The 54875-nt window shown below is 55.9% G+C and carries 60 protein-coding genes and 2 tRNA genes (2 of these 62 cut by a window edge); 34 read left to right on the top strand and 28 right to left on the bottom strand.

Going from position 1 to position 54875, the window contains the following annotated elements; all coding sequences use genetic code 11:
- The 11 genes from J7413_RS12685 to J7413_RS12635 form a co-directional block, all read right to left on the bottom strand.
- Window positions 1–844 carry the 5' portion of a tetratricopeptide repeat protein gene (locus tag J7413_RS12685; protein ID WP_209098716.1) on the bottom strand. 5 nt of this gene lie to the left of the window's left edge, so 844 of the gene's 849 nt are visible here — the first part of the coding sequence; its start codon is at window positions 842–844; its stop codon lies beyond the left edge, outside the window.
- Window positions 845–874: 30 nt separating this feature from the next.
- The gene (locus tag J7413_RS12680; RefSeq protein ID WP_209098714.1) at window positions 875–1441 is read right to left on the bottom strand and encodes a tetratricopeptide repeat protein; all 567 of its coding nucleotides are present in this window, start codon (window positions 1439–1441) and stop codon (window positions 875–877) included.
- Window positions 1442–1462: 21 nt separating this feature from the next.
- A complete protein-coding gene (locus J7413_RS12675) occupies window positions 1463–2434 on the bottom strand; it encodes a type II secretion system F family protein (protein WP_209098712.1) in 972 nt (323 codons plus the stop codon).
- A gap of 12 nt (window positions 2435–2446) precedes the next feature.
- Window positions 2447–3415: a type II secretion system F family protein gene (locus J7413_RS12670; protein WP_209098710.1), complete on the bottom strand. Its 969-nt coding sequence runs from the start codon at window positions 3413–3415 to the stop codon at window positions 2447–2449.
- 6 nt (window positions 3416–3421) lie between these two features.
- A complete protein-coding gene (locus J7413_RS12665; RefSeq protein ID WP_209098708.1) occupies window positions 3422–4891 on the bottom strand; it encodes a CpaF family protein in 1470 nt (489 codons plus the stop codon).
- 14 nt (window positions 4892–4905) lie between these two features.
- Window positions 4906–6144, bottom strand: coding sequence for an AAA family ATPase (locus J7413_RS12660; RefSeq protein WP_209098706.1), 1239 nt, complete (start codon window positions 6142–6144; stop codon window positions 4906–4908).
- 286 nt (window positions 6145–6430) lie between these two features.
- The gene (locus tag J7413_RS12655; protein ID WP_209098704.1) at window positions 6431–7084 is read right to left on the bottom strand and encodes an OmpA family protein; all 654 of its coding nucleotides are present in this window, start codon (window positions 7082–7084) and stop codon (window positions 6431–6433) included.
- Between the two features lie 14 nt (window positions 7085–7098).
- Window positions 7099–8502 carry a type II and III secretion system protein family protein gene (locus tag J7413_RS12650; protein WP_209098702.1) on the bottom strand — a complete coding sequence of 468 codons (1404 nt, stop codon included), beginning with the start codon at window positions 8500–8502 and terminating at the stop codon, window positions 7099–7101.
- Window positions 8503–8730: 228 nt separating this feature from the next.
- Window positions 8731–9600, bottom strand: a complete 870-nt coding sequence (gene cpaB, locus J7413_RS12645; RefSeq protein ID WP_209098700.1) for a Flp pilus assembly protein CpaB — start codon at window positions 9598–9600, stop codon at window positions 8731–8733.
- A 337-nt stretch (window positions 9601–9937) separates the two neighbouring features.
- Complete coding sequence (locus tag J7413_RS12640; protein WP_209098698.1) at window positions 9938–10141, bottom strand: hypothetical protein; 204 nt, start codon at window positions 10139–10141, stop codon at window positions 9938–9940.
- Window positions 10142–10226: 85 nt separating this feature from the next.
- A complete protein-coding gene (locus tag J7413_RS12635) occupies window positions 10227–10436 on the bottom strand; it encodes a hypothetical protein (RefSeq protein WP_209098696.1) in 210 nt (69 codons plus the stop codon).
- Window positions 10437–10818: 382 nt separating this feature from the next.
- On the opposite strand from J7413_RS12635, the gene J7413_RS12630 reads away from it, so the two are divergent.
- Entirely contained in the window at window positions 10819–11607 is a 789-nt protein-coding gene (locus tag J7413_RS12630; protein ID WP_209099142.1) for a lytic transglycosylase domain-containing protein, read from the top strand.
- A 57-nt stretch (window positions 11608–11664) separates the two neighbouring features.
- Here the strand turns inward: J7413_RS12630 and J7413_RS12625 are convergent, their stop codons facing one another.
- Both J7413_RS12625 and J7413_RS12620 read right to left on the bottom strand, forming a co-directional pair.
- Window positions 11665–13038: an L-serine ammonia-lyase gene (locus J7413_RS12625; protein ID WP_209098694.1), complete on the bottom strand. Its 1374-nt coding sequence runs from the start codon at window positions 13036–13038 to the stop codon at window positions 11665–11667.
- Window positions 13038–13745: a glutathione S-transferase family protein gene (locus J7413_RS12620; protein WP_209098692.1), complete on the bottom strand. Its 708-nt coding sequence runs from the start codon at window positions 13743–13745 to the stop codon at window positions 13038–13040. The genes J7413_RS12625 and J7413_RS12620 overlap by 1 nt, the downstream gene beginning before the upstream one ends.
- Before the next feature lie 226 nt (window positions 13746–13971).
- Between J7413_RS12620 and rpiA the strand changes: the two genes are divergently transcribed.
- The 5 genes from rpiA to J7413_RS12595 all read left to right on the top strand — a co-directional run bounded on the left by rpiA (window position 13972) and on the right by J7413_RS12595 (window position 18430).
- Window positions 13972–14760, top strand: a complete 789-nt coding sequence (gene rpiA / locus J7413_RS12615; protein ID WP_209098690.1) for a ribose-5-phosphate isomerase RpiA — start codon at window positions 13972–13974, stop codon at window positions 14758–14760.
- A gap of 14 nt (window positions 14761–14774) precedes the next feature.
- On the top strand, window positions 14775–16130 hold the full coding sequence (gene gor, locus J7413_RS12610; protein ID WP_209098687.1) for a glutathione-disulfide reductase: 1356 nt from the start codon (window positions 14775–14777) through the stop codon (window positions 16128–16130).
- A gap of 83 nt (window positions 16131–16213) precedes the next feature.
- Entirely contained in the window at window positions 16214–17347 is a 1134-nt protein-coding gene (gene hflK, locus J7413_RS12605; RefSeq protein WP_209098685.1) for an FtsH protease activity modulator HflK, read from the top strand.
- 1 nt (window position 17348) lies between these two features.
- On the top strand, window positions 17349–18236 hold the full coding sequence (gene hflC, locus J7413_RS12600) for a protease modulator HflC (RefSeq protein ID WP_209098683.1): 888 nt from the start codon (window positions 17349–17351) through the stop codon (window positions 18234–18236).
- Complete coding sequence (locus J7413_RS12595) at window positions 18233–18430, top strand: DUF2065 family protein (RefSeq protein WP_209098681.1); 198 nt, start codon at window positions 18233–18235, stop codon at window positions 18428–18430. The genes hflC and J7413_RS12595 overlap by 4 nt, the downstream gene beginning before the upstream one ends.
- 58 nt (window positions 18431–18488) lie before the next feature.
- On the opposite strand, the gene J7413_RS12590 is transcribed toward J7413_RS12595, so the two are convergent.
- A complete protein-coding gene (locus tag J7413_RS12590) occupies window positions 18489–19661 on the bottom strand; it encodes an acetyl-CoA C-acyltransferase (protein WP_209098679.1) in 1173 nt (390 codons plus the stop codon).
- Window positions 19662–19849: 188 nt separating this feature from the next.
- Here J7413_RS12590 and J7413_RS12585 point away from each other — a divergent pair, with 188 nt between their 5' ends.
- From J7413_RS12585 to J7413_RS12570, 4 genes are all read left to right on the top strand, one after another.
- Entirely contained in the window at window positions 19850–20179 is a 330-nt protein-coding gene (locus J7413_RS12585; protein WP_209098677.1) for an STAS domain-containing protein, read from the top strand.
- A gap of 33 nt (window positions 20180–20212) precedes the next feature.
- Window positions 20213–20647: an ATP-binding protein gene (locus J7413_RS12580; protein WP_209098675.1), complete on the top strand. Its 435-nt coding sequence runs from the start codon at window positions 20213–20215 to the stop codon at window positions 20645–20647.
- Between the two features lie 241 nt (window positions 20648–20888).
- Entirely contained in the window at window positions 20889–22466 is a 1578-nt protein-coding gene (locus J7413_RS12575) for a gamma-glutamyltransferase family protein (RefSeq protein WP_209098673.1), read from the top strand.
- A 4-nt stretch (window positions 22467–22470) separates the two neighbouring features.
- On the top strand, window positions 22471–22857 hold the full coding sequence (locus J7413_RS12570; RefSeq protein ID WP_209098671.1) for a rhodanese-like domain-containing protein: 387 nt from the start codon (window positions 22471–22473) through the stop codon (window positions 22855–22857).
- A gap of 50 nt (window positions 22858–22907) precedes the next feature.
- On the opposite strand, the gene hspQ is transcribed toward J7413_RS12570, so the two are convergent.
- Window positions 22908–23234, bottom strand: a complete 327-nt coding sequence (gene hspQ, locus J7413_RS12565; RefSeq protein ID WP_209098669.1) for a heat shock protein HspQ — start codon at window positions 23232–23234, stop codon at window positions 22908–22910.
- Window positions 23235–23317: 83 nt separating this feature from the next.
- Here hspQ and J7413_RS12560 point away from each other — a divergent pair, with 83 nt between their 5' ends.
- The 5 genes from J7413_RS12560 to J7413_RS12540 all read left to right on the top strand — a co-directional run bounded on the left by J7413_RS12560 (window position 23318) and on the right by J7413_RS12540 (window position 27411).
- On the top strand, window positions 23318–24199 hold the full coding sequence (locus J7413_RS12560; protein WP_209098667.1) for an AEC family transporter: 882 nt from the start codon (window positions 23318–23320) through the stop codon (window positions 24197–24199).
- A gap of 77 nt (window positions 24200–24276) precedes the next feature.
- Window positions 24277–24864, top strand: a complete 588-nt coding sequence (locus J7413_RS12555) for a lytic transglycosylase (RefSeq protein WP_209098665.1) — start codon at window positions 24277–24279, stop codon at window positions 24862–24864.
- Window positions 24865–25104: 240 nt separating this feature from the next.
- Entirely contained in the window at window positions 25105–25260 is a 156-nt protein-coding gene (locus tag J7413_RS12550; RefSeq protein WP_209099140.1) for a hemin uptake protein HemP, read from the top strand.
- A gap of 11 nt (window positions 25261–25271) precedes the next feature.
- Entirely contained in the window at window positions 25272–25769 is a 498-nt protein-coding gene (locus J7413_RS12545; protein WP_209098663.1) for a hypothetical protein, read from the top strand.
- A 217-nt stretch (window positions 25770–25986) separates the two neighbouring features.
- Entirely contained in the window at window positions 25987–27411 is a 1425-nt protein-coding gene (locus J7413_RS12540) for a Do family serine endopeptidase (RefSeq protein ID WP_209099138.1), read from the top strand.
- A gap of 52 nt (window positions 27412–27463) precedes the next feature.
- Here the strand turns inward: J7413_RS12540 and J7413_RS12535 are convergent, their stop codons facing one another.
- Window positions 27464–28027 carry a peptidoglycan-binding domain-containing protein gene (locus tag J7413_RS12535; protein WP_247743507.1) on the bottom strand — a complete coding sequence of 188 codons (564 nt, stop codon included), beginning with the start codon at window positions 28025–28027 and terminating at the stop codon, window positions 27464–27466.
- Between the two features lie 225 nt (window positions 28028–28252).
- Here J7413_RS12535 and J7413_RS12530 point away from each other — a divergent pair, with 225 nt between their 5' ends.
- Together J7413_RS12530 and J7413_RS12525 are read left to right on the top strand one after the other, a co-directional pair.
- Window positions 28253–28576 (top strand): 2Fe-2S iron-sulfur cluster-binding protein, encoded by a 324-nt coding sequence (locus tag J7413_RS12530; protein ID WP_209098661.1) that lies wholly within the window; start codon window positions 28253–28255, stop codon window positions 28574–28576.
- Window positions 28576–29310 (top strand): VCBS repeat-containing protein, encoded by a 735-nt coding sequence (locus J7413_RS12525; protein ID WP_209098660.1) that lies wholly within the window; start codon window positions 28576–28578, stop codon window positions 29308–29310. Before J7413_RS12530 ends, J7413_RS12525 begins: the two co-directional genes overlap by 1 nt.
- A 17-nt stretch (window positions 29311–29327) precedes the next feature.
- Here the strand turns inward: J7413_RS12525 and J7413_RS12520 are convergent, their stop codons facing one another.
- Together J7413_RS12520 and purD are read right to left on the bottom strand one after the other, a co-directional pair.
- Window positions 29328–29939 (bottom strand): LuxR C-terminal-related transcriptional regulator, encoded by a 612-nt coding sequence (locus J7413_RS12520; protein WP_209098659.1) that lies wholly within the window; start codon window positions 29937–29939, stop codon window positions 29328–29330.
- Window positions 29940–30014: 75 nt separating this feature from the next.
- Window positions 30015–31277: a phosphoribosylamine--glycine ligase gene (purD, locus tag J7413_RS12515; protein WP_209098658.1), complete on the bottom strand. Its 1263-nt coding sequence runs from the start codon at window positions 31275–31277 to the stop codon at window positions 30015–30017.
- An 83-nt stretch (window positions 31278–31360) separates the two neighbouring features.
- Here purD and xseA point away from each other — a divergent pair, with 83 nt between their 5' ends.
- Window positions 31361–32887 carry an exodeoxyribonuclease VII large subunit gene (xseA, locus tag J7413_RS12510; RefSeq protein ID WP_209098657.1) on the top strand — a complete coding sequence of 509 codons (1527 nt, stop codon included), beginning with the start codon at window positions 31361–31363 and terminating at the stop codon, window positions 32885–32887.
- Window positions 32888–32890: 3 nt separating this feature from the next.
- Here xseA and J7413_RS12505 read toward each other — a convergent pair whose 3' ends face one another.
- Both J7413_RS12505 and J7413_RS12500 read right to left on the bottom strand, forming a co-directional pair.
- A complete protein-coding gene (locus J7413_RS12505; RefSeq protein ID WP_209098656.1) occupies window positions 32891–33292 on the bottom strand; it encodes a hypothetical protein in 402 nt (133 codons plus the stop codon).
- 39 nt (window positions 33293–33331) lie between these two features.
- Window positions 33332–34363: an alkane 1-monooxygenase gene (locus J7413_RS12500; RefSeq protein WP_209098655.1), complete on the bottom strand. Its 1032-nt coding sequence runs from the start codon at window positions 34361–34363 to the stop codon at window positions 33332–33334.
- A 219-nt stretch (window positions 34364–34582) separates the two neighbouring features.
- Between J7413_RS12500 and rpmG the strand changes: the two genes are divergently transcribed.
- Window positions 34583–34750 carry a 50S ribosomal protein L33 gene (rpmG, locus tag J7413_RS12495; RefSeq protein WP_007814563.1) on the top strand — a complete coding sequence of 56 codons (168 nt, stop codon included), beginning with the start codon at window positions 34583–34585 and terminating at the stop codon, window positions 34748–34750.
- Window positions 34751–34862: 112 nt separating this feature from the next.
- Window positions 34863–35390, top strand: coding sequence for a GNAT family N-acetyltransferase (locus J7413_RS12490; protein WP_209098653.1), 528 nt, complete (start codon window positions 34863–34865; stop codon window positions 35388–35390).
- Between the two features lie 71 nt (window positions 35391–35461).
- Here the strand turns inward: J7413_RS12490 and J7413_RS12485 are convergent, their stop codons facing one another.
- Both J7413_RS12485 and J7413_RS12480 read right to left on the bottom strand, forming a co-directional pair.
- Window positions 35462–36238, bottom strand: coding sequence for a Bax inhibitor-1/YccA family protein (locus tag J7413_RS12485; RefSeq protein ID WP_209098651.1), 777 nt, complete (start codon window positions 36236–36238; stop codon window positions 35462–35464).
- 240 nt (window positions 36239–36478) lie between these two features.
- Window positions 36479–36688 (bottom strand): DUF1127 domain-containing protein, encoded by a 210-nt coding sequence (locus tag J7413_RS12480; protein WP_209098649.1) that lies wholly within the window; start codon window positions 36686–36688, stop codon window positions 36479–36481.
- Window positions 36689–36847: 159 nt separating this feature from the next.
- Here J7413_RS12480 and J7413_RS12475 point away from each other — a divergent pair, with 159 nt between their 5' ends.
- The gene (locus J7413_RS12475) at window positions 36848–37741 is read left to right on the top strand and encodes a LysR family transcriptional regulator (RefSeq protein ID WP_209098647.1); all 894 of its coding nucleotides are present in this window, start codon (window positions 36848–36850) and stop codon (window positions 37739–37741) included.
- Here J7413_RS12475 and J7413_RS12470 read toward each other — a convergent pair.
- Window positions 37734–38696 (bottom strand): NADPH:quinone oxidoreductase family protein, encoded by a 963-nt coding sequence (locus J7413_RS12470; RefSeq protein WP_209098644.1) that lies wholly within the window; start codon window positions 38694–38696, stop codon window positions 37734–37736. The genes J7413_RS12475 and J7413_RS12470 overlap by 8 nt on opposite strands.
- A 332-nt stretch (window positions 38697–39028) precedes the next feature.
- Between J7413_RS12470 and J7413_RS12465 the strand changes: the two genes are divergently transcribed.
- From J7413_RS12465 to J7413_RS12455, 3 genes are all read left to right on the top strand, one after another.
- Complete coding sequence (locus tag J7413_RS12465) at window positions 39029–39397, top strand: helix-turn-helix transcriptional regulator (RefSeq protein ID WP_209098642.1); 369 nt, start codon at window positions 39029–39031, stop codon at window positions 39395–39397.
- 54 nt (window positions 39398–39451) lie between these two features.
- Window positions 39452–40243 (top strand): histidinol-phosphatase, encoded by a 792-nt coding sequence (gene hisN, locus J7413_RS12460; protein ID WP_209098640.1) that lies wholly within the window; start codon window positions 39452–39454, stop codon window positions 40241–40243.
- Window positions 40244–40402: 159 nt separating this feature from the next.
- On the top strand, window positions 40403–41752 hold the full coding sequence (locus J7413_RS12455; protein WP_348538748.1) for an 8-oxoguanine deaminase: 1350 nt from the start codon (window positions 40403–40405) through the stop codon (window positions 41750–41752).
- Window positions 41753–41826: 74 nt separating this feature from the next.
- Here the strand turns inward: J7413_RS12455 and J7413_RS12450 are convergent.
- Window positions 41827–41901 (bottom strand) — tRNA-Gly (locus J7413_RS12450).
- Window positions 41902–42081: 180 nt separating this feature from the next.
- Window positions 42082–42156 (bottom strand) — tRNA-Gly (locus tag J7413_RS12445).
- A gap of 151 nt (window positions 42157–42307) precedes the next feature.
- Between J7413_RS12445 and J7413_RS12440 the strand changes: the two genes are divergently transcribed.
- Window positions 42308–42658, top strand: coding sequence for a hypothetical protein (locus J7413_RS12440; RefSeq protein ID WP_209098638.1), 351 nt, complete (start codon window positions 42308–42310; stop codon window positions 42656–42658).
- A 724-nt stretch (window positions 42659–43382) separates the two neighbouring features.
- A complete protein-coding gene (gene ctaD / locus J7413_RS12435; protein WP_209098637.1) occupies window positions 43383–45056 on the top strand; it encodes a cytochrome c oxidase subunit I in 1674 nt (557 codons plus the stop codon).
- Between the two features lie 174 nt (window positions 45057–45230).
- Here the strand turns inward: ctaD and J7413_RS12430 are convergent, their stop codons facing one another.
- From J7413_RS12430 to J7413_RS12420, 3 genes are all read right to left on the bottom strand, one after another.
- Window positions 45231–45752 (bottom strand): CBS domain-containing protein, encoded by a 522-nt coding sequence (locus J7413_RS12430; protein WP_209098635.1) that lies wholly within the window; start codon window positions 45750–45752, stop codon window positions 45231–45233.
- 343 nt (window positions 45753–46095) lie between these two features.
- The gene (gene nqrM, locus J7413_RS12425) at window positions 46096–46344 is read right to left on the bottom strand and encodes a (Na+)-NQR maturation NqrM (protein ID WP_209098634.1); all 249 of its coding nucleotides are present in this window, start codon (window positions 46342–46344) and stop codon (window positions 46096–46098) included.
- Between the two features lie 13 nt (window positions 46345–46357).
- Window positions 46358–47380 carry an FAD:protein FMN transferase gene (locus tag J7413_RS12420; RefSeq protein WP_247743505.1) on the bottom strand — a complete coding sequence of 341 codons (1023 nt, stop codon included), beginning with the start codon at window positions 47378–47380 and terminating at the stop codon, window positions 46358–46360.
- A 229-nt stretch (window positions 47381–47609) separates the two neighbouring features.
- Here J7413_RS12420 and J7413_RS12415 point away from each other — a divergent pair, with 229 nt between their 5' ends.
- From J7413_RS12415 to J7413_RS12380, 8 genes are all read left to right on the top strand, one after another.
- Window positions 47610–48953: a Na(+)-translocating NADH-quinone reductase subunit A gene (locus J7413_RS12415; protein ID WP_209099130.1), complete on the top strand. Its 1344-nt coding sequence runs from the start codon at window positions 47610–47612 to the stop codon at window positions 48951–48953.
- A gap of 3 nt (window positions 48954–48956) precedes the next feature.
- On the top strand, window positions 48957–50156 hold the full coding sequence (locus tag J7413_RS12410; protein ID WP_209098633.1) for an NADH:ubiquinone reductase (Na(+)-transporting) subunit B: 1200 nt from the start codon (window positions 48957–48959) through the stop codon (window positions 50154–50156).
- Window positions 50149–50958, top strand: a complete 810-nt coding sequence (locus tag J7413_RS12405; protein ID WP_209098632.1) for a Na(+)-translocating NADH-quinone reductase subunit C — start codon at window positions 50149–50151, stop codon at window positions 50956–50958. Before J7413_RS12410 ends, J7413_RS12405 begins: the two co-directional genes overlap by 8 nt.
- Window positions 50958–51611: an NADH:ubiquinone reductase (Na(+)-transporting) subunit D gene (locus tag J7413_RS12400; RefSeq protein ID WP_209098631.1), complete on the top strand. Its 654-nt coding sequence runs from the start codon at window positions 50958–50960 to the stop codon at window positions 51609–51611. Before J7413_RS12405 ends, J7413_RS12400 begins: the two co-directional genes overlap by 1 nt.
- Complete coding sequence (gene nqrE, locus J7413_RS12395; RefSeq protein ID WP_209098630.1) at window positions 51611–52219, top strand: NADH:ubiquinone reductase (Na(+)-transporting) subunit E; 609 nt, start codon at window positions 51611–51613, stop codon at window positions 52217–52219. Before J7413_RS12400 ends, nqrE begins: the two co-directional genes overlap by 1 nt.
- 13 nt (window positions 52220–52232) lie before the next feature.
- Window positions 52233–53456, top strand: a complete 1224-nt coding sequence (gene nqrF / locus J7413_RS12390) for an NADH:ubiquinone reductase (Na(+)-transporting) subunit F (RefSeq protein ID WP_209098628.1) — start codon at window positions 52233–52235, stop codon at window positions 53454–53456.
- A 156-nt stretch (window positions 53457–53612) separates the two neighbouring features.
- Window positions 53613–54215: an NAD(P)H-dependent oxidoreductase gene (locus tag J7413_RS12385; protein WP_209098626.1), complete on the top strand. Its 603-nt coding sequence runs from the start codon at window positions 53613–53615 to the stop codon at window positions 54213–54215.
- Window positions 54212–54875, top strand: partial view of a cation:proton antiporter gene (locus J7413_RS12380; protein ID WP_209098624.1) — the 5' end (the start) only. It continues 1292 nt past the right edge of the window; only the first 664 of its 1956 coding nucleotides appear in the window; it begins with the start codon at window positions 54212–54214; its stop codon lies off the right edge, out of view. Before J7413_RS12385 ends, J7413_RS12380 begins: the two co-directional genes overlap by 4 nt.

The following is a 54875-nucleotide window of genomic DNA, read 5'->3' as shown; positions in this document are numbered from 1 at the left end:
TGTTTTCGAGCGCGTTCAGGGCGCGTACGGCAGCCTCAAAGTGCTGTGGGTGCGTTTCAATTGCTTCGCGCAGCAGCACCTTGCTGGTTTCCGTATCCCCTTGTTTGATCGCCGACAGCGCCAGCGTGTGCAGGAGCTGCGCGCGTTCTGTCTGAACCATCGGAATGACAGGCAGGGTGTATTTGCGTTGCGCACCGCGTGCGAGCACCATGTTGTTTTTGGCGGTGAACAGCGTGCTGTCCTGACGGATGGCTTCGCCAAACAGGCGCTCGGCCTCTGCGTAGTCGCCGCGGGTCAGCTTGGAGTAGCCCCAGTTGTTCATAACGCCGCCAGGGCGCGTGGTCAGACCAACTGCAATTTCGTAGAAGCTGTCGGCGCGATTCCAATCCTGATTGCTGTCTGCGATCATGGCTTCGAGGCGATACCGTTTGAAGGTCTCGTGAGTCGGGGGAATGCTGTTGAGTGTTTCTTCTGCCGCGTCCCACTGGCCCGCACGAATTTGGGAATCCGCCAGATCAACCAGATCGGTTGCGGTGCTGTCTTTGTGTTTGGTGACGCGGGCCCAAGCAGGCACGGCTTCGGTGTAACGCTTTGCGCGTACATATGAAATCGCCAGACCACGCTGAATGTCAATGCGGTCGGGATTGTCTTTCAACGTGCGCTGGAAGTAGGAGATCCCCTCGTTGGGGTCTGCCACTGTCAGCATCACATCTGACAGGTTGCTTTCGTCAACCGCGTTCACATCCTGAATGGCGCGCTCAACGCTTTCCTGATCCGTATCTGAGCAAGCTGCCAATGCGGCTATGCTCACAAAACATAACGTCCCCAACACAGTGTGGCGCATTTGTGCGTCCTTTTGCTGCTCGTGCCTTACCTACGGTGTCTGACGGATGAGATAGTCACTGCTGCCCCGTCGAACCAACTTATATTCTTGTGGTTTTTCGCCAGCATAGCCGGAATGATTCGAATTTGCGAGCGCTAAGCGTAAATTATCGCGGATTGCGTCACTTTCGCCATTGTCGAGCGCGTAGGCCTTTCGCAAGATTTGTTCCGCTTCGACAAACTTGCGTTGTTCGATGAGAACGATGCCGAGGTTGTTCCATGTGGCGGGATTTGTTTCGTCTGCTCCAGCCGCTTCGCGCAGCAGGCTTTCCGCCTGACCCAGACGCCCCATGGCGAGGTTTGCGCTGCCTGCGGCAGAAATCACTTCTGGCGTGCGCCCACGCTCAAGGCCAGCCCGCACAAACGCATCCATCGCGAGCTCATATTCACCCGCCTCCATCAAGCGCCAGCCGACAAGCAGCCCATCGACCGCAGCTTCGGAGCGATCAACGCTGGGGGCATAGGGGCTGTCTTTGGACGCACCAAGGCCGCCCGTATCACAGGCGGCCAATGAAAATGTTACTGCAGCGATCAGGGCGGAAGCCCTAAGACCTGTCATTGTGATTGCTCGTTTGCCTTTTTAGCCGAGTTGCGTGATCCCGATCACGGACGGGCTGACCAGAATGATCAACAACGGCGGAACTGTGAGCATCATTGTGGCCAATGTCATCTTTGTTGGCAACTTGTTTGCCGCCTCTTCCGCGCGCATCACGCGTTTGTCACGCATTTCGCCCGCATAGACACGCAGGGCTTCGGCAATTGACGTACCAAAGGTGGCAGACTGAATGAGAACCGTCACGAAAGACGACACGTCTTGCACGCCGCAGCGTTCGCCCATGTCAGAGAGCACTTGGGTTTTGTCTTTACCCGCTTTCATTTCCTGCGCAACGATCTGAAACTCTTGGCTCAATGCCGGATAAGAGGCGCGCAACTCGGCTGCGACGCGCACGATAGATTGGTCCAGAGACTGACCAGCCTCAACGCAGACGAGCATCATGTCCAGGCTGTCGGGGAAGCCTGCGGTGATTTCTTCTTTGCGTTCTTCGACGCGACGGGTGACCCAATATTTGGGCAGCAGATACCCGGCGCCGCCCGGCCCAAGCACCCACATGATCATGTCTGTGGCCGTGGATTCCGGCGTCTTTTTGACAAAGAGATAGTAGCTCAGACCAAGGGCCAGCCCGCTCATGCCAAGCAGGAATTGCGCCAAGTGATAAGCTCGCACGGCATCGCGCGATGGATAGCCGGCCTGCATCAGTTTCAGGCGTACAGAACTCAGTTCCTCTTCGCTTTGGGGTTCAAGGAAAGCTTTGTATTTGTCGAGTTTGGCGTTGGCGCCTTTGCGGCGCAGTTTCTCCTGCTGGCTGTGTGATGCTTTTGCGCCTGCGTTTTGCGCGCGCTTAAGTTTCTCAATGGGGTCATCCCGGCGGGCGGCCGCCATTGTGTAAAGCAGCAAGGCAAAGAACCCGCCGAGTACCAGAACCGCAATCAGTGGACCTTGTGGTCCGAGCATGTCGGACAGCATCAAGTTCAGGGCTTCCATCGTTGTCATTTCAAGCGTTCCTTAAACTTTGATGTTGGTCAGAATTTTCATGACGATCAGGTTCACACCCAAGAAAACCCCCACGGCAATACAGCCAGGAATGTAGAGCCAGTGATCCTTCACATCGTCATAGTAGTTGGGATCCATCACATTGATGGCGATCAGTGCGAGCACGGGGAAAGCCGAAAGGAAGTTGCCAGACCATTTGGCCTCTGCTGTGATCGCTTTCACGCGGCGAAAGAGACGGAAGCGCGCACGGATCACCTTGGACAGACCTGCGAGGATTTCTGCGAGGTTGCCGCCGGATTGCTGTTGAATGGTCACCGCGACAGAGAGAAAGCGCAAATCCTGCATGTCCAGACGTTCGGCCATGTCCTTGAGCGCATCTCCGACATCCCGCCCATAGGCGGCCTCATCCGAAATGATGCCAAATTCGGTGGCCAGCGGATCCTCAACCTCTCTGGACACAATCTGAATGGCAGAGGTGAACGGGTGGCCGACGCGTAGGCTGCGCACCATCAGTTCGATGGCGTCGGGCAGCTGTTCTTCGATTAGGGCAATGCGTTTGCCTGCTTTCATGGCGACCCAGCCGTACACGCCTCCGACACCCATCATCACGCTGATGGCGATACGGGTTATCATGCCGGTTTCAGTCCCTACACTGAGGCCCGCAAAGGCAAAGCCTGACACCAGCACCATGATCATCATGAGCTGTTGCGGCGTGAAGGCAATGGCGGCCTTCTGCGCTTTTTCTGCGAGCAGCGAGTAGAGTGGAATGCCGCGGTTTTCGCTGTGCTGCTTCATCTCCTTACGGAGCTGGTCCAGCACTTCTTCGCGTTTGCCGCCTTTTTCGAGCATTTCCAGGCGTCGATTGACGCGACTGTTGAGGCTGATCGATTTCCCAAAGATGGTCAGATAGGCGCCTTCGACCAAGACAAAGACGCCGACAAAGATCAGACCATATACGATAAGTTCGGGTGAGAATGGCATGTCGTCTTACCCCGCAGACGGTTCGTAGATTTCAGGTGGCAGGTCATAGCCCCAGAGGCGGAAACGTTCTGAGTAGTGACTGCGCACACCTGTGGCCGTGAAGTGGCCGATAATTTTGTTTTCTGGTGTGAGCCCCGTGCGCTGGAAGCGGAAGATTTCCTGCATTGAGATCACATCCCCTTCCATCCCGGTGATTTCGGTGATCGAGGTCATGCGACGTGAGCCATCCTGAAGGCGAGACGCCTGTACAATCAGGTTCACAGCCGAGGAAATCTGACTGCGGACCGCTTTGATCGGCATTTCGATCCCGGCCATGGCAATCATGTTTTCCAGACGGGAGATACCATCGCGCGCGTTGTTGGCGTGGATTGTGGTCATGGAGCCGTCGTGGCCGGTGTTCATGGCCTGCAACATGTCGATCACCTCTTCGCCACGGGTCTCGCCCACGATGATGCGATCCGGGCGCATCCGCAGCGCGTTTTTCAGACAGTCGCGTGGGGAAACCTCGCCTTTGCCCTCGACGTTTGGCGGGCGGCTTTCCATCCGGCCAACGTGAGTCTGTTGCAGCTGAAGTTCCGCCGTATCCTCGATTGTCAGGATGCGTTCGGCGTTGTCGATAAATGAGCTGAGCGCGTTGAGCGTCGTGGTTTTACCGGAGCCTGTACCTCCAGACACAATCACATTGAGGCGGGTGGCCACGGCGGCCTGAAGGTATGCCGCCATCTCTTCGGAAAACGCGCCAAAACGCACCAGATCGTCGATGCCGAGTTTGTCTTTTTTGAACTTACGAATGGAGACCAACGAGCCATCCACCGCAATCGGCGACACCATGGCGTTGAAACGGGAGCCATCCGCCAAACGGGCGTCCACATAAGGGTTGGATTCATCAACGCGACGACCCACGGCAGAAACGATTTTGTCGATGATGCGCAGCAAGTGACGCTCGTCTTTGAAAACGATGTCGGTGAGTTCGAGTTTGCCTGCGCGCTCCACAAAGATCTGTTTGGGACCGTTGACCAGAATATCGTTGACGGTTTCGTCTTGCAGCAGGGTTTCCAGAGGGCCGAGGCCTGTGACCTCATCATAGAGTTCCTGAAACAGCGTTGACCGCTCTTCGCGGTTCAAAACGATGGCTTTTTCCTGCAGCACCTCTGTAGCGATTGCCGTGATCTCTGCGCGCAATTCGCGCTCAGACGCTTTGTCCAGCGCGGCCAGGTTCAAATTGTCGAGAAGCTCGCGGTGAAGTTCCAGTTTGATTTCACCCAAGCGTTCCTTGCGTCGGCGCTCCTTGTCACCCGCCACCACTTCGCCTGCCGCTTGCGCCATAGGGCGGCGCATGACCTTTTTAGCATCCACCGCAGCGGCTGGCGCGGACGCCTGCGATTCAGTCTTGGTGGTTGGTTGCTGGGGTGCTGCCGCTTTTTGAGCGACGGCCGCGCTCGGTTTGGCGTCAGCTTTTTTGTATCGAGAGAACATGGGCTGATCCCTTTTTAAGCGGCTTTTTCGTCAGATTGATCAAGGGCGTGCAGGCTGGCGGCCAGTTTGGCGATTTCTTTGCGCAGCGGGTTTTTCGCTGCGGAAACGGCCAGTGGTTGCCCATGATCAGACGCTTGCACAATTTGCTTGCCGCCGTCAGGCAGGTGCAGATCAATCGAAATGCTGAGGCTTTCTGCCAAACGTTTCACACGGCTTTTGCCTGCAAGATCGGTGAACTTTGGCGCACGGTTCATCACATAGCGCAGCTTTTCAAATGGCAGATCTTCGGCCTGAAGGGCGCGTTTGAGGCGCATCGCATTTTGCGCAGAACGCATGTCGATTTCCATTGTGGCGAAGTAAATATGCGCCGCCTGAAGCACCACTTCGGACCACTGCACAAGCGTGGAGGGCATATCAACAATCACGTAGTCGTAGTGTTTGCGCGCCATTTCAAGCACGCGCTCTATGTCTGCTGGCCCGACCAAGTCGAGGGGAATGATGTCCGCCGGGGCAGTGAGAACGTGAAGGGTGTCTTCGTAGGTTTGAAGCGCCTGTCCAAAACTATCGCTGTCCATGCTTTCGGTGTCGGTGATCAGTTCGAAAACCGAATCCGGGCGGGGCAAATCCAGATAGGTGGACATTGTGCCGAACTGAAGGTCGAGGTCGATCAGGCACACGCTTGGCGCATTGTTCTTGATTGAGGCGAGTTCCCAGCCAAGGTTTGTGGCAAGGGTTGTTGCCCCCGTGCCGCCTGCCAGCCCGTGCACGGCGATCAGCACGCCTTCGCGAGATTCCTGGTTTGCAGACAAGGTGACATGCGGCGTTTGCTTGGCTTCGCTTAGCTGAGACACAGCGCGCAGTTTTTCAATGGCGGTTTGCAACTCACCGGGTGGAAGAGGGTAGGGGATGAACTCATCCGCCCCTTGCCGCAAGAGGTGATGCAGGGAGGCTGGTGTCACGTCTTCGGCGATCAGCAGGGTGCGGATTTTGCGATTGCGCGCCTCTGTGATGATTTCGCTGAGATCGTCGAGCGCGTCCTCATCCATGTCGTCAATGGCCAGAACGATGAACTCAAGGTGTGCGGCGTCCGGCTGTTCCATGAAGGGAATCGCGTCTTCGAAGCTCAGGTCACCCCACTGTTCCCCCAGCGCGTCTTCCATGTCGACGATCAACAGTTCAAAATTCTGCACGTCTCGGCAAATCGTACATGCCAAGATTGGACTTTGATCTGTTTGCAGCGGCTCGCTACTCATTTTTTTGCCTCTAGTTCACTGGCGCCAAAAGCGCGTGTCATTCTTTAGAGGTGCCCACCTCTTTGCGTGTGGATGTGTTTCATCCCAGGTGCTGTGATTCCACGCAGACGCACCTTGCCTTGGGTCCCAACATCTTTCCCAACTGGGGCAACATTGGGGCCAAAAAGCCGAAATTGTGCGGAATTGTGCGACGATGTGTGGGATATGGAGGGAGTGTTTCCACAAAAAAACCGGCCAACAGCGGCCGGTTTTTGAGAAACAGTGTTTTGAGGTTGTGGAATGCTTCCTACTCGCCACCACCTGAGGATGTGAGACCTTCGATACCAGGGGCCGCAACCGCACTGGCGATATAGTCGCGATAGATGATTTGCGCATATTTACCATCCATCACCGTTGGATGGCGATCCACGAATCCGGTGACTTCTGTAACGGTGCGTCGGTTTTGACGTTCACGTCCTTGGGTCACGACCAGCGGCTGCGTTTTGCCCAGAGAGACCACAGCTTCAAGCCGGTCCTGGTCAATGCCTTGAGCACTTAGATAGGACACAACAGCGCGTGCGCGGCGCAGGCCGAGCTGTTTGTTGTAAGCGCTTGAGCCGACAGCATCGGTGTGGCCATAGACTTTGAAGCGCACTTCCGGAAACTGTTTGATCCAGTTGGCCTGCAAATCCAGGATGGACCGCGCCTGCGGATCAAGTGTTGCGCTATCAAAGTCGAAGTTGACCATATCGGGCACTTCTTCGGCAAAGCGATTTGCCAAGCTCAATGCATAGCTGCGCTCACCGTTTTGAATGCCCAGATTGTTGACTGTTGCGGAGCCAAATGTGCCGCTGTCAACGACGGAGCCCGCTTCGCGGAACCAAGAGGGCACCGCGCTGTTGTCGCCATCTGAGCAGGCGGACACCAAGAGTGCGGACAGGGCTATGATTCTTTTCAACATTGCGAATCCTTCCCTCAATCCATCACGTAGCCATAAGAGCCGGTGAAGTCTTGTTTGGCGACCTCAGCTGCTGCGCCGCGTTGTTTTTTCACATTGCCCGTTGTGTGTCCGAACAGGAAAAGCTCCTGTTCCGTTGGTGGCTTGACCCGATCTGTCGGCAGCGCAAGTGCATCGCCACGTGTTGGGGTGACCAAATGCGCCGTTACGATCACAACCAGTTCCGACTGAGAGCGGTTGTAGTCCGCGCTGCGAAACAGGGTGCCCAGAACCGGCACATCGCCAAGCCATGGAACTTGCGAGTTGTTGTCGCGGAAGTCGTCTTCGAGCAGGCCGGCGATCGCAAAGCTTTCCCCATCGCGCAACTCAACTGTTGTGGAGGCTTCGCGCCGAGTGAATGCAGCAATGGTGAGGCCGTTGTTGGTGAAGCCATTGGCATTGTCGATGGCGGATACAGCGGTCGCAAGCTCCAGATTGATGACATCGCCGTCCACCACGCGGGGGATAAAGTTCAGCTCTACACCGAAGGGTTTGAACTCAACTGTGATCTCGCCGTCATCCTGTGCGACGGGCACTGGATATTCACCGCCTGCGAGGAATTTCGCTTCTTGGCCTGAAAGCGCGGAAAGGTTCGGTTCCGCCAGAGTACGTGTCAGCCCTTTGCTTTCCAGAGCTTGAAGGAGGACTTCGATTTCAAACGCGCCGATGTCTAGGCTGAAAGTGCCAGCGCCAAAAGTGCCGGCATTCAAAGGCACCTGCCCATTTTCATTGAGCGGTGCAAGAAAGTTGCTTGTACCGAAGCGGCGTGAGCCATCTTTGACGCCGTTCAATCCAAAATCCAGTGCTTTGGAGACGCTGCGTTGCATTTCAGCAAAGCGCACTTTCAACATGACCTGCTGAACGCCACCCACCACCATTAGATTGGAAACACGCTCTGGCGCATAGCGTTCAGCCAAATCAAGCGCACGTTGCAAGCGCTGTGCGGAGCTAACTGTGCCTGAAAGCACGATGCCATCGTTGGCGGTGCGTACTTCGATTGTTTCGTTGGGCAGGATCTGTTTCAGACGCTCTTTGAATTCGCTGAGATCCGGCGCGACACGCACTTCCACATTGGTGATGAGCTTTCCGGTTGCATCCAGCAAGGTCAGCGTTGTCAGCCCCGGAGATTTGCCCAATACATAAATGGTGCGGTCAGACAGCGATGAGATATCCGCGATGGCCGGGTTGGCAATCGAGAGTTCCGCAAAGGGTACTTCGCTTTCTACCACAACTGCGCGGTTCATCGGAACGCCGAGCGTTGAGGAGGTGCCGCTGCGCAGCACGCGTAAAGTTTCTGCCTCAGCAGAGGGAGGTGCCACAAATGGCAAAACCCCGATGGCGACGCCCAGCAGGGCCGCGCCAAATAGTCTTTTCATTGTCATTGTGACCTGCCTCTCGATCACGCCTCAGTTTGCGGGTCTTTTGCCCACTATTGAGCTTAGTGTGCGCTAGTTGAGAGTTTATTGCAAGAATCAATGACTTTCGGTGATTTTTTGATGTTTTGGGCTGTGTATTTGCCGACACAGACAAAGACGCGAAACGCTGTTAGGCCACAAAGAAAGGGCACCCACAGTGTGGTGCCCTTTCTTTGCTTGCACGCGTGAGGCGCGTCAATTCGTACAGGGAATTGGAATGGTCGAGACGGTGCCGCCCTTGCGTGTCTTGATCGTGCAGACACGTTCAGGCTCAACTTGAACGACCTCTTGTACTTCTTGGACTGGCGCATCTTCGATGCCAAGAAGACGCCTCTGGTCTACTTCGATCACCTCTGCAACAGTATCGTCGCCAGCGCCAACAAGCGAAAGCGAGAGGCGGCCGGAGCTCTGGGCGAAGTTCAGCGCTGGAACCTCGTCCGTTGTGACTGCAACCGTCACCGTGCGTGCAATGCCTCCCCCCTTCATCTCTTCGTTTACGGACTGATCCACCGCGATCAATTTGACGTTTGGTTGGATAAGTTTGGTGAACTCGCCGCGGTTTGAGCGATCATTTTCGACGCGCCCTGTCCAATAGACATCCACGCTGTCGCCGGGGCGTAGCAGGCCAGAGACACCGCTGGTCACATCCACACGAATTGTAAAGGCACGTTCGCCTTCCGCGAGGCGTGAGCGAATGCCCGCTTCCTGCCCTGGTTCGGTGAGCTTTGCCGCGATCAGCACCTCACCCTTTTCCATGGTGCGTAGGATCACGCGTTGTTTGTTGTCGCCATCGGGGAACAGTACCTCAGGATCTGTGAACATCCCGTCGACAATGGCCGCTTTTGGCCATTTCACCCGCCGAACATCTTTCAGCGCGAGTTTTTCACCGAATTTCATCTGGCGTGCCACAGTAAATCCGTCGACCAGTTCAATATCCGGCTGCGCATTTTTGCGAGCCAGCTCGGCCTGTTTGTCGATTTCTTTGATGTAGTTTTGCGCCATGTAGACTGCGAATCCTGCGATCCCAAGACCAAAAAGCAAAACGCCTGCAAAAAGAGCGCGCATGGTTCCCACCTCGTGTTTGGGTCTGCGTTTTCAAGTGCGCAGACCGGTTCCTTGCCAAACATGCTGTCCAAATGTGGCGAATTCAGGGTGCCAAATGACAGGTTTCGTGGCCTTGCTGATGTATTGGATGCCTTGGGTTTTGCCTGGATTTAGATCGGGGGATTGGATCGTCAGACGTCAATCCAGCCTGTTTTGCTGGAGGGGCAAGCAGACTGACCGCATTCTATTCTTTCAAGCTGGAGCATCAAATATCCGGTTGCGCCGGCCGGTAAATGCCTGGCCTGTAAATGCAAAGAGGCGCCGAAAACGGCGCCTCTCAACTCGAAAAGGTATAACCTTATTCGTCGGCAAACGCTGCAGTGGAGTTTGCATCGGCGGTGCCCAGAGCGGTGGATGCGTCGCCAGTCAGGTCAGCAGTTGCGCCCTCGATTACGGTGAAGGCTGCGATTGCCAGGCCAACAACGGCTGCAGTCAGAACGACCCAGTCTACAGTTACGGCGCCGTCTTCGTCGTTGCGGAAGTTTTTGATGAATTTGATCATTGGATTGCTCCTGTAAAAAAGTGTTCGAAGAGCTCAGACGCAAACTGCCTTAAGGGCCTTTTCGCTTCTGAGTTTGGCTATCTGATTAGTTGGTGATGCCAAATGCGGCATTGGAGTTCGCGTCCGCGTCGGTTGTCAGGGCGGTGTTTGCGTCGCCTGTCAGGTCAGCGGTTGCAGTTTCGATTACAGTGAAGGCTGCGATTGCCAGACCAACAACGGCTGCAGTCAGAACGACCCAGTCTACAGTTACGGCGCCGTCTTCGTCGTTGCGGAAGTTCTTGATGAACTTGATCATGTTGTGTCCCTCCAAAGGATCTAAATGTTTGTGCCACCTTGTCGGATCTTTGTCGGCGCTCTCTCCTGCGCCATCCCGACTTGGTATGAGAGCAATATGTTGGCGGATTGGGGCGGGAATTGGGCGCAAGTGGCTCCATTTTGGACCATCTGGGAATCCTTGGAGATGTCGAATTAACTTATTGTTTTTAATTGTAAAAAAATTAACCACCGCGACCCTTACAGTTTTGAAAGGGTATTTTTAGAGCGAATCCCATGTCATTTGGGCGGAATCGGGCGTCTAAAACTGGTGTGATCTGGCAAAATTTGCGAGACTCGCAAGAAAGTACCGCGAGCAGGATTGCGAAATGGTTTATTTGGGGCGAGTGGCGTGTTTTGCGCTGATGATTTTTGCAGGAGTCGCGACCGCTGTGAGTGCGGAGGGGCCGAAACCCTTTCCAGACTTTTCTGCCAAGCGTGTAAAGCCGCCCACAGCGGGGCAGGCAAAGCGCATTACGGTTCAAATCACACCAGACGCACCGGAGCTGGCCACAGCGCCCACGGCGGGGATTGGTGGCGGCGTTGCCCAGAGTGGGCCGCGCGCGCAGCCGCTGGAATGGTTCTGGGCGGATGTGTCGCCAGATGTGTCTGCAAGTGGGCCGGGCCGATTGGAGCCCGCTTTGATGCGTTTGTCCAATCCTCCGGAAGGGCAGCGGTTGGCCACGCCGAGGTTGGCGACTTTGCAAGGAATTGCGCAGACCTACGGCGTGGATATTTTGCTGTCGTCCATCGGCACGCAGGTTTCGCCCGCATTGGCGCTTGCCGTGATTGCAGTTGAGAGTGCCGGGAATGCGGAGGCCGAAAGCACGGCAGGCGCACAGGGACTCATGCAGTTGATGCCAGCCACGGCGGCCCGCTTTGATGTGTCAGATGCGTTTGATGGGGCTGACAATATTGCCGGGGGAATCCGGTATCTGGACTTCCTGATGGAGAAATTCGCGGGAGATCCCATTTTGGTTTTGGCGGGATACAACGCAGGGGAAAACGCGATTGCCACCCACGAGGGCGTGCCGCCCTTTGCGGAGACGCGCGCCTATGTGCCCAAAGTGTTGGCCGCCTTTGAGGTTGCCAGGGCGTTGTGTGTCACGCCGCCCGAGCTGATTTCGGATGGATGTGTCTTTGCCAATCCGTAGACGTGCAGTATGCGCGGGCGCCGGTCTCAGGTCTTGAAGTGTGCGGCCCGCGCGTCTTCAGCAGTTGGGCACGTTGACCGCGAGTCCGCCCAGAGACGTCTCTTTGTATTTTTCATGCATGTCCGCGCCGGTCTGGCGCATGGTTTCAATCACGGCATCCAGCGGCACAAAGTGGTGGCCATCGCCACGCAGGGCGAGGGAGGCGGCTGAGACAGCTTTGATCGCACCGAGGCCATTGCGCTCGATGCAGGGCACCTGAACCAGACCTTTGACCGGGTCACAGGTCATACCGAGGTGGTGCTCTAGCGCGATTTCGGCGGCGTTCTCCACTTGCTCCGGTGTGCCGCCCATGACAGCACAGAGACCTGCTGCTGCCATTGCGGAGGCGGAGCCCACTTCGGCCTGACAACCTGCCTCAGCTCCGGAAATGGAGGCGTTGAATTTCACAAGCCCACCAATCGCGGCTGCGGTGAGCAGAAATTCTTCGACGCGGCTGGCGCTGGCGCTGGGCACATGATCCAGCCAGTAACGGATCACAGCGGGCATTACGCCCGCGGCGCCATTGGTTGGGGCGGTCACGACTTGACCACCTGCGGCGTTTTCTTCGTTCACCGCCATGGCATAGGCACTCATCCAGTCATTGATGGTGTGGGGCGCAACAAGATTCATACCGCGTTCTGCCTGTAGGGCGTCATGAATGCCCTTGGCGCGGCGGCGCACATTGAGGCCGCCGGGCAACGTGCCGTCGGTGGTGAGGCCGCGCTCTATGCAGTCGTTCATCACCTGCCAGATGCGTGCGCAGCCTTTGTTCAGGCTTTCTGTGCAGCCGCGGGCGATCTCGTTTGAGCGCTTCATCTCTGCGATTGATTTGCCAGAGTGTTCTGCCATCTCCAGCATTTCAGCGGCTGATTTGAACGGGTACGGGATGGGCGCGCCTTCATCGGTGGCTGCGCCGCCTTCGAGTTCGCCTTCGGTCAGGACAAAGCCGCCACCAATCGAGTAGTAGGTTTCCTGAAGGATCACGTCCCCCTGTGCGTCAGTGGCCATGAGGATCATGCCATTGGCATGGCCGGGCAGGTTGGGGCCAAAGTCAAATTTGAGATCTTCGCGGGGCTCAAATGCCAGTGGGGGCAGGCCCTCGGGGTGTACATGCCCCGTGGTCCGAATCTTTTCCAGCGCGGCTTCTGCCTTTTCGTGGTCGTAGCTGTCGGGAAGGAAGCCCGCGAGCCCCAGAATGGTTGCGCGATCTGTGGCGTGGCCGACGCCGGTAAATGCGAGTGAGCCATGCAGGCTTGCGCGGAGGCCATGTGCGTCAAACGGGGAGGCGCGCAGCAGGTCAAGAAAGCGCGCAGCGGCCACCATTGGACCCATCGTATGCGAAGAAGAAGGGCCAACGCCCACTTTGAACATATCAAAGACAGAGAGAAACATCAGGTGGCAGATCCTTCTGGCGGTGTGGCTAGCGAGGGGTTGGTAAACGGTGTCGGGCCGAGGCCTTCGGCGCGTTGCGCGGCCCGCGTGCTTTCACGGGTTTCTGCACGCTCACAGATCTGTAGGAGCGTGGGGAAGCGGTGTATGTCAAACCAGCGCTGCTCTGGCAGGTCGGCATAGAGTTTTGTCCAGCGTAGCAGACAGGGAATATAGAGATCGAGCAACGTAGGGACTGCGCCCCCTGCCAAACCGGGGGCTTGCGACATGCCTGCCTCTAAGATGCTCAGATCGTTTTGCAGGCGTTGTCTGAATATGCTGCGTAGCTGTGTTTGATGCTGGGGATCTTCGCCGATGAATTTTTCGGGATAGAAGAAATGCCGCAGATCAATTTGGAAGGTGTTTGAGCACCAGAACATCCACTTCAGGAACGGCGCGCGCAGCGGGGTGTTGGCGGCGGGGGCCAGTGAATCTGCGTGTTCTGAGAGCCACATTAGAATCGCGGCTGTTTCAAAGAGAGCGCCGTTTGGGGTTTCCAGTACCGGAATTGTGCCGTTCGGGTTCAATGCCAGATAGGCGGGTGCGCGCTGCGCATTGGTGCGCCGATCCACTAGGGTGGTTTGATACGACAGGCCAAGCTCTTCCAACGCCAGCCGAACGATCAGCGAAGCGTTGTCTGGTGCGTAGTGTAGGCAAAAGGTCTCTGTCATGTGTTTGTTTTATCCGGGCTTGCCGCATGGGCGCTGCGCAAAAGCGACGTTTCCGATGGGAAACACGCAGCGCCGCCAAGGTCAACGTCGCGCTTGGCTTGATGCGCGATATATGAGCAATCAAACGATGAAATGCGCCGCATTGAGCGGAATTTAGAGTAATCGGCTCTCGCCCCCGGCGACCAACTTTCCTATAAAGCTGCAAAGGTTGCAGGGAGTTGTCGCAATGACCGGAGAGTTGTCGCCCATTGATAAGGCGAAATTTGTCGCCGCCAAACGCGCCACTGACTATGTTGAAGATGGCATGCGCGTTGGTTTGGGAACCGGATCGACGGCGGCATGGCTCGTGAGGTGCCTTGGTGAAATGGTGCGTGATCAGGGGCTGCGCATCAAAGGTGTGCCAACCTCCACACGCACGGCGGAGCTCGCGCGGGAAGTGGGGATCGAGGTCGTCAGTCTTGACGAAGCCAAATGGCTGGATGTGACGATTGACGGGGCAGATGAATTTGATGCGGATCTGAACCTGATCAAAGGCGGGGGCGGTGCCCTGCTGCAGGAGAAGATCGTCGCAACGGCATCAGATCAAATGGTTGTGATCGCTGATGTTGGTAAAGAGGTCGAAACACTGGGCGCTTTCCCTTTGCCGCTGGAGGTGGTGCCGTTTGGCTGGCAAACCACGCAGGCCTTGATCGAGGAAACCCTTGTGAGCATGGATGTTCTGGGGCGTGCGAGCACGCTACGGATGAACGGTGCCTCGCCATTCATGACGGATGAGGGCAATCATATTCTTGATTTGCACCTTAACCGAATTGGTGATGCCCGACAGCTCGCTTTGGCCATCAATCAAATGCCGGGTGTGGTTGAAAATGGTCTCTTTATCGATATCTGTGACGCTGTTGTTGTTGGCTATGGCGACGGGCGCGTGGAAGTGCGGGATATCAATGCCGGAACAATCGAAGAAGCGATGCTCGACTTCGCAGAAACAGACAATCTTTTCACGGATCTCGTGGACTAACAAAAAGGCTTATCATGTCCTTTGATTATGATCTCTTTGTCATCGGCGGTGGTTCCGGTGGTGTACGGGCTGCGCGTGTCGCCGCAGCGGAAGGTGTGAAAGTCGCACTTGCCGAAGAAGACCGCTATGGTGGCACATGTGTGATCCGCGGCTGTGTGCCCAAAAAGCTGATGGTGTTTGCCTCTGAATACTCCGGTATGGTTGGGGATGCGCAGGCTTATGGATGGGACATTCAGGCGGGTGACTTCAGCTGGGATGCGTTCAAGACAAAGCTGCACGCAGAGCTTGACCGACTTGAGGGCATTTATCGCAACCTGTTGAAAAACAGTGGTGTTGAGAGCTTCGATCAGCGCGCCAAGATGGTGGATGCGCACACTGTTGAACTCGCAGATGGCACGCGCAAAACCGCGAAACATGTGCTTCTGGCCATGGGGGGCCGCCCTGTATGGCCAGATTTGCCGGGCGCAGAGTTGGGCATCAGCTCCAATGAGATCTTCCATCTTGATAAGCTGCCAGAGAGCATTCTGATTGTGGGTGGTGGCTATATTGCCAGCGAGTTTGCGGGCATCATGAATGGCCTTGGCGTGAAGACCACCCAGTTTTATCGCGGCGCGCAAATTCTGCGCGGTTTTGATGATGAAGCCCGTGGTCTGGTCGCTGAAGAAATGCGCCAGCGTGGCGTCGATATCCATTGCGGCACCAACGTTTTGGAAATGCGCAAAGAGGGCGACAAGATCTGGGTGAAGGCAACCAATGGCGATGAGCGGTTGTTTGATCAGGTGATGTTTGCCACAGGCCGTGCGCCCAACACCGACAACATGGGGCTGGAAGAGATCGGCGTGACGCTTGGCCGTAAAGGTGAAGTGGTTGTTGATGACTACAGTCAGACTGTTGTGCCGTCTGTATTTGCCGTGGGCGATGTGACGGATCGGGTGAACCTCACCCCTGTTGCGATCCGCGAGGGCATGGCTTTTGTGGAAACGGTGTTCAAAGGCAATCCAACAACCGTGGATCATGAGTTGATCCCAACCGCCATCTTCACCCAGCCTGAAATGGGCACCGTGGGCCTCAGCGAAGAGGAAGCGGCGGAGCAGGAGCCGATCGAAGTCTATGCAACAAGCTTTAAGCCGATGCAGCAGGCCTTTGCCGGGCGTGCAGAGCGCGTGTTGATGAAGCTGATCGTGAGCAAGGCGACGCGCAAGGTTCTGGGCTGTCACATCGTCGCGCCTGGTGCCGGTGAGATGATCCAGCTTGCGGGCATTGCCGTAAAAATGGGCGCGACCAAGGAAGACTTCGACCGGACTGTAGCAGTGCATCCGACCATGTCGGAAGAACTGGTAACCATGAAAGCACCCGTGCGCACTCTGTAAGGCGCAATGGGTTGATTTTTCCGGCGTAACCCTCAGGTTTGTAGGGTACGCCAATGACGATACGTAGAGAGGGAAGATCCCGTATGGCAGGTAACAATGGCGGCCCCTGGGGAGGGGGCGGCAATAACCAAGGCGGCGGCGGAAATCGCGGCAACAACAATGGAAATGGCCAGCGCCCGCCACAGGGTGATGGGCCACAGATCCCGGACATCGATGACCTGATGAAAAAAGGTCAGGATCAGCTGCGCGTCCTTATGGGCGGTCGCGGTGGTCAAGGTGGCGGTGAAGGCGGCTCCGGCGGAACCGGTGGTCCGCGCATCAGCAAAGGGATGCTGTTGGTTGGCGCTGTGGCTGCTGTTGGGCTTTGGCTGTCTGCCAGCCTCTACCGCGTGCAGAACTTTGAGCAATCGGTTGAGTTGTTCCTTGGCGAGTACTATCGCACCGGCACCGAAGGTTTGAATTTTGCGCCTTGGCCTCTGATCACGCGTGAAGTTCTGCCAGTGACACGCGAACAGACCGAAGATATGGGCGGTGCGCGTCGCGGCGAAGATGGCTTGATGCTGACCAGCGATGAAAACGTTGTGGACGTTGACTATCAGGTTGTCTGGAACATTGCGGATCCTGCGAAGTATCTTTTCAACCTGCGCGATCCACGCCAAACCATTCAGGCTGTTTCTGAATCAGCGATGCGTGAGATCATTGCACAGTCTGAGCTGGCACCCATCTTGAACCGAGACCGTGGTGTGATCGCAGATCGTCTGCAAGAATTGATCCAGGACACTTTGGACAGCTATGACAGCGGCGTGAATATCGTGCGTGTGAACTTTGACCGTGCTGATCCGCCGTCGACTGTGATTGATGCCTTCCGCGATGTTCAGGCGGCTGCACAGGAGCGTGACCGCTTGCAGAACGTGGCAGATGCCTATGCCAACCGTGTTCTGGCGGAAGCCCGTGGTGAAGCGGCGCAAGTTCTGGAAGAAGCTGAAGGTTATCGTGCTCAGGTCGTAAATGAAGCGGAAGGTGAAGCCTCTCGCTTTAGCGCGGTACGTGAGGAATATGCGAAAGCACCGGAAGTGACACGTAAGCGTCTCTATCTGGAGACGATGGAGCGTGTTCTGGGTGATGTGGACAAGATCATCATCGAAGAAAACGGCGGATCAGGATCAGGCGTTGTGCCATATCTGCCGCTGAATGAGCTGCGCAAGGGGAGCAACTGATATGAACAAGTCTACATATCTTCTGCCCGTCATTGTGATCGCTATTGCGGGTATTTTGTCTTCGATCTTCATCGTGGATGAACGTGAGAAAGCACTGGTGCTGCAATTTGGTCGTGTGGTCTCTGTGAAGGAAGACCCGGGTTTGGCCTTGAAGCTTCCGCTCATTCAGGAAGTGGTGCGCTATGATGATCGCATCCTTTCGATTGATGTGGGGCCAATCGAGGTGACGCCCGCAGATGACCGCCGTCTCGTGGTTGATGCGTTTGCCCGGTACCGGATCGCAGATGTTGAACAGTTCCGTCAGGCTGTTGGTGATGGCGGCGTTGGAATCGCAGATCAACGTCTTGATCGTATTCTGACCGCTGAAACCCGTGAGGTTCTGGGTACTGTGTCCTCCAAAGACATTCTGTCCACCGATCGTGCGGCGTTGATGCTGCGCATCCGAAATGCAGCAATCACGCAGGCGCGTGCGCTGGGTCTGGATGTGATTGACGTGCGTCTGAAAGCGACGGATCTGCCACCACAGAACCTTGAAGCCACCTTTGAGCGGATGCGAGCGGAACGTGAACGTGAAGCAACCGACGAACGTGCACGTGGTAACGAAGCCGCACAGCGTGTACGTGCGCAGGCGGATCGTACCGTTGTGGAGCTGGTTTCTGAGGCGCGTCGTGAGGCGGAAATCATTCGCGGTGAAGCTGACGCCAAGCGGAACGCGATTTTTGCCGATGCGTTTGGTGCGGACCCGGAGTTCTTTGAATTCTATCGGTCGCTGACTGCCTATGAGCGCTCCTTGCAGGGATCAAATTCCTCGATGGTGTTGTCCCCTGACAGCGAGTTCTTTGAGTATCTGCGTTCCCCAACCGGGGCGGCACCGGCGGCTGGCCAGTGATCGAAACCCTGTTTCTGGCCCTTGGGCTGGTGTTGATTGTGGAGGGGCTGGTGTACGCACTGGCCCCTTCCATTATTGAGGATCTGCTGGCGGCATTGCGGGCGTTGCCGATTGAGCAACGGCGTTACATGGGGCTTGCCGCACTTGCCCTTGGGTTGGCCTTGGTTTGGGTAGCCAAAGCGCTCGGCGCGTGAACTCGATGTAGGGTAATGGACGGGCCGCGTATTTCACATGCGGCCCTTTTTGCGCCCCTTATGGACGCTCTATCGCGATGGCTGTGCCTTCGCCGCCGCCAATACAAATGGCCGCGATGCCGCGCTTAAGGCCGCGTTTTTCCAGAGCATTCAGCAATGTCACCATGATGCGGGCGCCGCTTGCGCCAATGGGGTGGCCAAGCGCGCAGGCGCCACCGTTTACATTCACAATGTCACGGCTCAGGCCCATCTCATGCATGAAGGCCATGGGCACGACGGCAAAGGCCTCGTTGACCTCCCAAAGGTCGACGTCCTCTTTCAGCCAGCCGATCTTTTCAAGAAGCTTCTGGGCAGCAGGAACCGGCGCGGTGGTGAAAAGGCCGGGCGCTTGGGCATGACTTGCATGGCCCACGATGTGCGCGCGGACGTTGAGGCCCTGTTGCTGTGCAGCTTCCTCAGAAGCCAGAACCAAGGCAGCGGCGCCATCCGAAATCGACGAGCTGTTGGCTGGTGTCACCGTGCCCTCTTTTCGGAAAGCTGGCTTCAGATGTGGGATCTTTTCAGGTCGGGCGTTGCCCGGCTGTTCGTCTTCACCGATTTCAACAGTGCCTTTACGTGTGGTGAGGGTGACGGGGGCGATTTCACCGTCAAAGGCGCCAGATTTTTGCGCCTCAAGCGCATTGGACAACGATTTAAGTGCGTATTCATCCTGCGCTTCACGGGTGAATTGGAAACTCACGGCGCAGTCTTCGGCGAACGTGCCCATCAGTCTGCCTTTATCGTAGGCGTCTTCCAAGCCATCCAGAAACATATGGTCGATGACCTGCTGATGACCGATTCGTGCCCCCGAGCGCATCTTGGGCAAAACGTATGGGGCGTTGGTCATGCTCTCCATGCCGCCCGCGATCATGACGTCGCGATCTCCGAGTGCGATGGAATCAAATGCCATCATCGCGGCTTTCATGCCAGAGCCGCACATTTTGTTAAGTGTGGTGGCGGGAACCTCCTCGCCGAGCCCAGCACCAAATCCGGCTTGGCGCGCGGGGGCCTGTCCCTGGCCAGCCGGCAGAACGCAGCCCATCAAGACCTCGTCAGCGGTGTTGGCTTGCGCGTTTTTCAGCGCCGCCTTGATGGCTGTTCCGCCAAGTTCAGCAGCGGTCACATCTGCAAATGCGCCTTGAAAACCGCCCATAGGGGTGCGCGCGGCCCCTGCGATCACAACGTTTTTCATCACGTGCTCCTCATCTGTGATGGCATTTCCTTGTGCTTGGCTTTGGGGGGTAAATATTGCAAGGATGTTTCAGGCTGTTGAGTCAGAAATGGCACGCCGCCGAAACAATTGACGATCAGAAGCGCTCATAACTTGGTAAGAAATTCCGAATAGTGTTTCCTGAGGACGAAAGTTGAAGGAGACGTCTTATGAACCTGTCGAGTAAGACAGAAGGCGGAGCATTGGTTGTATCGGTTCACGAAACGCGTATCGACGCGTCCGTTGCGATTCAGTTTAAAGATCGTATGCGGGAAGAAACTGAGCAGGCCACCGGTCGGGTGATTCTGGATCTGTCCGAAGTCGATTTTATTGATTCCAGCGGTTTGGGCGCGATTGTCGCGGCGATGAAGCAGCTGGGAGGAGAGAACCGTCTGGAGCTCTCTGGCTTGAATGAGAACGTAGATAAAGTGTTTCGTCTGACGCGTATGGACACGGTGTTCCGGATCCATGAGACGCTTGACGAAGCCTTCGTAGAATGAACTGAAATTTGCAAAGCTGGGGCACACAATAGAGTGACCAATTCGCAGGCTGATATTCACATCGAGCTTAAGGGCACGCCGCAAGAAGTGCGCAACGCCCTCGAAACGCTCCGGCAGAAGCTGACAGCGGAAGAATTCGCAGCTTGCAATGCTGGTGTGCTTGAACTTGTGCTCGCAGAAGTTTTGAACAACGTTGTTGAGCATGCGCTGGCCGGGCGCAATGACGGCCAAATTGTCATCAGTTGCAACTACATCAATCAATGCTGGCAGGTTGAAGTGCGCGACAATGGCGTCGAAATGCCGGGCAATGAACTTCCAAGCGGGATCATGCCTGACCTTGGGGGCGATATCGCCGATTTGCCAGAAGGGGGTTTTGGCTGGGGGCTTGTGCGGTCGCTCGCGCAGGATATTGATTACCGCCGCCGGTCCTCTGGCTACAATCAGCTGAAGTTTTCCGTACCGGACTGATCCACCTAGTAATTTGCTCTCCGCTTTTCCAGCTGGCAGAGCGCGCCTTTGGTTTGGCTGCGCGAGGATCGCCGGGACTCGCGGATTAAATCTCTCCTATTTTGGCGTTTAAAGCCTCGCTTTTGGCGCGACCCATCGGAAATCGCTACGTCTTTCGTCGTAGCGCCGCAATCCGTGATCAGCAGTTGGTTGCATTGTCGGTTGTGGGCCGTAACATCCCTTAACAAGTGAGGGAGAGTTTATGAGAGATTTTCATTTTCCGGGAAGATCCGCGGTGATGGCAACCAATGGGATGTGTGCCACGTCCACACCGCTGGCTGCTCAGGTTGCGGTTGATATCCTGCGCAAGGGCGGCAATGCGATGGACGCGGCGATCGCGGGGTCCGTGTTGCTTGGTATCTGTGAACCTGCATCGACAGGCATTGGGGGTGACTGCTTTGCGCTGATATCTCCGGCGGGAAGTGAAGAGATGTTTGCCTTCAATGGATCTGGGCGAGCACCAGCTGCTGCCAACGCGGCGGATTTGCGCACGCGCGGCCTTGAAGCTGTTCCGCTTTTTGGTGTGGAGGCCGTGACGATCCCAGGGGCGATTGATGGGTTCTGCACGCTCTCTGAGCGATATGGAAAATTGGGCCTCGCTGACAGTCTTGCACCGGTGATCCACTATGCGGAAGAGGGTATACCTGTCGGGCCAAGAAGTGCGTTTGACTGGCAGCAAACCCAAAGCAATCTTCAGGGCCATGGACGCCGCCACTATTTGAAAGACGGGCAGCCGCTGAGTAAAGGTGATATTTTCAGAGCGCCCGGCCAGGCTGAAGTTTTGCGGCGCGTTGCGGCGCAAGGACGCGATGCGTTCTATACCGGTGAAATTGCCGAAGATATGGTTGCCACGTTGCGTGCGATGGGCGGTGTGCATACGCTCGATGACTTTGCGGCCACGTCTGGCAATGACGCAACACCGATTGCCGGACATTACAAGGGCGCTGAACTGCTTGAGCATCCACCCAACGGGCAGGGGGCGACGGCGATTTTGATGCTCAATATCCTCAGTCATTTCGACGTGGCATCTATGGATCCGTTCGGCGTTATGCGCACGCATATTGAAGCAGAGGCGGCAAAGCTTGCCTATGATGCGCGCGATCGCTTGATTGCAGATCCGGATACCGCGGCGCGCACGCAGCATATGTTGTCATTGCAGACAGCGGAGAAGCTCGCTGCCTTGATCGATCCGAAGCGCGCAATGCCCGCCGCCGCGCCATTGACCGAAGCCGTGCACAAAGACACGGTGTATCTGACTGTCGTCGACAAAGACGGTATGGCGGTGTCGATGATCTATTCGATTTTCCATGCGTTTGGTTCGGGTATCGCATCTGACAAGTTTGGGATCTTGATGCAAAATCGCGGAGGGGGCTTCACTTTGAAAGAGGGGCATCCAAACGAAATGCTAGGCGGCAAACGCCCGATGCATACGATTATCCCTGGGATGGTGCGTCGTGACGGGCGGGTGGAAATGCCGTTTGGTGTGATGGGGGGGCACTATCAGCCCAATGGCCATGCACGTGTGCTGTCAAATATCGAGGATTTTGGCATGGATCCACAGGCGGCGCTGGATGCACCGCGTGCCTTTACCGAGGACGGCACGCTCAAACTTGAGCGTGGATATAGTGATTCTGTGAAGCAAGGGCTTGCTGATCTGGGTCATAAGGTTGCGGTCCCGGATATGCCGATAGGGGGCGCACAGGCGATACGGATACATCCGTCGGGCGTGCTTGAAGGGGCTTCGGATCCGCGTAAAGATGGCGCAGCGATAGGATATTGAACATATGTCAATCACACCCATCAAAACATTGGTTGCAAACGCAAAAGCCGAAATTCGCACTCTGTCACAGGAAGACGCTGAAGCGATGGTCGCTGCCGGAGAGGCGTTGTTTGTGGACATTCGAGATCCGAGAGAGTTGTCCCGAGACGGATATATCGACGGCGCATTTCATGCGCCGCGCGGCATGTTGGAGTTCTGGGTTGCGCCCGACAGCCCGTATCACAAGCCAGAGTTGGCCACAGACAAAACGCTGATTCTTTATTGTGCGAGTGCGTGGCGCTCTGCGCTCTCGGTGAAAGCGCTCCAGGACATGGGCGTCGATAATATCGCCGAGATGGACGGCGGGTTTGGGGCATGGAAAGCGCGTGGTGCGCCGATTGCAACGCAATAGCATAAACGCCGGGTCATAGGCCCGGCGGTGTCTTCAACCCTGTCTGCGGTTTAGTTCAGCGCGAAGTGAAGGGGATAAGAGCCATCTTCAAAGGGGCCGAACATTTCATCCAGATCTGGATGTGTGACTGGTTCGCCCGAGTAATCCGCCACCAGATTTTGTTCAGAGACATAAGCCACATAGTAGCTTTGGTCATTTTCGGCGAGCAGATGATAAAATGGTTGCTCTTTGGCAGGGCGGCTGTCTTCTGGAATGGCTTCATACCATTCTTCCGTGTTGGCAAATTCAGGGTCCACATCAAACACGACGCCCCGAAAGGGGTGTACGCGGTGGCGGACCACTTGGCCAAGGTAATATTTTGCGCGTGTTTTTATCATATGTTGCAGCCCCTACCCCTCAAAGCTAGACCCTGCAAGGGGGCTTTGTCCAACGTAAGCCGAATTTTGCTGGGAAACAGTCTGTGAACCTTACCTTAACAGTTTTGGAAATTGTGGCGCCGGTGTTTCTGGTCGCAGGCATTGGATTTGCCTGGGTCAAAGCTGGCTTTGAGTATCGCATTCAGTTTGTGACGCGCCTTGGCGTAAATTTGGCGGTGCCCTGTCTGATTTTTACAGCACTGATGAAAACGCAGGCAGATCTGGGAGATTTGGCGCGGCTGGCTGGGGCCGGTTTTGCTGGCTATTTCGGGATCGGTGCTTTTGCCTGGCTGTTGCTGAAACTCGTCAGACTTGACCTGCGCACTTACCTTGCGCCGTTCATTTTTGGAAATACTGGAAATCTTGGGGTGCCGCTTGCGCTGTTTGCCTTTGGGCAGGCGGGGCTAGAAGCGTCTGTCGTGCTTTTGGCGATTACGGCGCTGCTATCCTTCACATGGGGTATCTGGATAGTGGCTGGTGAAGGCGCGCTGGGCAAAATGGTGCAAGAGCCGATGATCTGGGCGACCTTGCTGGGTGCGTTGTTTCTCTACATGGGATGGGAAACACCGGGTTTTGTGACCAACACACTTGATTTGATCGGGCAGATGGCCATTCCGCTTATGCTGCTGACGCTTGGGGTGGCGGTCGCGCGCTTGACCCCTGGGCGCGTTCTGATTGCGGTGTGTCTTTCGATTGTGAAGTTTTTGGCCTGCGCCGCGATTGGGTGGGGTTTCGCAACGGTTTTTGGTCTGTCGGGCCTTCTGCTGGGCGTGCTGGTCTTGCAAATGGCAATGCCCGTGGGCGTGAGCAGCTATTTGCTGGCAGAAAAATACGAGGCGGATGCGGATGCCGTTGCGGGTTTTGTGGTGGTGTCTACGCTGGTTTCGGTGATTGGTTTGCCACTCTTGCTAACCTTCCTGTTATGACGGCAGATTGTGATTTCCCGTCGCTGCGAAAATCCGTTAGGATGGCAAAAAACATAATATGACATAGCGAGAGGCAGATGAGCAGACTTCTCTTCGCGCTGGTGCTTTTGGGCATTGTGGCCGCCTGTGGTGGCACTGATACCCGTGCGCCTAGCAATTTGGAAAACGCCTGTGCGATTCTTAAGGAACGCCCGCATTTTAAACGCGCGTTTAGTGCAACGCAGCGAAAGTGGGGTGTGCCGGTGCACGTTCAGATGGCTGTGCTCTATCAGGAGAGCAAGTTCATCGGGAATGCCCGCACGCCGCATAAATACGCATTGGGCGTATTGCCAATGGGGCGGCAGAGCAGTGCCTACGGATATGCGCAGGCGCTTGACGGCACGTGGGATGAGTACCGGCGCGAAACACGCAGCCGAGGTGCGCGGCGTGATGATATTCGGGACGCCACTGATTTTATGGGCTGGTATATGACCGAGTCGCGGGATCGGAACGGCGTTTCGCTGCATGATGCGCGCGCGCAATACCTGAACTACCATGAGGGACATACGGGATACGCTCGGGGGAATTATCGCAACAAACCCTGGCTGACCCGGATCGCGGATGATGTTGCGAGCCGTTCAGCTCGATATCAACAGCAGCTTAAGAACTGTTCGCGTATCTGGTAGGCGCACAATCGTTGCATGAGATCGACACGCAGCGCCCTTTGGGGCGCTGTTTTGTATTGAGGATCATGCTGGAGCCCGGAGCAAGAAGTCTGACGCGTCATGTGTGAGCGGAGGGGGCTTTGGAATCCTGGAAGTGAGATATATTTTTGCGGGATTGACATTTCTGAGTAAAATAATCAGAAAAGAGTCAGCCACCCGATGGGAAGCCGGAAACTGCCAATGAGGACGCATCCCATGACCATGCAATCACAATCAATCGACTACACCACCAACGCCCTGCCAGTGCATGACGCGCAGGTTTTGACCGGCGAAAACGGTTTGGCCCATATCCGGCTGAATGATCAACTCTACACGCTGCGGATCACACGCGCGGGCAAGCTGATCCTGACGAAATGAGCGCGCCAGTTATGCGGGGTGCTCAACGTGTTGGTTTGCTGGGTGATCTGGATGATGTTGAGCGTCTCGCCGTACGTTGGTTGCGCCACTGGGACCGAGATCCGGAAGGGCAGGCAGCCCTGGTCACCAGTTTGGGTATGGCGTTGGGGCAGGATCGCGCACGCAATGTGAGCGGCGTGTTTGCTGACCTCATGGAAATTGGACAACAATTTGGCCGTCGTCAGCTGTGCCGACATGGGCTTTATTGTGACTGCCTGGGTGCAGATGAGGCGGTGTTTGCACATATCGTTGAAGCTGCTTCGAACGGGGAAACCGAAGATGCAGCGATGTTGGCATCTTTGATTGTCCGGCCTGATATGGCGCTTTGTTTTTCGGGGCTGGCTGCCGAATTTGGTATTGCGCTCGCTGCTTTTGCGCGATCTGTGCCCAAGCACAGAAGGCGCCCGATGCCGAGCCGGCCGTCAACGCGCGAAAGCCACAAGGCTGCGGACCCACGCACTCTTCACTGACGATGAAGGGCTGCGCCTTTTGGTGGCCTTTCGCATTACGTTGGTTCACGGTCAATTGTGCCGCTGAGAGGGTCGGGAGGTTGAAACCTGATCGAGAAGGGCACATTCTTCGTAGTGATAACAGGCCCTGCCTGACTCGTTATGAAACACCAAAGGAGAACCGACCGTGTTTTCTGACACACTTACGGACACGCGTCCGTCGCATTCATTTGTGCGCATGACTTTGCTGACGCTGCTGGCGGCGGCGCTCTATGTTGCACAATCTCTTACAGCGCTTGCGCAAAATGATCGTCCGGTCAGTTTTGCTGAGCTAGCTGAGCAAATCAGCCCCTCGGTTGTGAACATCACAACCTCGACCGTTGTCGCTGGCCGTACGGGGCCACAAGGCATTGTTCCGGAAGGGTCGCCATTTGAAGATTTCTTTCGCGAATTCCAAGATCGACAACAGGGCCAAGGGGATCGTCCTCGCCGCAGTTCCGCGCTTGGATCGGGCTTTGTGATCTCTGAAGATGGTTTTGTGGTCACGAACAACCACGTGATTGAAGGCGCAGATGAAATCTTGGTGGAATTCTATTCCGGCGAAGAACTGCCCGCGAAAGTGATTGGCACGGATCGCAATACGGATATCGCGCTTTTGAAAGTCGAGTCTGACACGCCGCTTGAGTTTGTTGAGTTTGGCAACAGTGACGCCGCGCGCATTGGTGATTGGGTGATGGCCATGGGCAACCCCTTGGGCCAGGGCTTTTCGGTGTCTGCAGGTATCGTATCGCAGCGCGGACGTGCGCTTTCTGGTGCCTATGATGACTACATTCAAACAGACGCCGCCATCAACCGAGGCAACTCGGGTGGCCCGTTGTTCAACATGGATGGCGAAGTGATCGGCGTGAATACCGCGATTCTGTCGCCCAACGGTGGCTCAATTGGTATTGGCTTCTCTATGGCGTCCAATGTTGTGACCCGCGTTGTGGATCAGTTGCAGGAATTTGGAGAAACGCGCCGGGGTTGGCTTGGCGTGCGCATCCAGGATGTGACCGAGGATATGGTGGATGCTGTCGACGGATTGCAGGCTGCGGCTGGTGCAATGGTGACAGATGTGCCTGAAGGTCCGGCGCTTGAGGCGGGGATGCAGTCTGGCGACGTTATTTTGTCTTTTGATGGCGATGACGTGGCAGATGTACGTGGCTTGGTGCGCAGCGTTGGCAACACCAATGTTGGCAAGACCGTTGATGTTGTGGTGCTGCGTGATGGATCCGAAGTGACATTGGCTGTGACGTTGGGGCGTCGCGAAGAGGCCGAAGGTGCCGTTCCTGCGAGCCAGCCCGCGCCATCCGATGAACCGCAGGAGAAAGAAATCCTAGGTCTGACACTTATGACGCTGAACGATGAAATGCGTGCAGAAATGGATCTGTCAGAGGATATGCAAGGGCTGGTGGTGACGGAGGTAGATGAAACGTCCAAAGCCTTTGAGAAAGGGCTGCGCTCAGGGGATGTGCTGACCGAAGCTGGTCAGCAGAAATTGCGCTCGATCGATGATCTGGAAGCCCGTATCGACGAGGCCAAGGACGCAGGCCGTAAATCGCTTCTGCTTTTGGTGCGTCGGTCTGGCGAGCCTCGTTTTGTCGCTCTGAACATTCAGGAATAAGTGACACACTCACGGATCAAGGGCGCCTTTCGGGGCGCCCTTTTTTGTGTGATCAGCTCGCCTCACGGGGCACAGCAACCAATCCCAGTCGCCGTGCGCTCTCTATTGACAAGATGGCACTGTCGAACCCGCCGGCCTCTTGATAGCGCCGGATGGCTGCGCGGGTGCGTTTGTCTGGCGTGCCTGTGATGCTGCCAAAATAGAGACCGCGCACCTTTAAGGCACGTTGCAATGATGCGGTGAACTCTTCTGTCCAAGTCTCGGGGCATGGAGTTTCAAACCAGAGTTCGCGGCGCTCTCTGACGATCCGCTGCTGCGTCTCTGTGCGAAAGATCCCTGGCGCGAGAACTGTGCCATCTGCGAGCACTTCCGGTGGCTGAACCATGATTTGATTTGTGACGGTTTCCACAATGGCCGGGGTCACATCCCGCCCCCAACAACTGCCGGGGCGTGCGGTGGGCGGTGTGCCACTTTGGCCTGCTCTGAGGATGTCCGGTGCGCTGCGGGCCGCAATGTCAGGTGAGGTGGCAAAGCTTTGATCGCAGCCGCCATGAAGCATCAACGCGCTGAGGGCTGTCGCGAGCGCGACAGGTCTGAAATATCGGGTTGCGGGCATGCTCGCGCCTCTTTGTTTGACTCTTTGTAACTCGTTTTCTTTCACGACGAAACTCTGTCGTTTGTCCGAGGGTGGGGGGATCCGGATCAGATTGGCTGTAAACGACCTGCGCAAACCGTCGAATTGTCGCTAGGACATGCATTGGTCTGCGGAAAAGGGGCTAGAAGCGGAGCTGTCCGTTGACTAACTAAGAGTGCGAACAGTTTTAAAAAGGAGCCGCCAGACATGGCAAAGATTACCTATGTCGAGCATAATGGAACCGAACATGTGGTCGATGTCGCCAATGGGCTGACATTGATGGAAGGTGCCCGCGACAACAATATTCCAGGCATCGAAGGCGACTGCGGGGGGGCGTGCGCCTGTTCGACATGTCACGTTTACGTCGCTGAAGGCTGGGTGGAAAAGCTGCCAGCAATGGATGACATGGAAGAAGATATGCTGGACTTCGCTTATGAGCCAAATCCGGCAACGTCGCGTTTGACCTGCCAGATCAAAGTCACCGATGCGCTTGATGGCCTTGTGGTGAAAATGCCAGAGAAGCAGATTTGATGGTTTTGGCGCAGCGTTTGATTTGGCGCACGCTGCGCCAAGTGCTTTTTATTGCGGCTGTCGGCTTGGGCGCGAGCACTGCGACAGCGGATATCGTTTCAGCCCGTTATAGTGATGAAACAACACGCTATGCTCATGGGGTGCTTGGTGATGCCATCGAGTATGGCGCTCTGGAAATGGTGACGGATGCGCAGGAAACGGTAAGAATCGTCCTGCCAGAAAGCAACGTTTTTGAAGACATTACCCCTCGCTTGTTTGACGTAGATCACGATGGTCATCGAGAAGTGATTGTGGTGGAGAGCAACCAAAGCCGGGGCGCGCGGTTGGCGATTTACGATCAGGGCGGATTGCGGGCGGCGACGCCATATATCGGCACGCGCAACCGCTGGCTGGCACCAATTGGCGCGGCGGATCTTGATGGGGATGGCCGCGTCGAAATCGCCTATATTGATCGGCCGCATCTCGCCAAAACGTTGCGAATCTGGCGGTTTGAGCAAGACGCTCTGTCAGAGGTTGGATCGTTGTCTGGATTGACCAACCATCGCATTGGTGAAGATTTCATCTCTGGTGGTGTGCGTGAGTGCGGGGACGGACCAGAGTTGATCACCGCCGACGCCGCATGGCGGCACATTGTGGGAACAACTTTTGATGGCACAAGGTTGAAGACGCGCAATCTCGGCCCTTTCAAAGGGACAGTGTCGATGGACGCTGCACTGGCCTGCACGCCAGGATAACCCTCAAGACAAACCGGTTATCTGACAGTGCCATCGCTTGCGGAATAAATATGTCGCGTCCCAATGGCGCCGAGCGATTGAAACAGACTGGTGGTGTTGGATACGCCGAATTTTTTGAGCAGCTTTCCACGGTGGACTTCGACGGTGCGATTGCTCATTTCCAGCTTGAGTGCGATCTCTTTGCTGGTGAGCCCCTCTGCCAGCAGTGAGAACACCTCCCGCTCGCGTCGTGTGAGCGCCTGATAGGGGCGCGTGTCAGAGATATCGGCAAAGCTCCAAACCGCGCGCTGCAGGGGCTCTTCTGGTGTAAAGGTGTGGCCGCGTACCCGACACCAGAACATTTCGCCGCCCCGGCGCATCATGACGCGTTCATCCCAATAGAAGTTGCCTTCGCGCAGTTCTTGCACGCCGCGATTGCGGATGTTGCTGAACTCTTCTTGTGTGGGGTACAGGATCGCGAAAGTGCTGTCTTTTAACGCGGCACGTTCGTAGCGAAACATATCTGCAAATGTGTCGTTGCAGTCGCGGATAACGCGGTTTTCCGTGACCACAATGCCGACCGGTGCGTATGAAAATGCCAGCTCGACAAAATTGCCGCTGTCAAAGGCGTCTTCAACTGAAAGTGTCATGGCCGCGTGGTCTCCTTTCCGTGCGGCTGACGATAGAGCGCGCGCCCAGAGGGCGCAACGCTGTGATTTGGCACATCAGAGGGCGCGCCAGCCGATGTCCTTGCGGAAGAAGCCGCCTGGCCAGTCGATGCCGTCGACCATGGCGTAAGCACGATCCCGCGCTTCTTGCAGGCTTGCGCCTCTTGCGGTCACGTTCAGCACCCGCCCACCGGTTGCGGTGATCGCGCCGTTTGCGGCGGTGGTGCCTGCGTGAAACACCATGTTCTTGCTATCAGAGGTCAATGCTTCCAGCCCGCCAATCACCGAGCCTTTTTCATAAGAACCGGGATAGCCATTGGCCGCCATCACAACGGTGATTGCATGGTCATCCGCCCAGTTCACCTGTGCCTCATGCAGGCGCTCTTCTGCCGCGGCATGCAGCAGGTCCAGCGCTTGCGCGCCAAGGCGCATCATCAGCACCTGACATTCCGGATCGCCAAAGCGCACATTGTATTCCACCAAACGTGGCTGCCCGTCCTTGATCATCAGCCCGGCATAAAGCACGCCCTGATACGGCGTGCCACGCTTGGCCATTTCATCAATGGTTGGCTGAATGATTTCATCCAGCGCTTTCTGGGCGATCTCGTCGGTCAGAACAGGCGCAGGGGAATAAGCGCCCATGCCGCCAGTGTTCGGCCCGGTGTCGCCTTCGCCAACGCGTTTGTGGTCCTGTGCAGTGCCGACCGGCAGCGCTGTCGTGCCGTCACAGAGGATAAAGAAAGAGGCCTCTTCGCCCTCCATGAATTCTTCGATCACCACTTCGGCACCGGCGCCACCAAAGGCCCCGCCAAACATGTCATCCACTGCATCGAGCGCGGTTTGCAGATCCATCGCGACAATCACGCCCTTGCCTGCGGCCAGCCCATCGGCTTTTACGACGATGGGCGCGCCTTGCGCGCGGATATAGTCTTTGGCGGCGTCCGCATCGGTGAAATGCCCATAGCCAGCGGTCGGCGCGTTTGCGGCGTCACAAATCTCTTTGGTGAAGCTTTTGGAGGCTTCCAGCTTCGCTGCAGCTTGTGACGGGCCAAACACCAGCACGCCGGCCTCGCGCAGGCGATCGGCCACACCCGCCGCTAGGGGCGCTTCTGGTCCAATGATCACGAAATCAATCGCGTTTTCTGCCACAAAACTGGCGACGGCGCCGCCGTCTTCGGTATCAAAATCCGCGCAATCAGCGATTTGAGCGATTCCTGCATTTCCCGGTGCCACGATGAGTTTGTCGCACTTGGGGTTTTGCATCACTGCCCAGGCGAGCGCATGCTCACGTCCGCCGCTGCCGAGAATAAGAATGTTCATGTCGCCGCCTTCCGCTTGGCCTTCGCTTGTGGGCGTTCTAAGGTGCGTTGACGCAGGAAACAAGAGAACTGAGCAGCGGCCCAATGTCTGATCTGATTGACGACCCGAGAGAAGGTGAAAACGCCCCAGAATTCAGTGTCTCTGAGCTGTCTGGTGCGATCAAACGCATGATCGAGGGCGAGTTTGCCCATGTCCGCATCAAAGGCGAGATTGGCCGTGTGTCGTTCCCGCGCTCCGGCCATGTGTATCTTGACCTGAAAGACGACCGTTCGGTGATTGCTGGCGTGATGTGGAAAGGCGTTGCCGCGCGGATTTCCACCCGACCGGAAGAGGGTATGGAAGTCGTGGCGACCGGGCGTCTGACCACCTTTCCGGGGCAATCCAAATACCAGCTGGTGATCGAAGATCTGAAGCCCGCTGGGGTTGGCGCGCTTATGGCGATGCTGGAAAAGCGTAAGGCGATGCTTCAAGCCGAAGGACTGTTTGCACCAGAGCGCAAAAAGGCGTTGCCCTATTTGCCGGAAATCATCGGGGTTGTGACCTCGCCCAGCGGCGCGGTGATCCGTGATATTCTGCATCGCCTGCGAGATCGTTTCCCGCGCAAGGTGCTGATCTGGCCGGTTGCGGTGCAGGGTGAGCAATGCGCGCCGCAGGTTGCCAATGCGATTGAGGGCTTCAACAGCCTCACCCCCGGTGGTGCGATGCCGCGCCCTGATCTGATTATTGTGGCCCGTGGGGGCGGCAGTATCGAAGATCTCTGGGGCTTTAACGAAGAGGTGGTGGCCCGCGCCGCCGCAGATTCAGAGATTCCGTTGATCTCCGCCGTAGGCCACGAAACCGATACCACGTTGATTGACTATGTGTCTGATAAACGTGCGCCAACGCCCACCGCTGCGGCGGAACTTGCCGTGCCTGTGCGGCTGGAGCTGCTGGCTTGGGTTGAGGAGCAAGGCGCGCGCCTGACACGCGGGCTGGAGCAGGGTTTGCGTCAGCGTGATCAGCGTCTGCGCGATCTTTCCCGTGCTTTGCCGCGCACCGATATGCTTCTGCAAACCCCGCGTCAGCGGCTGGATGCGGCGGCGGATGCACTGCCCCGCGCGCTGCAATCCGGTGTGCAAACCCGCCGTGTTGTACTTTCGGAAAAAGCCGGCAGCCTGCGCGCCTCCACCTTGACCCGGATGATTGAAAACCGCCGCGAAGCGCTGGGCCGCCGTGCAGACCGCCTGACGCCCGTTGGTCTGCAACGTGACGTCACCCGTCGCCGCGAGAAGGTCACTGAGCTGTCGCGCCGTTTGACCGAAGCGGGCACCCGTCAGGTGCAAACACTGAAGGATCGTCTGGCCTCGCTGGACCGTATGCGCGAAACGCTGAGCTATACCGCCACTTTGGAGCGTGGTTATGCGGTGGTGCGTGGTGATGGCGCGCTGGTGAAGACCTCTGCCGCTGCCAGCGCTGCCAGCTCTCTGGAAATTGAGTTTGCGGATGGGCGTGTCACTGTTGGTGCGGGGGAAGCCCTTCAGGGGCGTGCACCTGCTGCTGCGCTTGCGAAGGCTCCTGCCAAGTCAAAGACCAAAAAATCGGACACGCCAGAGCAAGGCAGCCTGTTTTAGCGCTTACACGCCGACCTCGGGGCCAAGGCACAGCATTTCTTCGCCTGAGGGGTCAATTTCATAGAGCACCTGGCCCTCTGCCTCGTTTTCAAACTTGGCGGTAAGGCCGCCGTTGCCTTGATAAAAGCTCCAGCATTGCGGGCTAGGGTTATCTTCATAGACAAAGCAGATCTGCGCTCCGTCCTCAAACCATGCGCCCTCTTTGCATTGGCCATCTAAGAAGGACCAACGCACGCGGCGATTAGGTAAATACTCTTCAACGCCATAGCGCTGGCCGTCGGCCTCAAAGAACAGTGTTTTGCCCGTCACATAGGCCTCAAACTCCGCTCCAGACATAGCGGTTTGTGCCAGAGTGGGGCCTGTCAGGGTGAGGTAGAAAGCGGTGAGGGCGAGGGCGTGTTTCATGGGCGCAATGCTGCCTGACAACAGCCAATCGTTCTAGTCTCAATCTTGTGTTGCGTTCAGTTTTGCCACCCGAGGATCCATCACGCGTCGCCACATGCGCGGCCAGAGGGCGAGGGTGGCCATCATGGGGAGGGAGCGCGGCAGAATCGGCATGCTTTCTGGGTCTAAACGTAAAGCTGGGTAATCACGCGTCGGGGCCGTGTGGTGGTCCGAATGACGGGGCGCATTCAGCATCAGCGCCGATGTATAGAGCTGCGGCGCGTTCCAGCTGTGTTGCGGCCCAACCGGCTCGGGTTTGCCGTTTTCTTTTAATCTACGTCTGAGGCCGTAGTGCTGCACATAGTCTGAGAGCAAAAGCTGCATGGTGCTGTAGGTCGCGAGCAGTCCATAGGCGAGTACGCCTTTCCAGCCAGCAAGCAACGCAGCCAGAATGATAAAGAAGGCGGTTCCGGCCACATAAACGAAATAGGGATGCCAAGGCATTGTCTGACGGATGGCGCGGGCGCGCAGTTTGTTCTCCGCCGCGAAGCCCGCTTTGAATGATCCAAACCATGCACGTGGCCAAAAGCGATAGAAGCTTTCACCTTTGCGAGCGGAGTTGGGGTCTTTGTCAGTCGCGACCCAGATATGATGCACTTTTGTGTGTGCGGATGTGTGGTGCCCAAAAACAAGAGAAATATAGACCCACATGCCCAGCCAGCGTGGAAAGCGGGCGGAATTGTGAATGAGTTCATGGGCGTTGGCATTGCTGACCTGTCCAAAGAACAAACCAAAGGCAGCAAAGGCGCAGATTTTAGCGCCAAGACTAAGGCCGCTCAGCCCTGCAAGCGCGGCAATCGCGATGGCCATCAGGGGGAAGTGCAGTATGCCAAGGATAAGCGACAGTTGCAGACCAGATGGGAATTCTCCATCCGCGCCGGATTTGGCGGCAGCGCCTTTGACCAAACGGTCCATCACATGCACAAGCGCACCCATGTAAACGACTGCTGCAACCGCCCAGAGGCCACCCGCCAGCCCGGCCAAAGCCAAAAGGGCGACGGGAATCGTTGTCGCAATCCAGAACCAAGTCATGCTGTTTTCCCCATATCAGAGCGCCAGCCCTTCGTATCTGGAGGAAATTATCCCTTCGATAACGCGCTGGAAAGCGCTTCCAGATAGGAAATTGGTGGGCTCGCCATTTTTCTTTGAGGATTCTGGGGAAATCCCATTGACTCAGGCAGAGCCATCATTAAAAGGCGGGCTTCAAGAGATTTTCACGGGGTAGCTGTACCCCGGCGCAGGAGAAACACAATGGCGAAGCCGACGACCATCAAGATCCGTCTGAACTCGACCGCGGGCACGGGCCATTTCTACGTGACCAAGAAAAACGCACGTACCATGACCGAAAAGATGGTCGTACGCAAATACGACCCGGTGGTGCGCAAGCATGTCGAGTACAAAGAAGGCAAGATCAAGTAAGATCCCCCTCTGAGACACATGCAAAAGCCGCGCCACACCAGGCGCGGTTTTTTGCTTTAGGGGAGCCGCGCCTGAAAGAACAATAAAACAGTTTCCTTCAGGAGGGTCCCCAATGCCCCACCCATTTTTCATTCGCCCTGCCACGATTGGCGATAGAGACGCGCTCTGCGCTCTGTATCAGCGTTCATACCCCGAGCTTCTCACCGAGCATTACACGCAAGATGTATTGGAGGGCGCGCTGCCCTTATTTGGTGAGGCGCAGGAGTCTCTGTTGGCGTGCGGCACATACTTCCTCGCGGAGTGCGCTGAAACCGATGCGGTTGTCGGTGCTGGGGGCTGGACTGATCTGTCTCCTGCACGTGGTGTCAGCGGCACCAATCTTGGTCATGTGCGCCATGTGGCGACACGGCCTGACTGGCTGCGTCGCGGGGTAGCGCGGGCGTTGATTGATGTGACCTTGGCCTCTGCTGAGGCACATGGCATGCGCCACATGAGTTGCCTGAGCACATATACAGCACGTGCGTTCTACGCTTCGATGGGGTTTGAGGAGGCCGCTGAGATTGAGTTGACGCTTGCGCCCGGCGTGCATTTCCCTGCGGTTCAAATGACGCGCCGGCTGGCCGATCCCATGTTTGCGTGATCTCGGATGTGGATCAAAAGAAAAGGGCCGGTCACAGTGACCGGCCCTTTGTCATTCAAATAAGCTGCGCTTTACTCGCGGTTGCCGAAGAGCTGCAGCAGCATCATGAACATGTTGATGAAGTTCAGATACAGGCTGAGGGCGCCCATGATGGCAGATTTGCCAAGCCACTCGCTGTCACCGTGGTGTGCGTGCGCGAGATAGGTGTTCTTGATGTTTTGCGTATCGTAAGCGGTCAGGCCTGCGAAGATCAAAACGCCGAGTACGGAGATTGCGAACGCCATGGCGGAAGATGCCAGGAAGATGTTCACAATCGATGCGATGATGAGGCCGATCAGACCCATGATCAGGAACGTGCCGATGGGGCCAAGGTCACGTTTGGTGGTGTAGCCGTAAAGCGACAGCCCTGCGAAGGCGATGGATGTGATCAGGAACACCTGGACGATGGATTCGCCGGTGAACATCAAGAAGATGGAGCTGATCGACAGGCCCATGACAGCAGCGAAGATGTAGAAAACCGTCTGGGCGGTTGCTGCTGACATGCGATTGATCGCTGCGCTGAAGCCAAACACAAACAGCAGGGGGGCAAACATGATCACCCATTTCAGCGGGGAGCCGTAGATTGCGTAGCCAAAGGAGGTCAGATACTGGTCCGCGCTCAATTGTGCGGCGGCGCCAGATGGATCATTCGTAACAGCCAGGCCGGAAATCGCCCAAGCCGCTGCGAAGGTGATCAGCATGCCGACGGACATCGTGCCGTAGACTTTGTTCATGTGGGCGCGCAGGCCCGCGTCAATATCCGCTGAGCGTGCGCCAACAGCGCCGCGCAGTGTTTCAAATTCAGCCATTTCAGCCTCCGATTAAGTCGTTCCTTCCCCACAACGCGTGTTTATGGGGTGTCCGGTGTAAATATCGGTGAGCAGGCGTCTGAATTCAAGGATTTCCGGCATCAAGGGGCCGGAAAGCCGTGCCTTTTTTGAGGCGCTTTGCGTCGATTTGTTTCAACTTTGGGTTTGGAGGTGTTGCCCATCATGATGGGCGCCCCAAAGGGCATGTGATCGACACGCAAAGCGCCATATGTCTGTGCGTTAGCCTTTCCAATGGGCCGGCACGTCCCAAACCGAGCGCCGCAGCTCTGCTTGGACATCAGCTTCGGTCAGGCCAATGTCTTCAAGGGCGCGAGAATCGAGTTTTGCGAGTTTGCTGCGTTGACGACGCACCGCGAAGATCTGAGCAATGCGAGAGAATAGAGAAGGGCGTGAACCGGAAGAGGTCGCGGATGTGGAGATGAAAGCCATGAGTCGCTCCTTTCTTGAATTGCGATTGTTTTCGTGGTCTGCATCAAATAACTTGATGTATATGGCTGTGTGGGTGTATTTGAAAAGCGAATGTTTGTGACCAAAGGCATCACAAACGTTGATAATTCATCATGAGCTGTGAATTTGGGGAGGAAACTGATGCGAAATCTTGATGTAACTACGTTGCGCAGTTTTGTTGCTGTGGCGGATATGGGAGGGGTGACCAAGGCGGCAGGGTTTCTGAATCTCACTCAGTCTGCGGTTTCTATGCAGCTGAAGCGCCTAGAAGAGCTGATCGGTGTTTCCCTGCTGGACCGCTCTGGGCGCGGCATCGCGCTCACACCAGATGGTGAGCAGATGTTGGGCTATGCGCGCCGGATGGTGACGCTGAACGATGAAATCATGCGCCGTTTGTCTCATGATGAGTTTGAGGGCAATGTGACGCTTGGGGTCCCGCATGACATTGTTTACCCTGCGATCCCCCGTGTGATGCAGCAGTTCAATGCAGCGTTTCCACGGGTGAAGGTGAATTTGCTGTCTTCTTATACCGTCGAGCTGAAGCAGATGTTCGATAAGGGGGAGATCGATTTGATCCTGACCACGGAGTCCAGTACGCCGGATGGTGCCGAAGGGCTTTGCACCCTACCGCTTGTCTGGATTGGCGCGCCTGGTGGCGCGAGCTGGCGTCGGCGCCCCATTCAGTTTGCTTCTGCGCGACACTGCCTGTTCCGTCAGCGTGCCATCGCTGCGTTTGATCAGGCGGGGATCGAATGGGATTCAGCCTTGGAGACGGATTCTGATCGCACGGTCGAAGCCACGATTGCAGCTGATCTGGGGATCGGGGAGATGCTGTTGGGCACAGAGCCACGTCATCTGGAAGTGATTGATCACGACGGGGCGCTGCCCGATTTGGGCGAGCAGCACATCAACATGTACGGCGCAGACCAGACGAAGGGCGATGTGATCGCCCATCTGGCCAATCTTATTCGGAAGGGGTTCCAGCCAATGCATACGCAGGCTGAGCCAGCTGTACGCCTTGGGGTTGTCAGTTGATCGACACCACGACTTTGCCTGTAGACTTCCGGCTGCGCAGCAATTCATAAGCCTGCGCGGCTTCTCCCAGTGGAAGGGTGTGGCTGACATGCGGGGTAAGTTTGCCTGCGTCGTACCAGCCAAAAAGTGTGCTCATGCTGTTGGTGATCACCTCTGGTTTGAATCTCAGATAACCGCCCCAGTAGAGCCCCATCACCGTGAGGTTTTTCACCAGGAGGTGGTTGGCAGGTATCTGTGGAATATCACCGGATGCAAAGCCAATCGGCAGGAGGCGGGCCTCTGGACGGCAGGCGCGGAATGCGGCTTTGAACTGTTCCCCACCCACAGGGTCATAGACAACATCCGCGCCGCCAAGCGCTTTTACCTCTGCGCGGATATCAGCGGAGGTTGCATCAATAAGGTGATCCGCTCCGCAAGATTGGGCGACACGCAGCTTGTCTGCGCCGCGTGCGCAGGCGATGACGTTGGCGCCCATCAGTTTGCCAAGTTCGACAGCCGTTAGGCCCACACCGCCTGCGGCGCCAAGGACGAGAAGGTTTTCGCCAGGCTGAAGGCGCGCGCGATAATCCAGTGCAACGTGGCTGGTGCCATAGGCGACTGGAAATGCCGCAGCCTCTTCAAACGGCATGTTTTTGGGGATCGGCACTGCGCTCGCGGCTTCGTAAACACCATAGTCCGCAAGTCCGCCACTGCCGCCAAAAACCAACACGCGTGTGCCAATCTCAGGACCTGTTGTGTCCGGGCCTATCGCATCAACGATGCCAGCGACTTCCATCCCTAACGTGAACGGCGGCGGGGGCGTGTCTTGATAGGTTCCCTTGATCATCAATAAGTCCCCAAAGTTGAGGGCGCATGCGTGAATTTTAACGCGAATCTGGCCGGCGCCGGGCGTTGGCGTTGGGATGTCGACCAGTTTGGGGCCCTCATCATGGGACACCACTTGAAATGCACGCATGTTTCTTCTCCTCTCAATGGCGAGATGTCACATGACATCACAATCAAGTCAAAGATGTCGTGTGGAAAGGTGAATGTTGGGGCGAAACGTAACGTAAAAAGAGTGTTTCAGGCCCTTATCTATCCGATTGGATCTAACCTAATGGGCGAGTGTTCGCCTTTATGTATAATCGTATCACACATTCTATCCCTTGATTGTAAGGGGAAAACTGTTAGACTTAATCAATCGCGAAAGGGATGCGCGATTGTTTCACGTTTTATACTGGTGCCGCTTCTGAGCGTTTGCTCAGGGTTCTAGCGTTATCCAGAATTTTTATTCGAAGGAGACGAGCCATGACACACCCGGTGGATGTGCATGTTGGGAAGAAAATACGGCAGCGACGTTGGCTGACGGGCATGACCCAGCAACAGCTAGCAGAGCAAGTCGGAATCAAATTCCAACAGATCCAAAAGTACGAAACCGGTGCCAATCGTGTCAGCGCGTCTCGTCTTTGGGACATTTCGGACGCTCTGGATGTGCCTGTGAGTTTCTTCTTTGAGGGGCTGGAAGCCGATAAAGAGGGGGCTGCCACTCAATCCGTGCCTTCCGATATCATGGCAGACAAAGAAGCGCTGGATCTGATCCGCAGCTACTATTCTATTCCTGAAAACCAGCGTCGCCGCCTGTTTGAGTTGGCGCGTGTTTTGAGCGACGTCGCTTGAGTCTGTCTCCGCTCTGAGGTAGCCGTTTGGCAAGTTCAGGGCGGAGTTACACATATGAACGATCAGGATCGCGCACAGCTGATTGCTGTATCTGATGCTATGGCTGACGCTGCAAGGGCAGCCATACTTCCCCACTTTCGCAAGCCGACACTCACGGCAGACAACAAACTTTCTGGTGGGTTTGATCCTGTAACCGTTGCGGATCGCGCGGCTGAACAGGCCATGCGCGCCGTCCTTGAAGAGATGCGGCCGCAAGATGCGATTTTTGGCGAAGAGTTCGGAACCAAAAGCGGTACAAGTGGTCTGACTTGGGTTCTTGATCCTATCGACGGGACACGAGGCTTCATTTCGGGCACGCCGACTTGGGGCGTGTTGATTGCAGTGTCTGATGAGACAGGCCCGATCTACGGTGTTGTCGATCAGCCCTATATTGGGGAGCGGTTCAAGGGGGGCTTTGGCCTCTCTGTTGCACAAGGGCCGCACGGTGAGGCTGCGCTTGCGACCCGCGACACCAACTCGTTGTCGGACGCGATTTTATTCACGACCTTTCCTGAGGTGGGCACGCAGGAGGAGCGTGCGGCGTTTGAGCGGGTCGCTGCAACAGTCAAGCTGGCGCGGTATGGCATGGATTGCTATGCCTATGCGCTGGTGGCTGCGGGGCAGGTGGATTTGGTGATCGAGGCGGGATTGAACGCCTATGATATTCAGGCGCCAATTGCGGTTATTGAAGCCGCTGGCGGCGTTGTGACCAACTGGGAAGGCGGGCCAGCCCATGACGGCGGGCGCGTGCTTGCAGCGGCAAATCAAACGCTGCATCGTCAGGCGCTTGATTTGCTGAGCGCCTGACGATTACAGCGCTTTAACTCTTTCTGATCAAAAACTTGAAAGCGCTATAGCGTCACGGCTATTGTCGTGATGCATGGCGAGTCCTTTGCCCGCTTTCTGTCGTCATGCAGTTAAATTTGCACCGAATCGGGCCAATTGATTGGTCATAGGAGCGTGCAAGTGGCTGAAACGAAAAGCTATCTTATCAAATCGGCGCAAGTTGTGCTGACCATGGATGACGACAGGCGCGAGCTTGCCGCGCATGACGTGCGGATAAAGAACGGTGTCATCTCTGAAATTGGGCTGGGGCTTATCGCGGAAAGCGATGAAGAGGTTGTCGCAGCGCGGGGCTGTGTTGTGACGCCTGGCCTCGTAAATACCCATCATCACCTGTATCAAACTCTCACACGAGCGGTGCCAGGTGGGCAGGATGCTTTGCTCTTTGGCTGGCTCAAGACGCTGTATCCGATTTGGGCGCGGTTTGGCCCGGAAGAGATGTATGTGTCTGCTCAGGTTGGGCTGGCAGAGCTTGCATTGTCCGGCTGCACGCTGACGTCCGATCATCTTTACTTGTATCCAAACGGTTCACGACTTGATGACACGATTGCCGCTGCTCAGAGCGTCGGTATGCGGTTCCATCCGACCCGAGGCGCGATGAGCATCGGGGAAAGTGACGGGGGGCTTCCTCCGGATGGGTTGGTGGAGCGCGAGGCAGACATCTTGAATGATGCGATCCGACTGATCGACACGCATCACGATCCCTCTGAGGGCAGTATGGTCCGGGTGGGTGTCGCCCCCTGTTCCCCGTTTTCAGTCAGTCGGGATTTGATGCGCGACGCCGCCCTGCTCGCGCGTGACAAGCGGGTGATGTTGCACACGCACCTTGCAGAGAATGAGGAAGATATTGCCTATTCTCTTGCGAACTTTGGGTGTCGCCCGGGCCAATACGCAGAAGAGCTTGGTTGGGTAGGGGAGGATGTCTGGCATGCGCATTGCGTGAAACTTGATGACAGTGAGATCGCGCTGTTTGCGCGCACGAAAACGGGTGTTGCGCATTGTCCTTGTTCAAATTGTCGTCTGGGCAGTGGAATCGCCCCAATACGCCCAATGAGGGACGCCGGTGTGAACGTTGGGTTGGGGGTGGATGGGTCTGCTTCTAATGATGCTGGGAACTTGGTTCTTGAGGCGCGTCAGGCGATGTTGCTGCAGCGTGTTGCACGAGGCGCAGATGCCATGAGTGCGCGTGAGGCGCTCGAAATTGCCACACGAGGCGGGGCGCAGGTGCTTGGCCGTGCTGATTGTGGGCAAATCGCTGTTGGCATGCGTGCGGACATTGCGATTTGGGATGTTTCGGGCATTGAGAGCGCGGGGAGTTGGGATCCTGCCGCGCTGTTGCTTGCTGGGCCAACTGTTGTGCGCGACCTTTTTGTTGAGGGGCGCCAGATTGTGCGGGCTGGCCAAATCACGTCAATTGATTTGGGGGCGGCCATTGCGCGTCAAAATCGCATGGCGCAGGTATTGGCTTCATAGTTTGAGGAAGAGCTATAAGGCTAAAAAGCCAAAAGGCGCAGAGATTTCTCTCTGCGCCTTTTGGCTTTTCCAATTGGAGCGGGCGATGAGATTCGAACTCACGACCCTTACCTTGGCAAGGTAATGCTCTACCCCTGAGCTACGCCCGCACCGTTTGGATGTGCGCGGTTTAGCCCTCTCGCAGGGGGACTGCAAGAGCAAAAAACAAGAAATCTGCGCGTTTCTTGCAGAAAGTTTGTGGGGTCAATTTTATGCTGAATTTGGGTCTGAAAACGCGAAAAGGCGCGGAATGATCCGCGCCTTGTTCACTGCTCTCCCTTGGGAGAAATTGGAGCGGGCGATGAGATTCGAACTCACGACCCTTACCTTGGCAAGGTAATGCTCTACCCCTGAGCTACGCCCGCGTCCTTGGGTGAGGCGTGGAATATAAAGAGTTGCCGCTGCCTGCAAGAAGAAAATGCACTTATGTCCAAAAAAAAATCAATTGAGCGACGGAAACCCTGATACGCAACGTTGTGGTTTGCAATTGCGGTAGAAATTGTAAGACAGGATACCATGAAAAAGCGTGATTTTATTGTAGCAATTTTGGCTATGCCGACCCTTGCTTTGGCGCATGAGGGACACGGCGCCTTGCAGGTCTCCACAAGTGTTGAGGTCATCAAACGTCGCAAAGATACAGTACACTTGCGTCTGACTCTGTTGAACAAAGGGGCAGAGCCAGTGGTGCTTGAAACCGCACAGGTCAAAGGAGCGAATGTGCTGACCGCCAATTGGGCAAATGTGCCCTCTGGCGCTCTTGTCGACATACCCATGAGTTTGAAGTTTGAGACACAGGTGCCGTCCGTGTTCTCGCTGGATTTGAATTTTGGCCATGCCGGCCACGATACTGTGGTCGTGAGACTCTGAGCCTGTTGTTGTGAACAAGGATGATCAAATGAGGATGCTGTTTGAAAATTTGAAGATCGGCCTTCTGCTGGTGTCCATTTTGTTTGGAGTGCTGATCCATTGCGAAACACAGACACTGCCGTTGGCAAGGCAGATCACCGACATTGGGTTCTGCCTATAGACCCCGCCTGTTGAGATAGTGTGATTTTTCGCGACTTAGCTGCTGAAGCTCAGGGCGGGTTTGACGGGAAATACGATTCCCCGGCAATGCGCGATAGCGTGCAGCCGACGCCCCGCATACGTCGATCTATCCGGCAATTGGTGTCGCGTCGCTGTTGGGGCATGCCATCGTGGCGTTGGTCTTAGTTGATGGAAGTGCGTTTGAACGTCGTATCGTTCTCATCTGCTTTGCCAAAAATAGCGCTGGCGCCTTCTGAAATTCTTCGATGTGATATGCTGAGAGAGCAACTCAACACGTTGAAAAAAATAGAATAAAAGACCGGCTCGACTGCGCGTCTTGTTGTGAAGGCGGGTCTGTCGGTAGGGGCTGACGTTTGCAGCGCTTGCAGGAGAGCGGGAAAATTTTGGCTAAGTATTGGAGATCGGTCGCTGGGGGGGTGCGACAATTTATTTTGATCTATGTCAAATAGGATGATTGCTTGGCGGGGGGCAGAGTTTTACAAATATCGCGATAGCGGCGTCAGAAGATTCCGCACGCCGTATAAAATTCAACAGGAGGAGCGGCATGGCAGACGCAGCCCTACAAGGCCACGAGCACCATGACGAGCGAGGATTCTTCACTCGGTGGTTTATGTCCACCAACCACAAAGATATCGGTCTACTCTATCTGATCGTGTCGGCCCTTGCCGGTTTCATTGCGGTTTTCTTTACAGTTCTGATGCGCATGGAGCTCATGGAGCCCGGCGTTCAGTATATGTGTCTGGAAGGCGCACGCTTTCTTGGTGGCGGGGATGGACCCTGTACTCCTAACGGCCACCTCTGGAACGTGCTGATCACCTATCACGGCGTCTTGATGATGTTCTTCGTGGTGATTCCGGCGCTGTTCGGTGGCTTTGGCAACTACTTCATGCCGCTGCAGATTGGCGCGCCGGATATGGCGTTCCCACGCATGAACAACCTCAGCTTCTGGCTTTATGTAGCGGGCACATCGCTGGGTGTGGCCTCTATGTTGGCTCCGGGCGGCAATGACCAGCTTGGTTCTGGTGTGGGCTGGGTGCTGTATCCACCGCTTTCCACCGGTGAAGGCGGCATGTCGATGGATCTTGCGATCTTTGCGGTCCACGTGTCTGGTGCATCGTCGATTCTTGGCGCGATCAACATGATCACGACCTTCCTGAACATGCGCGCACCGGGCATGACGCTTTTCAAAGTGCCGCTGTTTGCATGGTCGATCTTTGTCACAGCATGGCTGATCCTTCTGGCTCTGCCGGTTCTCGCGGGCGCAATCACCATGCTGCTGACGGACCGGAACTTCGGCACCACCTTCTTTGATCCAGCAGGCGGCGGCGATCCGATCCTGTACCAACACATTCTGTGGTTCTTCGGCCACCCGGAAGTGTACATCGTGATTCTGCCGGGCTTCGGCATCATCTCTCACGTGATTGCGACCTTCTCCCGCAAGCCGGTCTTTGGCTACCTGCCAATGGTCTGGGCGATCATCGCCATCGGCGCGCTGGGCTTCGTTGTTTGGGCGCACCACATGTACACCGTGGGTATGTCCCTGACACAGCAGTCCTACTTCATGCTCGCCACCATGGTGATTGCGGTTCCGACCGGTGTGAAGATCTTCTCCTGGATTGCGACCATGTGGGGCGGCTCGATTGAGTTTAAAACCCCAATGCTCTGGGCGCTGGGCTTCCTGTTCCTCTTCACCATGGGCGGCGTGACCGGCATCGTGCTGTCGCAGGCCTCTGTGGACCGCTACTACCACGACACCTACTACGTGGTGGCGCACTTCCACTATGTGATGAGCCTAGGCGCGGTTTTCGCCATCTTTGCCGGGATCTACTTCTACTTCGGCAAAATGACCGGCCGTCAGTACCCTGAATGGGCGGGCAAGCTGCACTTCTGGCTGTTCTTCATCGGCGCCAACCTGACCTTCTTCCCACAGCACTTCCTGGGGCGTCAGGGCATGCCACGTCGTTACATCGATTATCCGGAAGCCTTTGCATATTGGAACAAGATCAGCTCCTACGGCGCGTTCCTGTCCTTTGCCTCCTTCCTGTTCTTCTTCGGTGTGGTGTTCTATTCCCTGTTCCGCGGCGCGAAAGTGACCGAGAACAACTACTGGAATGAATATGCTGACACTCTGGAATGGACTCTCCCGAGCCCGCCGCCAGAGCATACCTTTGAAATCCTGCCAAAGCAGGAAGATTGGGACAAAGGCCACAGCCACTAAGGCTTGACGGTAAATTGAAAAAAAAGGCCCCGGCATAGAAGCGCCGGGGCCTTTTTTGTTTCGAACTTTCAATGACATGGAGGTGAGCATCCGTTGCCTAGCCCATGTTTGAAACGAAAGAAGGCTCCTAACCGGGAGCCTTCATATTTTCAGAGCTCTTAAAGCCTATCCTGATCAGCCAACGATGAGCTGTTTCAGTTGCAGCGCTTCATGCTCCAGTGCCATCAGGCGATGATTTACAACGTCACCAATCGTGACCATGCCGACGAGGCCGGTTTCATCTTGTACTGGCATGTGGCGGAAACGCCCGTCTGTCATGCGCCGCAACACGTCTACGAGCGAATCCTCCGGCGCGCAGGTTTGCACCTTTGTGGTCATCACATCTTCGACTTTTTGCGGAAGAGTTTGCCCCGGAGTGTCTGCGAGTTTTCGTACAATGTCCCGCTCTGAGAGGATCCCAAGCAACGTCCCATTGGCGTCGGTCACAAGAAGTGCGCCGATTCGGCGTTCTTTCAAGACCTTGACCGTTTGCCCCAATGTGTCCTGTGGGCGGATCGAGAAGACGTCTTTTCCCTTTTGGTCCAACACGTTCTGTACCGTTGCTGCGGTGGCAGATGTGTTTGTGTCCGTTGTTTGACTGAGGGTTTTGGTTTTCTCTTCCGATTTCCGGTTAGGGGCTTGATAGGAACTTGGCATCAATGGGCTCCTTGCTTGTTCAATATTGTCGCTATATGCCTCCAGCCTATACGCAAGATCCGCGTTTTGGGGACTTTTCTTTGCCTGAGCTCATTCTTTCGCCTGCTGTTGCAACTACACTCTTTGTGCTCGCCTGTTTGGCGGGGCACCGATATCGGCGTGTTTGGAAAGAAGAGGGGCCGCGCTGGCAGCTTTGGGTTTCCGGTTTGATTGCATCATCTTGTCTGCTGGTGCTGGCGTTGGTGCCGCTTTCTGTCAGCTGATCGGACCACAAAAAATGCCGCATAGAACTATGCGGCATTGCGTCTGTATTCCGGCGGTATCGCATCAGTAAAGCGTCGGTTTAAGCGTCGGTGCTCTTTTCGACATCCATCTGTTCCAACATCTTCTTGGCACGCGGGCACTGAAGGCGCTCGCGCAGCGGGCTGTCTGGGTCAATGTCTTTGCTGCAAACAACGCATTTGTCGGCGCCGCTGATGGCGTTCAGTCCGCCGCAGGATCCTTTGATCGTGCGGCCCATCATGATCACGCCAACCGACATGCCGAGGGTGACAAGCATCAGAAGAAAAAATGCGATGAGGAAAGTTTCCATATGAGTGTGCCTTTTAGCTAGCGAGAGTGGCGTCGAACTCTGTGCTCGGCGTCGCGTCGAAGGTTACATGGTCTGTGTTAGCATTGCGTTCAATAAACAAAGCCGCGATCTGGTGTTTTTCTGCGACGTTTAGGCCACGTTCCGTGCCAAGCGCCAACAAGGCGGTGGCCCAGGCGTCTGCAAGCATCGCATTTTCGGCAAGCACCGTCACAGATGCTGTCTTATGCGTGATGGGGCGTCCGGTGTCGCTGTCGATGATGTGGGAGTACCGCACTCCATCTTTTTCAAAATAGTTTCGGTAGTCCCCAGACGTGGCCATGCCCCGATCTTTGATGCCGATGATCCGATACACGCTTCGCGTGAGTGCGTCGGGGGTCTCAATCGCGATCTGCCATGGTTGACCCTGAGCGTTTTGGCCAGAGGTGATGATATCTCCGCCGACCTCTACCATATAGTTGGTCAGACCGAACTGGGCTAGCGTGTCACCAATGCGATCCACGCCGAATCCCTTGCCGATGGCGGACAGATACATCGCAGCGTCGGGATGGCCCTTGTGCAGCAGGCCATTTTCGACCCGCAGCATCTCTTCCTGACCCACTGGCACCAATGCCGCTGCAATCTCTGCTTCGGTCGGCAAGGCGCCAGAGGGTTTGGCGGCCCCAAACCCCCAAAGATCAATCAGAGGGCCCAATGTGATGTCGAATTGCCCCTCGCTGGCAAGATGTACGCCATGTGCGGCTTCGATCAGGTGTTGCATGTCTGCGGAAAGTGGGAAGGGCTCCGCGGTTGCATGAGTGTTTATTGCCGAGACTTCGGATGCCGCATTCCAATTGGACATTTTGATGTCCACATCTCGCAGCGTGGCGTCTATGGCAGTTTGCAGTTCGCTGACGTCCACGCCAGCCGAATTTACCGCGACAATAGAGTAACTTGTGCCCATTGTGCGCCCGGTCAGCAGAATGTCCGCCGCACCGCGTTTGCATGCAGCAACGGCCAAAGCCATAAAAATGAAGCTGCGTCGAGAAAGAGAGGGCATCGCTAACACTTTGTTGTGAGCTACACAGGTAAGACAACCCATATGACCACCGTAAAGTGTTCAAAACGGGCGCTTTGTTTTGTCGGCGGCACACTATTGCTCTGAGGGACGAGAAACAATAGAAAAATAGTCGAATTGTGCTGGCTGTTTGGCGAGACTCCGCGTATACGCAGCCGCAATCATTCGCGACATTCGCAACACTAACCAGCAACGACAGGATGACATTGGCGTGCAGCATTTTGCGCTACGAAAAGGCCTGAATCTTCCAGTCACCGGGGCTCCCGGCGAAGGAATACACGAGGGGGCAGCGGTCAAAACCGTGGCAGTCCTCGGGGCCGACTACATAGGATTGAAGCCACGTATCGCAGTCGCAGAAGGCGATGTAGTGGCAGCAGGGGCGCCGATCTTGGCGCATAAAGACTCACCAGAGGCGAAAGTTGTTTCGCCTGTGTCTGGCCGTGTGAAGGCTATCAACCGTGGTCCACGCCGAGTGCTTCTCAGCGTTGAGATCGAGGTGGATACAACCGCTGCAGAACCGGTGGATTTCTCCGCTGTTGGAGATGTGGCAACACGTGACGGTTTGGTGGAACGCCTTTGCGCAGCAGGGCTTTGGACCTCTTTCCGTACGCGCCCATACTCCAAGGTGCCCGCGACGGATAGCCAACCTGCCGCGATCTATGTGAACGCTATGGACACCGAGCCATTGGCTGGCGATCCGGCTGTTGTGATTGCGGATGCTGGTGACGCCTTTGCCAAAGGTCTGGCGGCAATCACGCAGCTCACCGAAGGCAAAACCTACCTGTGTCATGCACAAGGTGCACAGATCTCTGGCGCTGACACGAACGGTGTGACGGTTGCGACATTCTCTGGCCCGCACCCTGCCGGTCTGGCCGGAACGCACATGCACTTCCTTGAGCCGCCAAGCGCGACCAAGACAGTTTGGACCATCGGATATCACGATGTGATTGCGATTGGTCGTCTGCTGGAAACCGGCAAGATTGATTCGTCTCGTGTGGTTGCTCTGTGTGGCCCGCTGAGCAAATCGCCTCGTCTGGTGCGGACAATTGACGGTGCCTCTCTGGTTGAGTTGACCGAAGGCGAGATCGCAGGTGACGCGCCCGTACGTCTGGTGTCTGGTTCGATTCTGAGCGGTTTCGCTGGTTCGCAAGTGGAGGCCTTCCTGGGGCGCTATGCGCGACAGGTCACGATCATCGAAGAAGACCACAAACAAATCCCAATGGGCTGGATTCGCCCGATGCCAAGCAAGTTCTCGATCTTGCCGGTTCTGGGATCTGCATTCTCCAAAAAGCTGTACCCGCTGACGTCCAACCTGAATGGTGGCCGTCGTGCAATGGTACCGCTTGGCACATTTGAGCAGCTGATGCCGCAGGACTTCCTGCCCACTCAACTGCTGCGGGCACTGCTCGTAATGGACACAGATGAAGCGCAAAAGCTGGGTGCGCTTGAGCTGGATGAAGAGGACCTCGGCCTGGTGGGTTTTTCCTGCCCGGCAAAATACGAATACGGCGAAGCGCTGCGTGACAGCCTAGCCAAGATCGAAAAGGAGGGCTGATTTATGGGATTGCGTAGTTTCTTTGATCGTATTGAACCGAACTTTACGAAGGGCGGCAAATACGAGAAATTCTTCCCGATGTATGAGATGGTAGAGAGCTTTCTCTACACTCCAAAAACAGTAACCACTGCCGCACCACATGCACGTTCTTACGTGGATATGAAGCGGATCATGACTTACGTGGTGCTTGCAACGGTGCCATGTATCATCATGGGCCTCTACAATGTGGGCCTTCAGGTCAACACAGCCTATGAGACTTTTGATCCAACTGGCTGGCGCGCTGTGATCCTGTCTGCTCTGGGCATTGGTTTTGATGCAAGCAATCCGCTGGCAAACTTTGCCCACGGTCTGCTGTACTTCCTACCGATTTATCTCACCACGTTGGTTGTTGGCGGTATTTGGGAAGTGGTCTTTGCCACGGTGCGTGGTCACGAAGTGAACGAAGGCTTCCTCGTAAGCTCGATGTTGTTTGCGCTGATCATGCCCCCGTCTGCCCCTCTCTGGCAGGTGGCGCTTGGCATTTCCTTCGGTGTTGTTGTTGGCAAAGAAGTCTTTGGCGGCACAGGCAAAAACTTCCTGAACCCGGCCTTGACGGGTCGTGCGTTCCTGTACTTTGCGTATCCGGCCAATATGTCCGGCGACACAATCTGGACCCCGGTTGATGGGTTCTCCGGTGCAACCGCGCTTTCGGTGTCTGCCTCTGCAGGTTACGAACAGCTGGCAGCCAATGGCATGAACTGGATGAACTCTTTTGTCGGCACCGTTCAGGGCTCTATCGGTGAGACCTCGGCATTGGCCTGTCTGATCGGTCTGGCCTTCCTGCTGATCACAAAGATCGCCAACTGGCGTCTGATTGTGGGCTGCATGGGCGGTATGGTTGGTTTCTCGCTTCTGCTGAACCTGATCGGGTCTGACACCAATCCGATGTTTGCAATGCCTTGGTACTGGCACTTTGTTGTGGGCGGTTTTGCCTTTGGCATGGTGTTCATGGTGACCGAACCCGTTTCGGCCAGCCACACCAATGTGGGGCGCTACATCTATGGTGCGCTTATCGGCTTCATGGTGGTGATGATCCGTGTGATCAACCCGGCCTTCCCAGAAGGCATGATGCTCGCAATCCTATTCGGCAACGTCTTTGCGCCGCTGATCGACTACTTCGTCGTTCAGGCCAATATCAAACGGAGGGCCCGTCAACATGCCTGACGCTTCCAACGAAAACAAAGGGGCCATCGCACGGTTTTTGGCGGCCCCGCCCGACAGTGTGGGCAAAACCGTTTTCATCGCTGTAACTCTCTGCCTTGTGGCCTCTATGGTCGTGTCTGCCGTTTCGGTCGCGCTGCGTCCGTTGCAGGAGCAGAACAAGCTGAAAGACAAACAGGCCAACGTTCTGCAGGTGGCCGGTCTTTATGAACCTGGGATGGATGTGCTGGAAGGCTTCAGCGTGTTTGAACCTCAGGTGCTTGAGCTTGCAACCGGAGAATTCTCTGACGCATTTGACGCGGCGACTTTTGATGATCGCGCGGCAGCGTCTGATCCTGAGCTGTCTGTGGCGCTGAGCGATGACCCTGCGGGCATTGGGCGACAGTCCAAGTTTGTGACAGTTTACCTGCTGCGCAACGACGATGGTTCGCTGGACAAGGTGATCTTGCCAATTCACGGCTATGGCCTCTGGTCAACGCTCTATGGCTTCATCGCGCTTGAAGAGAACGGCAACGATATCTTTGGTCTGCAGTTCTACAGCCACGCGGAAACACCTGGTCTTGGTGCGGAAGTGGACAACCCACGCTGGAAGTCCATGTGGAATGGCAAGAAACTGGCGGATGATGCAGGTGATCTCCAGATCACAGTTGCAAAAGCTGTGCCGCCAGCAGGCCAAGACTTTCATGTAGACGCGCTTGCTGGTGCGACGCTGACCTCCGTTGGTGTGGATAACCTCGTACGTTTCTGGATGGGCGAGGCGGGCTTCGCGCCATTCCTTGAAAACCTCAAAGCGGGAGAGATCTGATGGCGCAAACCAAGAGAGACCTTCTGATCGACCCGTTGGTCGACAACAACCCGATCACGCTTCAGGTGCTTGGCATTTGTTCCGCGCTGGCGGTGACATCCTCCCTGCAGGTGGCCTTTGTGATGGCGCTGGCGGTGACATCCGTGACCGCGTTCAGCTCGATGTTCATTTCGGTTCTGCGCAACCAGATCCCGGGCTCGATCCGGATCATCGTGCAGATGGTGATCATCGCATCGCTTGTGATCATCGTGGATCAGGTGCTGAAAGCCTACGCCTATGATGTGTCCAAAACACTGTCGGTGTTTGTGGGCCTGATCATCACCAACTGTATCGTGATGGGCCGCGCCGAAGCGTTTGCCATGAAGAACACACCAATCGACAGCTTTATCGACGGCGCCGGAAACGGCATCGGCTATGGTGCGCTGTTGCTGGTGGTTGGCTTCATCCGCGAGCTGTTTGGTGCGGGCAGCCTGTTTGGCATCACCATCCTGCCAACCGTGAACAATGGTGGCTGGTATGTGCCCAACGGCATGCTGCTTCTGCCACCTTCTGCGTTCTTCATCATCGGCTTGCTGATTTGGGCGGTACGCGCCTGGAAACCAGAGCAGGTCGAAGAACGTGAATACAAAATTCAAGTTGTGGAGGGCCACTAATGGAAGGGCTTCTCTCTCTGGCCGTAAAGGCCGTATTTGTTGAGAACCTCGCGCTCTCCTTCTTCCTTGGCATGTGTACCTTTATCGCCGTGTCAAAGAAGATTTCTACCGCGCTTGGCCTTGGTATTTCGGTGATGCTGGTTCAGGCGATCACCGTGCCGACCAACAACCTGTTGCTGACCTATCTGCTGGCGCCTGGTGCGCTTGCATGGGCAGGCTTCCCGAATGTGGACCTGACCTTCCTGGGTCTGATCTGCTACATCGGCGTGATCGCGGCGATGGTTCAGATCCTTGAGATGGTGCTCGATAAGTTCTTCCCACCGCTTTACAACGCGCTGGGTGTGTTCTTGCCGCTGATCACGGTGAACTGCGCGATCCTTGGTGGTTCGCTGTTCATGGTGGAACGCGACTACAACATTGCTGAGGCGACCACCTATGGTCTGTCTTCCGGCTTTGGTTGGGCACTGGCGATCACCGCGATGGCGGGTGTGCGCGAAAAGCTGAAGTATTCTGACATTCCTGATGGTCTTCAGGGTCTTGGGATCACCTTCATTACCGCGGGTCTGATGGCGCTGGCCTTCATGTCCTTCTCTGGCGTGAAACTCTGAAGAGGCAAAGAACATGGAAACATTTACTCTTGGCGTCATTCTCTTCACGCTGATCGTTCTGGCGCTTGTAACCATCATTTTGGCTGCGCGTTCCAAGCTGGTATCCACTGGTGACGTGAACATTACCATCAACGGTGAGAAAACAATCTCTGTGCCTGCGGGTGGCAAACTGCTGCAAACGCTGGCGGAGCAGAAACTGTTTGTGCCGTCTGCCTGTGGTGGCGGTGGTACATGTGCGCAATGTCGTGTGCGTGTGCATTCCGGCGGTGGCTCTATCCTGCCGACAGAAGAAAGCCACATCACCAAGCGTGAGGCCTCTTGTGGTGACCGCCTGTCTTGTCAGGTTGCGGTTAAGCAGGACATGGACATCGAAGTACCTGAAGAGGTGTTCGGCGTGAAAAAGTGGGAGTGTACTGTACGCTCCAACGACAACGTCGCAACCTTCATCAAGAACCTCGTTCTGGAATTGCCGGAAGGCGAAGATGTGAACTTCCGCGCAGGGGGTTACATTCAGATCGAGGCTCCGGCGCACAAGCTCTCTTACAAGGATTTCGCGATCCAGGAAGAATATCACGAAGATTGGGACAAGTTTAACCTGTGGCAGTATGAATCCACGGTGCCTGAACCGATCGAACGTGCTTACTCGATGGCGAACTACCCGGATGAAAAAGGCCTTATCATGCTGAACGTGCGTGTGGCATCGCCACCTCCGGGCAGCCAGGGCATTCCTCCGGGTCAGATGTCCAGCTATATCTTTAACCTGAAGCCAGGTGACAAGGTGACGATCTCTGGTCCGTTCGGTGAGTTCTTTGCCCGCGACACTCAAAAAGAGATGGTCTTCATCGGCGGTGGTGCTGGTATGGCCCCAATGCGGAGCCACATCTTTGACCAGCTCAAGCGCCTTGAAAATCGTGATCGTAAAATCACCTTCTGGTATGGTGCGCGTTCCAAGAAAGAGATGTTCTTTGTTGAGGACTTCGACAAGCTGGCTGAAGAGTTTGACAACTTCGAATGGCATGTTGCGCTGTCTGACGCGATGCCAGAGGACGACTGGAAAGGCTACACTGGCTTCATCCACAACGTTCTGTTTGAAGAGTATCTGAAGAACCACCCGGCACCGGAAGACTGTGAATTCTACATGTGTGGTCCGCCCATCATGAACCAGTCTGTGATCAACATGTTGCTTGATCTGGGTGTGGACCGCGAAGACATCATGCTCGATGACTTTGGTGGGTAAGCCAAGACAAATCGGAATAGAAGCGCCGCCCCTTGGGCGGCGTTTTTCTTTGTACGCAAGATACTGAATTCGCGTTTGAGCTTGGTCTGTTGGCTTGGTCTTCGCATCAAGCGGTGGCAAGGTGGTCAGACATCGGCAAGCGGGGGGCAGACAAGAATGAAGGTATTGGTCTATCAGGCACATCCGGGCGCGCCACATTCTGAGGCAAACAAGGCGATGGATGTTGCGACTGACGCGGTGGAAGGCATTGAGTTTGTCGACCTTTATGCGACCTATCCCCGGTTTGATATCGATGTTGAAGTCGAGCAGGCCCGATTGCTGCGCAGTGATGCGATCCTCTTTCAGTACCCGCTGTTTTGGTATTCAACGCCCTCCATTATCAAAGAGTGGCAAGACTTGGTGTTGGAGCACGGCTTTGCCTATGGATCAGGAGGTGACAAATTAACTGGCAAGATCTGGTCCATGGGGATCACATGCGGCGCACCTGAGGAAGCCTATGGCGCTGAAGGATACAACGGATTTGCCCTGCGCACCTTGCTCACGCCGATGGAGCAGACGGCTCGACTTTGCCATATGACGTTTCTGCCGCCTTATGTTCTCTATGGGGCATTGGCAAAACGCGAGGCTCATGGGCTCAGCCCGCATGCAGAGGGCTGGCGACGCTGGTTGATCGCATTGCGCGATGATCAGGTGGATCTGACCAAGGCGGGCGCGTGTGATGTTATTCAGGCCGAAGATTTGAACGAGGTGATCCGATGACTGGCTTCTTGATGCTTGTGACGGTTTTTCTGATTGCCGGTGTGATCGCGGTGCCGTTGGCGGCGCGTCTTGGTCTAGGGTCCGTGCTTGGCTATCTGATTGCAGGCATAGCGATTTCGCCGATCCTGCAATGGCTGAATGTCGACATCATCCAGATCCAGCATTTTGCTGAATTTGGCGTTGTGATGATGCTCTTTCTGGTGGGGTTAGAACTTGACCCCAAAATGCTCTGGGCCATGCGGCAGAGGCTGCTTGGCCTTGGGGGGATGCAGGTAAGCGTCACAACCATTTTGATCGCAGCGATTGCCATGGCATTTGGGCTTCAGTGGTCAGTCTCGTTGGCGATTGGCATGGTGTTTGCGCTGTCGTCCACAGCGATTGTTTTGCAGACCTTGAACGAGAAAGGCCTGATGCAGTCCCAAGGCGGGCAGGGCTCTTTCCAAGTGCTGTTGTTTCAGGACATCGCGGTAATCCCGATGCTCGCGCTGTTGCCGCTTCTGGCGTTGCCTGAGGTGGCAGAGCACGCCACGCAGGTCTCAGACAGCCATGGAGCGCATGGTGGGAATGCACATGGCGAGGACGGGCACGATGACCATGGCAGCATGAGCCTCGTTGAAGGGCGGCCGGGATGGCAGGTGGGCCTGATCACACTGGCAGCTG

This window comes from Shimia sp. R10_1, assembly GCF_017744095.1.
Classification (GTDB): Bacteria; Pseudomonadota; Alphaproteobacteria; order Rhodobacterales; family Rhodobacteraceae; genus Shimia.
This window is presented reverse-complemented; position numbering and strand designations above follow the sequence as displayed.

Bases quoted from the DNA above. Each gene is read 5' to 3' on its own strand.
- hflK (WP_209098685.1), top strand. From the start codon at position 16,214: ATGGCAGGTAACAATGGCGGCCCCTGGGGAGGGGGCGGCAATAACCAA.
- J7413_RS12540 (WP_209099138.1), top strand. From the start codon at position 25,987: ATGACTTTGCTGACGCTGCTGGCGGCGGCGCTCTATGTTGCACAATCT.
- J7413_RS12485 (WP_209098651.1), bottom strand. From the start codon at position 36,238: ATGGCTGAATTTGAAACACTGCGCGGCGCTGTTGGCGCACGCTCAGCG.
- J7413_RS12525 (WP_209098660.1), top strand. From the start codon at position 28,576: ATGGTTTTGGCGCAGCGTTTGATTTGGCGCACGCTGCGCCAAGTGCTT.
- J7413_RS12535 (WP_247743507.1), bottom strand. From the start codon at position 28,027: ATGCCCGCAACCCGATATTTCAGACCTGTCGCGCTCGCGACAGCCCTC.
- hisN (WP_209098640.1), top strand. From the start codon at position 39,452: ATGAACGATCAGGATCGCGCACAGCTGATTGCTGTATCTGATGCTATG.
- J7413_RS12555 (WP_209098665.1), top strand. From the start codon at position 24,277: ATGAGCAGACTTCTCTTCGCGCTGGTGCTTTTGGGCATTGTGGCCGCC.
- J7413_RS12585 (WP_209098677.1), top strand. From the start codon at position 19,850: ATGAACCTGTCGAGTAAGACAGAAGGCGGAGCATTGGTTGTATCGGTT.
- J7413_RS12655 (WP_209098704.1), bottom strand. From the start codon at position 7,084: ATGTTGAAAAGAATCATAGCCCTGTCCGCACTCTTGGTGTCCGCCTGC.
- xseA (WP_209098657.1), top strand. From the start codon at position 31,361: ATGTCTGATCTGATTGACGACCCGAGAGAAGGTGAAAACGCCCCAGAA.
- J7413_RS12405 (WP_209098632.1), top strand. From the start codon at position 50,149: ATGCCTGACGCTTCCAACGAAAACAAAGGGGCCATCGCACGGTTTTTG.
- J7413_RS12545 (WP_209098663.1), top strand. From the start codon at position 25,272: ATGCGGGGTGCTCAACGTGTTGGTTTGCTGGGTGATCTGGATGATGTT.
- J7413_RS12520 (WP_209098659.1), bottom strand. From the start codon at position 29,939: ATGACACTTTCAGTTGAAGACGCCTTTGACAGCGGCAATTTTGTCGAG.
- J7413_RS12550 (WP_209099140.1), top strand. From the start codon at position 25,105: ATGCAATCACAATCAATCGACTACACCACCAACGCCCTGCCAGTGCAT.
- J7413_RS12400 (WP_209098631.1), top strand. From the start codon at position 50,958: ATGGCGCAAACCAAGAGAGACCTTCTGATCGACCCGTTGGTCGACAAC.
- nqrF (WP_209098628.1), top strand. From the start codon at position 52,233: ATGGAAACATTTACTCTTGGCGTCATTCTCTTCACGCTGATCGTTCTG.
- J7413_RS12575 (WP_209098673.1), top strand. From the start codon at position 20,889: ATGAGAGATTTTCATTTTCCGGGAAGATCCGCGGTGATGGCAACCAAT.
- J7413_RS12530 (WP_209098661.1), top strand. From the start codon at position 28,253: ATGGCAAAGATTACCTATGTCGAGCATAATGGAACCGAACATGTGGTC.
- J7413_RS12505 (WP_209098656.1), bottom strand. From the start codon at position 33,292: ATGAAACACGCCCTCGCCCTCACCGCTTTCTACCTCACCCTGACAGGC.
- J7413_RS12480 (WP_209098649.1), bottom strand. From the start codon at position 36,688: ATGGCTTTCATCTCCACATCCGCGACCTCTTCCGGTTCACGCCCTTCT.
- J7413_RS12440 (WP_209098638.1), top strand. From the start codon at position 42,308: ATGAAAAAGCGTGATTTTATTGTAGCAATTTTGGCTATGCCGACCCTT.
- J7413_RS12650 (WP_209098702.1), bottom strand. From the start codon at position 8,502: ATGACAATGAAAAGACTATTTGGCGCGGCCCTGCTGGGCGTCGCCATC.
- J7413_RS12475 (WP_209098647.1), top strand. From the start codon at position 36,848: ATGCGAAATCTTGATGTAACTACGTTGCGCAGTTTTGTTGCTGTGGCG.
- J7413_RS12640 (WP_209098698.1), bottom strand. From the start codon at position 10,141: ATGATCAAATTCATCAAAAACTTCCGCAACGACGAAGACGGCGCCGTA.
- rpmG (WP_007814563.1), top strand. From the start codon at position 34,583: ATGGCGAAGCCGACGACCATCAAGATCCGTCTGAACTCGACCGCGGGC.
- nqrM (WP_209098634.1), bottom strand. From the start codon at position 46,344: ATGGAAACTTTCCTCATCGCATTTTTTCTTCTGATGCTTGTCACCCTC.
- J7413_RS12590 (WP_209098679.1), bottom strand. From the start codon at position 19,661: ATGAAAAACGTTGTGATCGCAGGGGCCGCGCGCACCCCTATGGGCGGT.
- J7413_RS12570 (WP_209098671.1), top strand. From the start codon at position 22,471: ATGTCAATCACACCCATCAAAACATTGGTTGCAAACGCAAAAGCCGAA.
- J7413_RS12670 (WP_209098710.1), bottom strand. From the start codon at position 3,415: ATGCCATTCTCACCCGAACTTATCGTATATGGTCTGATCTTTGTCGGC.
- J7413_RS12465 (WP_209098642.1), top strand. From the start codon at position 39,029: ATGACACACCCGGTGGATGTGCATGTTGGGAAGAAAATACGGCAGCGA.
- J7413_RS12490 (WP_209098653.1), top strand. From the start codon at position 34,863: ATGCCCCACCCATTTTTCATTCGCCCTGCCACGATTGGCGATAGAGAC.
- rpiA (WP_209098690.1), top strand. From the start codon at position 13,972: ATGACCGGAGAGTTGTCGCCCATTGATAAGGCGAAATTTGTCGCCGCC.
- J7413_RS12500 (WP_209098655.1), bottom strand. From the start codon at position 34,363: ATGACTTGGTTCTGGATTGCGACAACGATTCCCGTCGCCCTTTTGGCT.
- J7413_RS12420 (WP_247743505.1), bottom strand. From the start codon at position 47,380: ATGCCCTCTCTTTCTCGACGCAGCTTCATTTTTATGGCTTTGGCCGTT.
- ctaD (WP_209098637.1), top strand. From the start codon at position 43,383: ATGGCAGACGCAGCCCTACAAGGCCACGAGCACCATGACGAGCGAGGA.
- J7413_RS12635 (WP_209098696.1), bottom strand. From the start codon at position 10,436: ATGATCAAGTTCATCAAGAACTTCCGCAACGACGAAGACGGCGCCGTA.
- J7413_RS12665 (WP_209098708.1), bottom strand. From the start codon at position 4,891: ATGTTCTCTCGATACAAAAAAGCTGACGCCAAACCGAGCGCGGCCGTC.
- J7413_RS12430 (WP_209098635.1), bottom strand. From the start codon at position 45,752: ATGCCAAGTTCCTATCAAGCCCCTAACCGGAAATCGGAAGAGAAAACC.
- J7413_RS12675 (WP_209098712.1), bottom strand. From the start codon at position 2,434: ATGACAACGATGGAAGCCCTGAACTTGATGCTGTCCGACATGCTCGGA.
- J7413_RS12470 (WP_209098644.1), bottom strand. From the start codon at position 38,696: ATGCGTGCATTTCAAGTGGTGTCCCATGATGAGGGCCCCAAACTGGTC.
- J7413_RS12630 (WP_209099142.1), top strand. From the start codon at position 10,819: ATGATTTTTGCAGGAGTCGCGACCGCTGTGAGTGCGGAGGGGCCGAAA.
- J7413_RS12680 (WP_209098714.1), bottom strand. From the start codon at position 1,441: ATGACAGGTCTTAGGGCTTCCGCCCTGATCGCTGCAGTAACATTTTCA.
- nqrE (WP_209098630.1), top strand. From the start codon at position 51,611: ATGGAAGGGCTTCTCTCTCTGGCCGTAAAGGCCGTATTTGTTGAGAAC.
- cpaB (WP_209098700.1), bottom strand. From the start codon at position 9,600: ATGCGCGCTCTTTTTGCAGGCGTTTTGCTTTTTGGTCTTGGGATCGCA.
- J7413_RS12620 (WP_209098692.1), bottom strand. From the start codon at position 13,745: ATGACAGAGACCTTTTGCCTACACTACGCACCAGACAACGCTTCGCTG.
- J7413_RS12625 (WP_209098694.1), bottom strand. From the start codon at position 13,038: ATGTTTCTCTCTGTCTTTGATATGTTCAAAGTGGGCGTTGGCCCTTCT.
- hspQ (WP_209098669.1), bottom strand. From the start codon at position 23,234: ATGATAAAAACACGCGCAAAATATTACCTTGGCCAAGTGGTCCGCCAC.
- gor (WP_209098687.1), top strand. From the start codon at position 14,775: ATGTCCTTTGATTATGATCTCTTTGTCATCGGCGGTGGTTCCGGTGGT.
- J7413_RS12660 (WP_209098706.1), bottom strand. From the start codon at position 6,144: ATGAGTAGCGAGCCGCTGCAAACAGATCAAAGTCCAATCTTGGCATGT.
- J7413_RS12385 (WP_209098626.1), top strand. From the start codon at position 53,613: ATGAAGGTATTGGTCTATCAGGCACATCCGGGCGCGCCACATTCTGAG.
- hflC (WP_209098683.1), top strand. From the start codon at position 17,349: ATGAACAAGTCTACATATCTTCTGCCCGTCATTGTGATCGCTATTGCG.
- purD (WP_209098658.1), bottom strand. From the start codon at position 31,277: ATGAACATTCTTATTCTCGGCAGCGGCGGACGTGAGCATGCGCTCGCC.
- J7413_RS12410 (WP_209098633.1), top strand. From the start codon at position 48,957: ATGGGATTGCGTAGTTTCTTTGATCGTATTGAACCGAACTTTACGAAG.